Origin of the sequence: Thauera sp. 27 (genome assembly GCF_000310125.2) — a bacterium.
Taxonomy (GTDB): Bacteria; Pseudomonadota; Gammaproteobacteria; order Burkholderiales; family Rhodocyclaceae; genus Thauera; species Thauera mechernichensis.
Genome location: NZ_AMXB01000015.1, coordinates 57,672 through 99,740 on the forward strand (window position 1 = coordinate 57,672; position 42,069 = coordinate 99,740).

The following is a 42,069-nucleotide window of genomic DNA, read 5'->3' on the forward strand; positions in this document are numbered from 1 at the left end:
GCTGAGACCAGCCAAGTGCGGCCATGTCTACGCTGCCGCCAAGGACTGCCGGCAGCAGATCTCGCCCGTGAGGCCACCACCAGCGCAACAACGGGACAAGGACGACCAGCGCGATCAACGCGCGGGCGAGTATGGCAAGTCGGCCGCCGAGACGTTGCATGCGGCGATCGAGATCGGTACGCGGCGCATCCGACTGTTCGTCGGGAAGGCGCATCGTATTTGATTGTGTATTCATTTATATAGGTAAAAAATTAATGTTTTACGATAATATCGTATTGCTTTGGATTAAGCAATATCATATTTGCACTCTGCAGGAGCAGGAGCGGTGGCTTGGCAGGGCGTGGTGCACCACGACATAGGAAGAATGAAACGGGGTATCGATGATGTGACCGTACGAGCTCGCCGTCCCGACGGAGAAGTGGAGGAGACGCCCGCCAGATCAACTCCGTCTGGGGGCGGCAGACGATGCCTCCACGCTGCTCGTGAGCCGGCAGTCAAATCGGATCGGTGCCATGGTTGAGACCGCCAGACACCGACTTCGGCGTTCGCCCGAAATACCGCGCAAATGCCGCGCTGAAATTGGCGGGGTGCTCGTAACCGACCGCGTAGGCGGCCTGTGCCACCCGCGATCCGGACTCCAGTAGCGTCCACGCGCGCCGCATGCGCAACTCCAGCAGGAATCGATGGGGTGGGGCGCCGAACAGCTCGCGAAAGCCCTGTTTGAACTTGCACTCGTTCATGCCCACGGTGGTGCTGAGATACGCGATCGTCAATGCACGGTCCATGTGGCTTCGCATCAGGTCGCGGGCGCGCTGGAGCTTGTCGATGTCGTCGGCGCCGAGATGCGTGGATGACGGCGCGGCAGACGCGCCGGTCGGCATGAGCGGGCGCAGATACTCGGCCGCGAGGGTCAGCGCGGCGATGTGCCGATCCAGCGGCGTCGCTTCGGAGGCGAGCAGGGGGCGCAGCATGGCGCGACACCAGGGCGGCGTCGCGTGCTCGCCGAGGATGCGCACGCCCGAACGGCGGGCCAGAAGCGCCACAGCCGCCTCTCCAAGGTAGCGCGACAGCGCCGTTCCGGTGAGCACCAGGCGCAGTTGGCGTACCGCTCCGTCCGCATTGAAACGCCGCTCGCCGCGACTCTCGTTGAAAGCGGTGAGGGTCGTGTGCCCGGCCCGGAAGCGCAGGCGGGTTCCTTCCCGCGCCACGAAGCCGGACTCACCCGCCAGACCCAGGGTGATGACCAGTGTCGGGCTGCTGCCCGTCTGGACGGTCTCTTCGGTCATCTTGCGCGTGGGGCGGTAGTGCGAGTGCACCACGGTCAGCCCTTCGTCGAGCGCGGTGCGCTCGATCCAGCAATCGCCGAAGCGGTCGGGCAACGCCACGTGCGTTGCGTCCGCCCCCGGGACGGCGGCCCCGGCCGCACCCGTCGCTCGTATGAAATCAGTCATGGCGCCACCCCTCGCTCCCGTTTGCATACAAAACCCTCCCGAACGCAATCGATTCTATATGAGAACGGTTCGCATTGACGAATACCATGCGGTCCACATGAACTCAAGGAGGACAAGCGATGCCCACGATTTCCAGCCGCGCGGCCGGGTTGCTGGCGCTGATGGGCGCGGCCCTGCCAGCCGCGGCGCAGCAGGCGCAAGTACAGGAGTTGCCCGCCGTCACGGTCACGGCGAACAAGCAATCCCAGGTGCTGGAACATGTGCCGGCCAGCGTTTCGGCCTTTGACGGTGAGGATCTGCAAGCTGCCGGCGTTGATAGCCTAGAAGGGGTGGCGCGGATGACACCCGGCTTCACTTTCCAGGCGTCGGGGCAGTCGGGCCTGCAGCCGCCGGTGATGCGCGGCCTGACGGCCAACGTCATAGGGTTCTCGTCCTCGGTCGCGCTGGTGGTCGATGGCGTGCCGACCCTGCGCGGGCAGGGCTTCGACGACAACCTGCTGGGCATCGAGCGGGTGGAGGTGCTGCGTGGGCCGCAGTCCACGCTGTATGGACGCAATGCCGAGGCCGGCGCGGTCAGCATCGTCACACGCCAGCCGGGGAACGATCCCTACGCCGTCGTTTCGGCGGAGCTCGGCAGCCGTGACAAGCGTGCGCTGCGTTTCGATGCGAGCCGTGCGTTGGTGGAGGACACCCTCTACCTGGGGGTGGCTGGCGAGTTCTTCACCCAGGACGGCTTCATCGACAACGCCTTCAAGGGCGGCAAGGAGGACGACCGCGAACGCCGCAATGGCAGGCTGGCGCTGCGCTGGACGCCCGGCGAGCGCACCGATGCCACGCTGCGCTATGCCCAACGGGAGTATCGCGACGCGGGCTCGCTGTGGGGGTCGGTCAGCGCGCCGCGCGCCACGGTGCGCTCCGGCACCGATAGCTGGAACGACTCGACCGCGCGCACCGTGTCGCTCGACATCGCGCACGAACTGGCGCCCGACCTGAACCTGCGCTCGATCACCGCCAACAACGAATTCACCGACCGCATCAAGCAGGACATCGACTTCATGCCGGCGGACCTGCTGCACGTGAGCCGCGACCACCACTTCCGCACCTTGTCGCAGGAATTCCGCCTGGAGGGCAGGGTGGGCCCGGCGCAGTGGCTGGCGGGATTCTACGCGGACCGCGACGATCATGACCTGAGCTTCGGGCAGAAGATTCCGCTGGGTTCGACAACGACCTCGGCCACGCAAAAGGGCCACTCGGCGGCGCTGTTCACCCACTGGATCGTCCCGCTGGCGGAGCGGTGGACGGTCACGGCGGGTGCTCGCATCGAGCGCAATGAGGTGCGCTTCGCCCTGGCCGGCGAGCGCGAACAGTCGCGCGCATGGATCCGCTTCTCGCCCAAGGTGGCGCTGCAGTACCAATGGCAGCAGGACGCGCAGGTCTATGCCAGCGTCGCCGACGGCTTTCGTGCCGGTGGTTTCAATGCCTTCGCGCCCGAGGCCTACCGGCGCTACCAGCCGGAACGGGTGCGCTCCTTCGAGCTTGGCGTCAAGGGGCGGCTCCTGGCGCGGCGCCTGCGCTACGGCGTGGCGGCCTACGTCATGGACGTGCGTGACATGCAGGTCCAGCAGATCGGCCTGCCCGGCCAGATGTTCCTCACCAACGCGGCGTCGGCGCGTCCGGTCGGCATCGATGCCGAGCTGCAGTACCTGCTTGGCGCGGGCTGGCAGCTCCAGGCCGCGCTGGGGCTGAATCGCACCCGTTTCCGCGAGTTCCGGGATGGCGCCAATGATTTCAAGGGCAAGCACAACCCGCTCGCACCGGATATCACCGGCCACCTCGGGGTGCGCTACGACGCCCCGCAAGGCTGGTATGCCCAGGCCCATCTGAGTGGCGCGAGCAAGGTCTATCTCGACGCCGCCAACACCTATGGGCGGGCGGGCTACGGCGTCGTGAACCTGCTGACGGGCTACACCTTCGGGCGCACCGAGCTGTCCGCCTACGTCCATAACGCCACGAACAAGCAGTACGACACCGTCGGATTTCTCAACGGCGTGGCCACCATCTACAGCCCGCCGCGCGAGCTGGGCGTGCGGCTGACCTGGCGCATGTAAACGGAGCAATGCACATGAATCCCGAAAAACAGCACCCCCTGCAACGCTACTGGGCGCTGGCGGCCGCGCCCATCCAGGCCGAGGCACTGAGCGCAGCCCTGGCGCTGGGCATCTTCGAGTCCCTGGTCGAGCCTCGAACGGCCGACGAGCTCGCCGCCCAGCTCGACCTGGATTCCCGGAACACCGCCCACCTGCTCGAGCTGCTGTGGGGCATGGGTCTGCTGGAGCGATCCGCACGCCTCGCCGCGGACCACATCGGGGGATCGGTGACCGTGTACGGCCTCGCGGAAGTCGGACGCGCTTACTTCCTGGCCGCCTCGCCCACCTGGTCCGGCGACGCCTGGCGCTACCGTGAGGCCCGGCTCAGGCAGGCCGCCGGTCTGTTGCGCGATCAGGTGCGGCAGGGGGCGCAGGCCGAAGGCGGGCAAGCCCTCGAACGCATGGCCGAGCAGTGGGCCGCCGCCGCGCGCGGGCAACTGGCCCAGGACCAGCATGCGGCCACCGTGCCGGCCGCGTTGGAGATCGTGTCGCGCCTGCCGGAGTTCGCGGCGGCGACGAACCTGCTCGACCTGGGCGGAGGCCCCGGCTGGGTGGCCATCGAACTGGCGCGGCGACAGGGCGGACTTTCCGGCGTGGTCTTCGATTTCCCCGAAGCCGTGACCGTCGCGGCCGAGAATATCGCCGCCGCAGGCCTCGCAGACCGGCTCTCCGTGCTCGGCGGCGATGTGGCGGTCGACGCGATCGGCAGTGTGGGCGGCAGCGACTACGACCTCGTCTGGTGTTCCTCGGTGCTGCACTTCGTGCCGGATACCGAGGCGGTCCTGCGCAAGATCCTGGCCGCGCTTCGGCCGGGCGGCGCATTGATCTGCGCGCACGCCGAGATTGGCGACGAGCCGGCCGTAGCCGCCGAGGTGTTGCAGTATTACCTGCCCATGCTGATGCAGGGGCGCCACGTCGGGCGCCGGGGCGACATGGCTACGGTACTGCGGCGCATCGGCTTCGGCCGCATCGAGACCTTTGCCTCGGCCCTGTTTCCGATGGCGCCGCTGCAGGTCGTCGTTGCGAGGAAGTCGGCATGAGCGCGGCCCTTTCCCACGTGCGCGTGCGCCACGTGCTGTTCGGCTGGATCAACTTCGCGCTGACGGCGCCGGCCATCTATCTCTGGCTGGGGTTGCCGCTCGTCATGCGGCAGCAAGGCTGGTCGGGCGCGGAGATCGGGCTTTTCCAACTGGCCGGCCTGCCGGCCGTGTTCAAGCTCTTCCTGGCCTTGCCAATCGAACGTTGGCGGGCGGGCCATCGTCCCTACCGGCGCTGGGCGTGGCTCACCGGCGGCGGCTACCTCCTGGCCCTGCTGTCCCTGGCCGCGCTGGGGGCGGATGCCCACAAGGGCATCCTCTTCGCGCTGATACTCCTGGCCGCTCTGTGTGCCACCTGGGCGGACATCCCGGTCAATGCGCTGGCGATCAAGCTGTTTCCCGCCGAGGAGCGACCCCGCGCCGGCGGGGTGCGCTCGGCCGCCACGTTCGCGGGCGCGGTCGTCGGCGGTGGCGCGATGCTGCTGTTGCAGCAGGCGCTTGGCTGGGCGGCACCCTTCCTGCTGCTGGGGGGCTGCCTGCTCGTGGCCTTGTGGTTGCTTGGATGTATCGAGGACGATGGCAGTGGCTCCGGCATCCACCGCTCGACGCCGCTCGCCGTGTGGCTCGGCTTCTTCCGACAGGCGGGGGCGGGGATCTGGACGGTCGTGCTGCTCGGCTACTTTCCCTTCGTTGCCGCCGCATGGGTCTATCTCAAGCCGCTGCTGCTCGATCGTGGCTTTCCGGCCAGCGAGGTCGCCTGGATTGCCGGTGTCGGCGGCGGCGCCCTCGGGGCGCTGGCGAGCTTCGCTGCCGGACTTGTGCCGCGTGCGCTCATCCTCCGGGCACTGCCGCTCTCCGCTGGCGCCAATGTCCTTGCGCTTGCACTGATGGCCGCCGCTGCCGGGTACGGGACGCAAGCCGGGCTGGTCGCCGCCGCCGCAGTCCTCGCGGTCGCCATGGGCGTGGCTTCCGCACTCGCCTTCGCGCTGATGATGGAATTCGCGCGCGATGACTGGCGGGCCGCCGACTACGGCCTGCAGGCCAGCCTGTTTACGTTCGGCCGGATCGCTGTCGCGCCGCCAGCCGGGCTGTTGCTCGACCGCCTCGGCTACCCCGGCATGCTGGCGGCGCTTGCCGTTGCGGCGCTGGCGGTTGCGTTGCTGATATCCGCCAACAGACAATTTGAATAGCATATAATCCGGCGGTCATGGCATGCATCGGTGCGCCATAAATTGAGAGTTTCGGGGAACATGCGAATTACCTTGTTGCGCCATGGCAAGCCCGCTTATGAACTCAAGGGGCTTGCCCGCGCGGAGGATCTGGGGGAAATCACTAAGTCATATGACCTGGCAGGGATCGCCGACAGCCCCCCAAAAGGAACGGTTGCAGCGACACGTGGAGATCTCCTGGTTGTTTGCAGTCATCTTGTGCGCTCGGTCGAATCGGCAAGGGCGCTGGGCTTACCGGAGGTGCATCTCCAGGACTCGCTGTTTTGCGAGACAGCCATACCGTACTTTCGAAGTGGCACGCTGTCTTTGCCCATTGGAGTCTGGCTCGTCGTCCTGAGGGTCCTGTGGGTGTTCGGCTTTTCGCGAAACGGTGAGTCCCTCTTGGATACAAGGGCGCGCGCGAGGCGAGCGGCGACGCGGCTGGTGGAGTTGGCCGAGCAGTATGGAAACGTCCTGCTCGTTGGCCATGGGTTCATCAATCACTTCATCGCCCAGGAGCTTCGAAAGCTCGGTTGGCATGGCCCGTCGAAGCCGGGAAGGGGGTTTTGGGCGTACGGGGTGTACGAGCGAACGACAAGCTGAAACGGCGTCGCCCGGGGCGAGGTCGGCGTCTATGCGCTTCCTCGATCGTGTAGGTGCACCCTGGATCGCCTGCGATCATGCAGGCGACCTCGGCCCAGTCAAGCCCCGGCTCCACGAGCTGCGACGGGGGACTCGCCATTACGTTGCTTGGCGCTCCGTGGAGGAGGTCGAGGCGTTCCGTGAGCGCATTTGGAGACCTCTTGCGAAGTGGTCGTGAATGGATCTGTTTGTCGAGACTACGGACGAACCTAGCCTCCGGATATCGACTGGAACGTGCGCAATGGCCGCGCCCGTACAGTGCACCACAGCATTCTCCCCTTGAACCTTGCCTGCCATGACCATCGACCGCATTCCACAACTTCTCGAAGACATCCGCCTGCTTGATCAGGAGCGCTTCGAACTCGTGCAGGTACTGCGTGAGATCATTCTCGCCTTGGGGCCGTCAGTGTCCGAAGAGGTGAAGTACGGCGGCATCCTATTCTCCGTCGGCAAGCCGTTCTGCGGGATCTTCTCTTACGCAAAGCACGTCTCGCTTGAATTCGGCGCGGGTGCGTCGCTTGAAGACTCGTTCGGGGTGCTTGAGGGCACGGGCAAGCTGCGGCGCCACATCAAGCTGTCGTCGGCTCGGGATATCGCGGCAAAGCATGTGCGCGACTATCTCCTGCTGGCGTTCAGCGCAGCCTCGAAACCGTGAGACGCCAAGTCGTGATCCCGATTGTGCCGGGGGCGACCGGCAGGTGGAGGAGGTGCACAGTCTGGTCAGCCCTGTCCGCAAGTCATGACCACGACGCTGCCTTGCTTGTGTCCGGTATCGACTCGCGCATGCGCTTCGGGCAACGCTTCGAAGGCGAAAACGCTGTCGAGTAGCGGGGCGAACTGCCCACCGGCCCCGCCGCACCGATCACGAGGATGTGTTCGTCCGCGGACAGCCTGGCCCGGCAGCGGAAGCTGCGTGCTGCCGTGCCGCCGAAGCTGAGCGCAGCGGCGGTCTCGATCGGCATGGGCGCAGGTCGAACCGCGATCGCAGCCCGCTCGGGAATGACCACATACTCGGCATGCCCGCCCATGCGCAGGCCGCTCAGTGCGATGACCGGGTCACCGATCTTGAAGCGTGTCGTTCGGCTGCCCAGCGCGATTACGATGCCGGTCAACTCCGCTCCCAGCACCGGGCGCCGTGGGCGGCTAAGCCCGAACGCGAGGCGACCGGCCAGCCGCAAACCGGAAGGAAAGTCCATCGCCCGGATCCGCCGGTCCGCAGGGGAGACGGTAGTCGCCTGCACCCGGATCAGCACCTCGTTTGCGCCGGGCTTCGGCACCGGTACGCCTTTCATAGTGAGCACATCCGTACCACCACAGGCCTTTAGCGAGCGTCTGTAGTGTGCGCCGAGGGTGAACTCGGCCCTCATTCGCTTACCTGCACGGGAAGGCGGTGCCAGGTGGTGCCGGCTGCGCCGTCCTCGATGCCCACGCCGAGCGCGATCAATTCATGGCGCAGGGCGTCGGCCCGCGTGAAGTCGCGCGCTGCCCGGGCTTCGCTGCGGGTGGCAATCAGGGCTTCGATGCGCTCCACGCTGGGCGCATCGTCCGTTTCTACAGAGTGCTGTCGCCATTGGCCAGGGGGCTGCTGGAGCAGGCCGAGCAGGTCCGCACCATCGCGCAGCGTCTCCAGCAGCTGGTCCTGTTCCGCGAGGTCGGTGCATTTGCGCAGGGCCGCAGCCGTTTCGTGCAGGCGGGCAAGTGCGAGCGGGGTGTTGAGGTCATCGGCCAGTGCAGCCTCGATGTCCTGGGCGTCCGCGCCGCGGGCTCGTCGCGGCCGATCACCGTAAGGCAACAGGCTGCCATAGAGGCGGTCGAGCGCAGCGCGGGCCTGGTCCAGCGCGCCCAGGGAGAAGTCGAGCGGCTTGCGGTAGTGCCCTGCCAGCAGGGCGTAGCGGATGACTTCGCCCGGATAGTGCTGCAGCAGGTCGCGCACGGTGCGGAAGTTGCCCAAGGACTTCGACATCTTCTCGCCGTCGACGGTGACGTAGCCGTTGTGGACCCAGTAGCGGCAGTACTCGCCGCCATAGGCGCCTTCGCCCTGCGCGATCTCGTTCTCGTGATGCGGGAAGATCAGATCCTGGCCGCCGCCGTGGATGTCGATCGAGCGCCCGAGGTGGGTGTGGATCATCGCGGTGCATTCGATATGCCAGCCGGGACGACCAAACCCCCAGGGGCTGTCCCAACCCGGTTGCGAGTCCGTCGAAGGCTTCCACAGGACGAAGTCCGCCGGGTCGCGCTTGTAGGGTGCGACTTCCACGCGGGCCCCGGCAATCATCTCGTCGCGCCGGCGGCCGGAGAGCTTGCCGTAGTCGGCAAGCGATGGCACATGGAAGAGCACATGCCCATCGGCCACATACGCATGACCGCGCTCGATCAGTTGCTGCGCCAGCATGATCATCTGCGGCACGTGATCCGTGGCCCAGGGCTCGACGCCGGGCGGCAGCGCATTGAGGCCGGCCATGTCCTCGCGATAGGCGGCGGCAAAGCGCTCGGCCAGCACGCGGATCGGCTCGCCCGCGGCCTGCGCAGCAGCGTTGATCTTGTCGTCGATATCGGTGATGTTGCGGGCGTACACGACCTGCGGGTAATGCCGCGAGAGCAGCCGGTAGAGCACGTCGAACACCACCACCGGCCGGGCATTGCCGATGTGGACAAAGTTGTAGACCGTGGGGCCGCACACGTACATCGTGACGCGTTGCGGATCCTTCGGCGCGAAGATTTCCTTCCGCCCGCGCAAGGTGTTGTGCAGACGAATCGTCGCCGGCCGGTTCCGGCCAGATCCCGGTGCCGCTGCGGTCTGCGAGCCGATGCTTGCACTGTGCGTGCTGTCCTCGGGATTCCGGGTCATTGGACGCCTCCGTCTCGATGGGGCGGAGCGCTCAGGACGACGAGGCGCTCGTTGTCGATCCGGTGGTAGAAGCAACTGCGGCGGCCGGTATGACAGGCTCCGTCAAGCTGGTCGACCAGAAGCAGGACGGCGTCGCCGTCGCAGTCCAGGCGGACCTCCTTGACTGTCTGCGAGCACCCCGAGGTTTTGCCCTTTCTCCACAGGGCCTTGCGCGAGCGCGACCAGTAACAGGCGCGTCCCGTCGCTAGGGTCTCTTCCAGTGCTGCGCGATTCATCCAGGCCAGCATCAACACTTCGCCGGTGTCGAACTGCTGCGTGACGGCGGCAATGAGACCGTCCCGATCGAATGGCAGGGTGGCAAGCGCGGCATCGGTGGCGACTGTCGTCCCGGCCGGCGCGGATTCTAGGTTCTTGAACATATGCCAAAGAGGGAATGTACAAATGCGATGTTATAACATTGCATTTGTACATTCCAGCCCGCCCCCCTAGAATTGCGCACATGAACATCATGTGTCACGGCGCAGCCAACAAGAGCGAGGATCCTCTGGACCGCGCAGCAGCCCACTGCGCGGCGCGCGGCGCGCGGTTGACACCGATACGGCGCGACGTCCTGGATCTACTCCTGCGGCACGAGAATGGCCTGAAGGCCTATGACCTGCTCGCCCAGATCAAGCAGCTCCGCAGCAACGCAACCCCGCCGACGGTTTATCGGGCACTGGATTTTCTGATCGAACAGGGGTTGGTCCACAAGATCGGACGTATCAACCAGTTCGTGGCCTGCCGTCACGAATCGCATGATCTACCCGGTCTGTTTCTGGTCTGCCCGCACTGCGGGAAAGTGAGCGAGCTTCACGATTCGGCCCTCATGCAATCCTTGCTGCTCAGCATTGCCCGAGCCGGACACGCGCTCGACTGCCAGGAGGTCGAGGTTTCCTCGACCTGCCCGGATTGCCGTGCCACTGGTCCAAGTACCCAGGGCAGTGATTTCAATGTGAAGTGAAGGTGCGAATGTTTGGAGGCTCGTGGCTGAGGACGAGCGATGGCAGCTGTGCGCATACCGATTGGCGCGATCCAGCAGCGCCTATCGATAGACGGGATGGCGACGACACAAGGCCACCACCTGCTCCCGAATCCTCCCTCCCACCTGCTCGCTGCCGCCGGCCTCCAGCGCATCGAGCACGTCGCACAGCCAGCCGGCCAGGTCCTCGCATTCCGCCGCACCGAATCCGCGCGTGGTCACGGCGGGTGTGCCGATGCGCAGCCCTGAGGTCACGAAGGGCGAGCGCGGGTCGTTGGGGACCGAGTTCTTGTTGGCGGTGATGTACGCGGCGCTGAGTGCGGCGTCCGCTTCCTTGCCGGTATAGGGCTTGTTTGAGAGGTCGATCAGCATCAGATGGTTGTCGGTGCCGCCGGACACGATGCGGTAGCCGCGGCGCTGGAGCACGGCGGCCATGGCGCGGGCATTGACGACCACCTGCCGCTGGTAGGACTTGAACGCCGGAGACAGGGCTTCCTTGAAGGCGACCGCCTTGGCGGCGATCACGTGCATCAGCGGGCCGCCCTGGATGCCGGGGAACACGGCGGTGTCGAGCTTCCTGTAAAAACCTTCATCCTGGCCCTTGGCCAGGATGATGCCGCCGCGGGGACCGCGCAGCGTCTTGTGGGTCGTGCTGGTGACCACGTGGGCATGTGGCAGCGGATTCGGGTATTCGCCGGCGGCCACCAGACCGGCCACGTGCGCCATGTCCACCCAGAAGATGGCGCCCACCTTGTCGGCGATGGCGCGCATGCGCGCCCAGTCCTTGTAACGGGAGTAGGCGGAGAAGCCGCCGATGAGCATCCTGGGCCGGGTTTCCAGTGCAATGCGCTCCATCTCCTCGTAGTCGATCAGCCCCGTTTCCGGATCGAGGCCATAGGGCACGATCCTGTAGTGCCGGCCGGAGAAATTGGACGGATTGCCGTGGGTCAGGTGGCCACCCTGGGCCAGGTTCATGCCCATAACGGTGTCGCCGGGACGGGTCAGCGCCAGGAAGACCGCGGCATTGGCCTGCGCGCCGGCATGAGGCTGGACGTTGGCGTAGTCGCAGTCGAACAGGGCCTTGGCCCGCTCGATGGCCAGGCGCTCGGCCACATCCACGTGCTCGCAACCGCTGTAGTAGCGCTTGCCCGGATAGCCCTCGGCATACTTGTTCGTGAACACCGTGTTCTGGATGGCCATCACCAGCGGACTGGCGTAGTTCTCGGAGGCGATCAGCTCAGCGTGGTCTTCCTGCCGGCGTGCCTCGCGCAGCACGGCTGCGGCCAACTCGGGATCAAAATCGGCGAGCGTCAGGGATGGGTCATACATGGGTGGGTCGTCCTGTGGTCTGAATTGTTCGGATCCGGAACTCGATGCGGTCGGGGGCGTTGATGCCCAGCTTCATGCCGCTGCTTCCTGCGGCGTCGTTTCGACGGGCGCTGCAGGGCCGTCCGATGCGGTCGGCGACAGCAGGTGGGCGAGGCGCGCCACGATGTCGTCGATCTGCGCTTCGTCGCAGACCAGCGGGGGCAGCAGCCGGATGGTGTTGCCGCGGGTCACCGTGATGAGCAAGCGCTGTTCGGCCAGGGCGCGCCCGACCAGCTCAGTGCAGGGCCTGTTCAGTTCGATCCCCGCCATCAGGCCCTGGCCACGGATGGCGACCACGTCGGGGTGGCTGCCCAGTGCCCGCTGCAGGCCGTCGAGCAGGCGCGAACCGAGCAGGGCGGCCCGCTCAGGCAGGTTCTCGCGCGCCATGATGTCGAGCACCGAGCACGCGACCCGGCAAGCGAGCGGGTTGCCGCCAAAGGTGGAGCCGTGCTGCCCGGGTGAGAACAGGTCGGCGGCTTGCCCCCGCGCCAGGCAGGCGCCGATCGGAAAACCGTTGCCCAGCGCCTTTGCCAGCGTGACGACATCGGGCGTGATGCCCGCATGCTGGTGGCCGAACCAGGCGCCGGTCCGGCCCATGCCGGCCTGGATTTCGTCGACCATCAGCAGCCAGTCGTGTTGGTCGCACAGGACACGCAGTCCGCGCAGGTAATCGGCTGTGGCAACCCGGATTCCCCCTTCGCCCTGCACCGGCTCGACGAGCACCGCCACGATGTCGGGCCACTGCGCGGCAGCCTGGCGCACCGCGTCGAGATCGTTGTAGGGCACGCGCACGAAGCCCGGCATCAGCGGCTCGAAGCCGCGTTGTTTCGCGGGGTTGCCGGTTGCCGAGAGCGTTGCGAGGGTGCGACCGTGAAAGCCGTTCTCCATCACGAGGATCTGGGGCTGCGCCACCTGCTTGCGATGTCCATGCAGGCGCGCCAGCTTGAGCGCCGCTTCGTTGGCTTCTGCCCCCGAGTTGCAGAAGAAGGCCTTCTGCATGCCGGTCAATGCGCACAGGCGCTCGCCCAACCGCTCCTGCCAGTCGATGCGAAAGACGTTGGAGGTGTGCAGCAGCAGCCCGGCCTGCTCGCTGATGGCGGCGGCGATCTCGGGGTGGGCGTGGCCCAGGCTGGTGACCGCGATGCCGGCAATGGCATCCAGGTACTCGACGCCTTGTGCATCCCACAGGCGTGCGCCGGAGCCGTGGACGAAGGAAACGGGTTGGCGGGCATAGGCCCGCATCAGGTGCGACGCGTGGTATTGCATGATTGCTGCCTCAGGTAGGTGTCTTGGAAAACGTGGGATGGGCTGGAGCAAGTCGAACCGAAGTGGCACGGAGAGCGTTTCGCCGTCATGGCTGGCTGCAGGGCGGTTCCGATTCGACGCCGTCGAGCCAGCGGGAGAACGCTGCCCGCGCAGCCTGCGGTAGCCGTGTGTGCAGGGCGCATGCCTGGGTGCGCAGTGCACGCGGGTCGATTCCCGCCTGGGCCAGTTCGCAGGCATGTCCGACCAGCCAGCGTTCGATCTGGCGCGGGTCTGCCTCCAGGTGGCATTGCAGCCCGAGCACATGGCGCCCGACCGAAAAGGCCTGGTTGGGGCACACATCCGTCCCTGCCAGCCGCAGCGCGCCGGGTGGAATGTCGAACTGATCGCCATGCCAGTGCAGGACCGGCACGTTGCCCAGCGCGACCAGCGGTGAGGCTTGACCTTCCGGTGTCAGCGTCAGTGGTGCAAAGCCGATCTCCTTGACACCCATGGGGGCTACCCTGGCGCCGAGCGCGCGCGCGATGAGTTGCGCGCCCAGGCAGATCCCCAGCAGTGGGCGATGGCCGTCCAGCCGCCGACGCACCAAGGCCAACTCGTCCACGATGAATGGATAGGCTTCGTCGCCAAAGGCGCCGATGGGGCCACCGAGCACCACCAGCAGGTCAGCAGCATCGACAGCGCGGGTGTTCAACGCATCTCGAGTCGCATCGACATACTCGATCGTGTAGCCGCGCGCTTGCAGCAGGGGTTCCAGCGTTCCCAGGTCTTCGAAATCCAGGTGGCGAATGGCGATTGCAGTTTTCATGATCGAGGCTCCTTTGTTTCGGGGTCCGTCGGCCAATAGTGGCTGTCGGGCAAGGGGCGGGCGCCGAAGAGGGCCTGGCCGACACGCACCACGGTGGCACCTTCCTCGATGGCGATCTCGAAGTCGCCGGACATGCCCATGGACAGTTCATCCAGGCCAATACCTGCGGCGGCGCTCTGGCGCAGTCGGTCCCGCAGGGTGCGAAGCAGGATGAAGCACTGCCGTACCCGTTCGGCCTCACTGGAGAACAGCGCGAGCGTCATCAGGCCGCGCACGCGAAGGGCAGAGAAGGCCGGCAGGGCGCGCACGAAGCCTGGGACATCCTCGGGTGCCAGGCCATACTTGCTGGCCTCGCCCGAGGTGTTAACCTGCACGAACACGTCCAGTGAGCGTCCCTCGACCTGCAGGCGGCGTTCCAGTGCCTCGGCCACGCGCAGGCTGTCCAGCGCCTGGAACTCGTCCGCGAAGCGCGCCACCATCCGCGCCTTGTTGGTCTGCAGATGGCCGATGATCGACCAGCGCAGCCCGCCGAGATCCTGCGTGGCTTCCCATTTGCGATGAGCCTCCTGCACCTTGTTCTCGCCCAGCATCCGGCAACCGGCCGCGTAGGCCATGCGAACACTGGCCTCGGGCTTGTTCTTGCTCACCGGGAGCAGACGCACGTCCGCCGGATCGCGACCCGCGCGACGGCAGGCGGCGTCGATGCGTGCCCGCACGGCGGCCAGCTTGTGGCGGAAGTCCTCCACGGTGAGGGCCTCGGGATAACGTTCATGCGGGTCGTGATCACACAGGGCATCGACAGAGGGGCGCATCAGCTCACCCCCTTGTTCGCGGGGGCGGGCGCCATTACCTGCCTTGGCGCTCGTTGGGGCAGGCGGCCGTTGAGCACCGCATGCGCCACCAGCCCGATCACCAGGCCCCAGAACGCACCGCCGATGCCCAGCAAGCTGATGTTGGCGGCTGCGGCCAGAAAGGTGATCAGCGAGGCCTCGCGCGCCTGTGCGTCGGCCATGGCGCTGGCCAGGCTGCCGCCGATGGCGCCCAGCAGCGCCAGGCCGGCCAGCGTGGTGATGAAGGTCGCCGGAAAGGCCATGAAGAGGGCGGCCAAGGTCACGCCGAACACGCCGACGAGGATGTAGAAGACCCCCGCGGCGATGCCGGCGATCCAGCGCCTGGACGGGTCTTCGTGCGCTTCCCGGCCGGTGCAGATCGCGGCCGTGATGGCAGCGATGTTGAACGCATGGGAACCGAACGGTGCCATGAGCAGCGAACCGAGCCCGGTGACGGTCACGATGGGGTTCGCACTGGTCTTGAAGCCGTCGTTGCGCAGCACCAGCATGCCTGGCATGTATTGGCCGGTCAGCGTGATCAGGAACAGCGGCAGTGCCACGCTCAAGGTGGCGTTGAGCGAGAACGCCGGCATCGTGAAAACCGGCGCGGCGAGTTGCAATGCCAGCCCGGACAGATCGACGCGATCCTCGATGAGCAGGAAGGCCAGCCCCAGCACCAGGATGCCCACCACGGCATAGCGTGCGGTGAAGCGCTTGAGCACCAGGTAAGCCATGATCAACAAGCCCGCCAGAACGGGGTCGATGCTCATGCCACCGAAGGCACCGATGCCGAACTGCAGCAGGATGCCGGCCAGCAATCCGGCGGCAATGCCCGGTGGGATCAGCCGGATGGCTTTCTCGAAGTACCCGGACAACCCCAATGCCACGAAGGCCGCCGCCGAGAGCAGGTAGGCACCGATCGCTTCGGCATAGGGCGTGGTCGCAAGTGCGGTGATGAGGAACGCGGCGGCCGGCGTGGACCACGCGGTAATGATCGGCTCGCGTGCCGTCCAGCTCAGGACTATCCCGGTGACGCCCACGCCGATCGAGATCGACCACACCCAGGAGGCTGTCAGCTCCGGGCTGAGGCCGGCCACTTTCGCGGCCTGGAAGACGAGGATGAAGGTGCCACCGTAGTTGACGATGACCGAGACCAGCCCGGCCACCAGGGGATGGGCGAGATCGCTCGGACAGATGGGTGAAGGCGAGGTGGATGACGACATGGCGGGCTTGGGGCTCCAGGAGAGTGGGGGATCGATCTGCTCCGAAAGCAGCTTTTTAAGCCTAAAATGGCCCGTTGTTCCCCACCACTTTCGTTAAGCGATACCAGCCAATTGTTCAAGCACGCCCAACTCGAATCGGTCAAAGCCTGGATTGGAGACCCCGCCCACGGCGCCTTGCCGCTGCATGCCCGCATTCAGCGTGCGCTCCGGCAGTTGATCCTCGACGGCGCACTCGACGTCGGCAAACCGCTGCCAGCGTCGCGGGCACTGGCCCGGTCGCTCGGCGTCTCGCGCGATACGGTCGAGTCGGCATACAGCCAGCTGCATGCGGAAGGCTTCATCGAACGGCGCGTGGGGAGCGGCAGCTTCGTGTCCGAGCGGGCGCAGGCCTCGTCAAGGCGTGGCACCGCGCCGCGCACCGGGCCCCAGCGCGAGTCGGTGCGTCTGAGTCAGCGTGGTACGTCGATACTCCAGGGCGGCGGCGTGCGCGACTTTGTTGCGCCAAGGCCGTTCGCCCCCGGGGTGCCGGAGACGCGCAGCTTTCCGCTGCGAACCTGGGAGCGCCTGGAACGACAGGTGTTGAAGGACTATGGCACCCAGGCCTTGCGGCATAGCCCGTCTCAGGGCGTGGAGCCGTTGCGCCGCGCCATCGCGGACTACGTCAATCTTGAGCGGGGCGCGCGCGCCACGCCCGAGCGTGTGCTGGTACTGACCAGCTCGCAACAGGCGTTGGCCCTGTGCGCAACCGTACTGCTCGACGCGGGCGACCGGATCTTCATCGAAGACCCCGTCTACCACGGTGCCCGCAAGGCGTTCGATGCCGCCGGGCTAGCGTGTGTCCCCGTGCCGCTCGACGACCAGGGCATGCAGGTGGCGCGCCTGCACGATGCGGCGAGCCCGGCCAGGGCGGTCTTCCTGACGCCCTCGCATCAGTTCCCGACCGGTGCGACGCTGGCGCTGGATCGGCGGCTCGCGGTGATCGAATGGGCGCGGCAGAACCAGGCCTGGATCATCGAGGACGACTATGACAGCGAGTTCCACTACGCGGGCAAGCCCACGGCCTGCGTGCAGGGGCTCGACCCGTACGATCGGACGATCTACATCGGCACCTTCACCAAGTCGCTGTTTCCTGGCCTGCGCATCGGTTACGTGGTCTTGCCGCCCCAGCTCGTGGCGCCCATGACGGTGGCGCGGACCTTGCTGGACGGGCACAGCGCATCCATCCCCCAGCTGACGCTGGCACGCTTCATCGAAGGGGGGCATTTCGGCGCCTATGTGCGCGCGATGCGTGGCGTCTATGCCGACCGGCTCGACGTGCTGGCAGGGCTCGTACGCGCGCATCTGGGCGACTTCGTCGAACCGAGGGTGCCGGCAGGCGGAATGCAGATGCCCTGTGTCTTCACCCGCGACATCTCCGAGCGCGCGGTCATCGATGCCGCGGCTCGGGCGGGAATCGATCTCCTGGGGCTGACGGCGCTGCATGCTTCGACCACGCACAAGGCCGGTTTCCTGATGGGGTTCGCGGCTTACACGCCGGACGAGATGGACATCGCCGTCAATGCACTTGCCGGGGTGCTCCGCGCGTTGGCGTGCCGATAGCGGCATTTGTCGTCGCATTGCGCGCGTCGTTCTGCCGGCGGTGATCCCTGCTCAGCCGATCATTCTGGTCGGGTCGACCCAACGGTCGAAGTCGTCCGCGGAGAGGTAGCCCAGCGCCAGCGCCGCTTCGCGCAGGCTGCTGCCCTCCTTGTGGGCTTTCTTGGCGATCTGGGCGGCCTTGTCGTAGCCGATGTGGGGATTGAGTGCGGTGACCAGCATCAGCGAGCGCTCCACCAGTTCGGTGATGCGCGCACGGTTCGCTTCGATGCCGACGGCGCAGTGGTCATTGAAGCTGTTCATGCCGTCGGCGAGCAGGCGCACGCTTTGCAGAAAGTTGTGGATGACCATCGGACGGAAGACATTCAACTCGAAGTTGCCCGAGGCGCCGCCGATGTTGATGGCGACGTCGTTGCCCATGACTTGCGCAGCGAGCATCGTGACGGCTTCGCTCTGCGTCGGGTTGACCTTGCCTGGCATGATCGACGAGCCGGGCTCGTTCTCTGGGATGGCGATCTCGCCAAGGCCGCTGCGCGGGCCGCTGGCCAACCAGCGCACATCGTTGGCGATCTTCATGAGGCTGGCGGCGAGAGTCTTGAGGGCGCCGTGGGCGTGCACCAGCGCATCGCAGCTTGCCAGGGCCTCGAACTTGCTGGGTGCGGTGACGAAGGCATGGCCGGACAGGCGGGTGATTTCTCTGGCAACGGCCTCGGCGTAGCCTTTCGGCGCGTTCAGCCCGGTTCCCACCGCAGTCCCGCCCAGGGCGAGTTCGCTCAGGTGCGGAAGCGCTGCGCGCAGGTGGCGTTCTCCATGCGCCAGTTGAGCGGCCCAGCCGGAGATCTCCTGGCCAAGGGTGAGTGGGGTGGCGTCCTGGAGATGGGTGCGACCGATCTTGACGACGTCGGCGAAGGCACGGGACTTCGCCTCCAGTGTGGTGTGCAGCCTGGACAACGCGGGCAGCAGCTTCAGGCTGATGGCAAGGGTAGCGGCGACGTGCATGGCGGTCGGAAAGACATCGTTGCTCGACTGGCTGCGGTTGACATCGTCGTTAGGGTGGACGAGGCGCTTCTCGCCGCGCTCGCCCCCCAGCAGTTCGCTGGCGCGGTTGGCGAGGACTTCGTTGACGTTCATGTTGGTCTGCGTGCCGGAGCCGGTCTGCCAGACCGCCAACGGGAACTCGTCCGGATGCAGGCCGGCGAGCACCTCGTCCGCTGCAGCGATGATGGCCTGCGTCTTGTCGGCCGGCAGCAGGCCGAGGCTGTGGTTGACGTGTGCGGCGGCACGCTTGACCAGGACGAGGGCGTGGATGAGCTCGACTGACTGGCGCTCCGTGGAGATGGCGAAGTTGCGCAGCGAGCGCTGGGTTTGTGCGCCCCAGAGGCGGGCGGCAGGGACGTCAATCGGGCCGAAGCTGTCGTATTCCCGACGTGTGGTCATGGAAGGGTGCTCCTCCTGGTGGGGACAACAGGCCATTCGCAAGTGCTGCACTGCTGTACCTCAATGATCGGATGGTGAATGTCCTTGAGGTCTAGCAGGCGGGCCCGGTAGTCTGCTGGCGAGGCTGGAGCGTGGCTGACGACGCTGGCCACCAGTGTCCACGCGCCTTGCCCAACGGACCAGAGATGCAGGTCGACCACGCGCGTGCCGGCGACTGCCTCCAGCCTGTCGCGTACCTGCTCGCGGAGTCCGTTCGGGCCTTCCGCGTCGAGCAGCACTGCGCCCGTCTGGCGAAGCAGGCCATATGCCCAGCGCAGGATCACCAGCGAGGCCACGAGTGCGATCAACGGATCCAGCCACTGCCAGCCCCACATCCAGGCTGCAAGCAGACCTACGATCGCAGCCACCGATGTCACCGCATCGGCGATAACGTGCACCAGCGCAGCCCGGAGGTTGTTGTCCTGGCGGGGGACATGCTCCGACGCGGCATGGTCTGGACCGTGGGCGTGGGTGTGCCGGTGCGAGTCGCACGGGTCGTCGTCATGTTGATGGTGCGGGTGTCCATGCGCATGTCCATGTCCATCGGCCAGCAGCCATGCTGAAAGCAAATTGACGGCCAGGCCGGCGACGGCCACCGTCATTGCCTCGACCGCCAACAGCGGCTGCGGATGCAGCAGGCGCTGAATGGACTCCATCACCAGCCACAGGGTGCTTGCACCGAGGAAGAGTGCGCTGGTGTAGGCCGCCAGGTCGCCGATCTTGCCGCTGCCCAGGCTTAGCCGGCGATCGTTGGCATGGCGACGGGCAAGATAGTAGGCGGCTGTTGCCAACCCCAGGGCGAGCGCATGGCCGCCCATGTGGATGCCGTCGGCCAGCAGCGCCATCGATCCGGTGATCCAGCCCCCGATGACCTCGGCCACCATGGTTGCCAGAGTGAGCAGCGTGACCCACAGGGCTCGTGTCTCCGCACGTTGCTTTTCCCCCTGGCCGAAATCGTGCGGATGCCGGGTGCGTTGTTCGGTTTCACAGGCGGAGGGGCGGATCGGCAGGGGTTCGGTCCTCATGTCACGTTCCTTTGCTCGCCGGCCGGCGCAAGCGCGTCACTGCGTCGCTGTTCCGCGGATACCTCGCGCCAGCCTAAAGCCCGCCGAGCGTGCGGGCGTTGATCTCACGTTCGGTGTTGAAGATGTAGCGCTGGATGCGCGTCTCCGCGCTTCGGGGCATGGACTCGAAGCGCAGTCCGATGCGCAGCTGTTCCGTTCCGTTGGGTTTTGTCTGGCGGTTGATGTTGCGCACTTCGAGGGCCAGGGAGAGCGGCTCCTGGTCGATCAGGCGCAGCGTACAGCCGGGCACGACTTCGCCGATCGTCAGCGTACGTACGCCGGGTGGCACTAGCACTGCGGCACCGTTGCAGCTCAGGTCGATGACGCGTGCCTCGCACGCTGGGCCCTCGCTGCCCGCCGCGGGCGGGAGCGTGATTGCGATGCCGTGCGCAATCGGCACCTGCAGGCGGAAGAACTCCCTGCGTTGCAGGCGCAGGATTTCGGTGGGGATGCTGGCGCGCAGCGCCGGGCGACCGTCGATCGATACCTGTCTGATCCCCTCGACCGAGAACTGCACGCGGATGCGGTTGAGTTGCGAGGTGCACAACAGTTGTGTGGCCTCGAGTGCCCGTGCATGGGTGCTCGGGTTGGGGCTTGCGTCGAGCAGGATGGCGTTCTGCTCGGGCTCGACTGCAAGCACGGTACTGACATACGAGAGACCGCCCCGGATGTGCGCGGACATGAGGCAGCGGTCGTCGATCATCTCCTGCAGGATCTGGATGATCTGCCGGCGTCCGCGCAGAATGTAGCGGTCGAGGCCAGCCGTATCCTGGACGGGTTGGTCCGGGGGGACCTCCTGGTGCTCGGGGCTGTGATCGATGTTCAAATCAGCCCCCGTTCGCGCGCGTTGCGCTCTCTTTCCATGCGCAGGACGTAGCGCTGGATCGCGTCTCCGGCGCTGGCCGACAGGTCTGCGAAGGCGCAGCCGATGCGCAACAACTCGACACCGTTTGGCCGTGTGATACGGAACAGGTTGCGAATGGTCAGCCTGGTGCTTACCGGCGGCGTGTCGGGCAGCAACAGGGTGCAGTCTTCGAATACTGCGCCTTGCTCGAGCGCAACGCCCCCGGGGGGCACGGCGATCGCAACGCCCCCGCGGCTGATGTCCAGGATGCTCAGCTCGACCTCGTGCGTGCGCCCGTTTCCCAGCGGCAGCGGAAACCTGCATACCACCTTGCGTGCGGATGTCGACGGCGTCTGCAGTCGGAAGAATTCGCGCCGTTGCAGGCGCAGGACGGTATGCGGGAAGGGCGCCCGAAACCCCGCCTTGCCGTCCTCGACCACCAGTGCATGGTTCTCGAGCAGGAACTGGATGCGCACGCGGTCGAGCTGGGTGACGCAGTCCAGCGCATTGGACTGCGCGATGCGCTCGTTCTGCAGGGGGTCGGTGCTGGCGTCGAGGAGGATGCCGCGCTGCTCGTCGGCTTCGATCAGTGCGGTGATGAAGTTGTGCCCGCCGGGAATCGAGCGTGCCCCGAGCAGGCCGCGATGGCCGAGCAGGGCGCGGAAGAGCGCCTTGATCTCGGCGGCGTCGCGGAGCAGGTACTTGGCTTCGTCTTCCCCGTACACCAACTCGACGCGGGTGTCTTGTTGTTCGATCTGCATCTTGTGTGGCGCTGTGCCAGTGTGCCCAGTCTGTTTGCTGGAGTTCCGCATCCTTATATCACGACAGTGGAGACCATGGCCGGCGGCCGCGCGAACGGCTTCAAGCGCCTGTCTCGGCGTCGGCGCTGCGTGGCCGCAGGCTCTCGGGCAGGTCAAGGTTGTGCGGCGGTGGGCCGGCGTCGGCCCCCTGTTCGATCCGGTACAGCCACGCCAGCAGCTCGGCTACGGCAATGTAGAGCTGGGGCGGGATGCGCGCGTCAAGGTCCACCTGCATGAGCAGGCTCACCAGCTCGGGGGATTCATGCACGAATACCCCGGCCTCGCGTGCGCGGTCGATGATCTCCTGCGCCAGCACGCCCTTGCCCTTGGCGACCACGCGCGGCGCCGTCTCGCCGGCCGTGTAGGCAAGGGCGACGGCTTCGTTGCGGGTGGCGGGGCGGGCGTCAGTCATGGCTTGGCTCGACGATCAGGCCCGACAACCTCAGGTCCACCGCTTCCAGCGCCGAAGCCAGGGCTGCGGCACCGGCGTCGAGTGCCACGAGGGTGTCGGCCTCGTCTGCGCGCAGGCGCAGGGCCACCTGCTTCCCGCTCAGGTGCAACTGGGCCTCCACTCCGCCGAGCCGGGGCAGGGTCAGCCGCAAGGTGCTGTCCCAGCCGTGGGCGGTCTCCTCTTCGGCGCTGCCGTCATCCCGCGCGGGGTCCTCGATTCGCCATTCCACCGCCTGGCCCGGCCATGCCTGGCCATGCCATACATACTGCTGGGTGGCCAGGGCGTCGAGCTGCTGATGGACGATGGGGATCAGACGTTCCGGTATGGGCGCGGTGCGCACGGGCGTGGCCTCATCGGCCAGGGCAGCGCCGCGAGCTTGGGCTGCGCGTTCGCTGCCTTCGGCAGCAGCGGGCTGACCGGACTGCGCACCACTCTTCGGGCTGGCGACGCCCTGATGCACCGCTTGCCCGGTCGCGGCCTGGGACGCACCCTGCGCGGTGGAACGCGTCTGTGCCTGCCCCTGCGGCTCGCTCGTCAGGCTGGCCGTGTCGCGTCTGCCGAGCACCCAGTCGGCCTGGTGGGATTCGTAGAACAGCCCGCTCTGTCCCAAGGCCTGGCGCAGCAGCGGCGCCAGTTGGGCGCCGTTGGCGGGCGGGGCGGCAAGCAGGGGCTGGTTGGCGGCAAGGCTTGCCGGCTGCGCTGCCGGTTGGCCGGTGAGCAGGAAGCTGATCAGGCGCCCGGTCTGGCTCAGTGCCGGTTGGGCCGATGCCGTGACGGTTGCCGCCGCCTCCTGGCCGACGATGCGTGCGAACACCGCACGCGGCGTCACTTGCGATACCTCGAGCTCCAGTGTGTCGCCCGACTTGGCTGCGGTGTTGAGCGCCAGCGTCATCTGCTGGCCGGCGACCAGCGCACGGAAGGTGCCGTCCGGCAGCGTGCGCTGAAGGGTTGCGAAAAAACGCTGCCCCGGCACCAGCTCGGGCAACTGCGACTGGATCTCGCGTGCGCGCTGCAGGCCCGGTACGGGCGGCTCGGAGTTGAAGAAGCTCGCTTCGTTGAGCAGCCGCAGGCGGGCGGCGAGGTCAGCGGGGATCATGGCGGGAGGGGCCTGGTTCGAGTGCGCTGCGCCCTTCAGCCGCCATAGGCATTGCGTACCGCACGGCCTTTGACCGAACTGGACAGCAGCTTGCGCGTGCTCTCGAGTGCCGGTTCGGCATGCAGGCGAATGCCGTGGTCGAGTTCCAGAATCTGCTTGATCACGATCTCGATCTCAGCCGCCTGGTCCGGGGAAGGCGGCTGCAGGGCCGGCGCCGCCGCTACACGCAGCGCACCGGACTGGCGCACGAGCTCGGCCAACTCATCCCATTCGCCTGCCTCGGCGGCAAGCGCCATGCGCCGGTAGAGTTCAAGCAGGGTGCGAGCGTTCTCCAGCGTAAGCATGGCTGTTATCCGCTCCTATCCCTGAACCTGCGACTCGATCGCCGCCCACGCTTCGCGCAGGCTGCCAAGCAGCCCGATGACCTCTTCGATCGCCGCCTGGTTGTTGTGCAGGTTACCGTGCAGCAGGCGATCGGCCATGTACTCATAAAGGGCGTCGAGACGCTCCGCCAACTCGCCGCCAGCCTCGATGTCGAGACTGACCTTGAGGCCATTCATGATGATGTCGATGGCTTTGGAAATGGACTTGCCCTTGGTCGGGATGTCCTTGTTCTGCATCGCCACCGTCGCGGTGCCCAGTGCCAGAAGGGCGCCGTCGTACAGCATCAGGATGAGCTTGTGCGGGGAAGCCGACTCGACGCTGGTCTGATTGCCGACGCGGGCATAGGCCGAGGCGCGATTGGGGTAGGAAGTACCAAACATGGAGATCTTGCTCCGATTGCTAGGATCGCCCGATGGACGGCAGGTTGGCCAGTTGCTGCATGAGGTAGGTGCTGGTCTGGGTCAGGCCATTGAGTAGTGTGTCGAGGGTGGAATACTGCTTACGATAACGCTCTTCCATCTTCGCCAGGCGAGCCTCCATCGTGTCGTACTGCGTCGTCAGCGACTTGATGGTGGAGTTGATGCCCTCGGTGCGGCTGTTGATCAGCCCGTCGCGGGCAATGAGTCCGTCGAGCTGGGCACTGAAGCTTGAGGCAAAACCCTTTACGCCGTCCTTGCCGGTGAAAAAGGCCGCAACGTCCTTGCTCGTATCGTTGAGTGCGGCGGTAAACTTGGTGCTGTCGAGCGCGAGCTTGCCGTCCTTGTCGAAGCTGATGCCGACCTGAGACAGCGAATTCGCACCCGTCAGGCCAGTGATCGAGGCGCCCAGTGCGTTGCGCAACTGACTCTGGATGTTGCGTGCAGTGGAGTCGCCCGTGAGTGTGGCGCCGGTCTTGTTATCGGGGTTGTAAGCGGTCAGGCTGGCCAGGGTACTCGCTACATCGTTGTAGGCCTTGACGAAAGCTTCGACGGCAGTTTTTGCCGCGCTTTGGTCCTCGCTCACCGAGAGGGTCCCGCTCAGGCTTGCGGCCGGCGCGACCGGCTCCTTGGTGAGTGTGAGCGTCACGTTGTCGATGACGTCGGTGATCGTGTTCTTGCCGCGCGTGACTTCGATGCCATCGACGCGGATGCGCGCATCCTGCGCCGCTTGTACCGAGTACATCTTGTCGGCTGGCAGGGGTGTTGCGGCCGGGTCAAAGCTCAGATCCTCGAGCCCGTCCTCGCCCGTCAGCTTGAACGCCATGTTGGCGCCCGTGGCGGTACCGCTCAAGACAAGCTGCTTGGCCGTGCCGTTGTTGATGATGTTGGCCTTGACGCCGAGCGCCGCGTTGCCGTTGATGGCATCGCGCAGTTCTTCCAGTGTGCTGCCTTCGAAGTCCAGGCTGGCAGTGCGAGGGGGACTGTCGCTCGTGAAGGACTTGCCCGAGCCAGCGTCCGTGACGGTACCGAACTCGATGGTGAGTTTGCCTGCCGCGGGGGTGAAGCTGCCGCCCACGGGGGTCGAAACGCGCTGGATCTTGGCCATCTGCAACACGTCAACCGCATAGCTCGCGTTTGCGGCGCCCGCACCGGAACTGGCGGTGAAGCCGGCGTCGCCGGCCACACTGGCCTTGGTGGCAGAGAACTTGGTTGCGGTCTTGAGCCCGTCGGTGGCGGTCTGCAGGGACGACAATGCGCCCTTGATCTGGCCGAAGGCGGACAACTTGGCCTGCTGGCTCGCCTCGCGCTGTGCCAGCAGGGTCAGGGGGCGGCTTTCCACCGACATCAAGCCGCGCACGATCGAGTTGATGTCGATGATCGAACCACCGCTCGTGATCGTTGCCATGTCGGAACCTCCTGTCTGCTGTTCGGGTCAGGCCTTCTGTTCGACCAGCAGGCCCTGCAATTTATCCAGCGCCTTGGCGATGGAAATGATCTCCTCGGAAGGGATCTGGCGGATCACTTCGTCGGTGCTGGCATCGACGACCTTGACGATCGTTCTGCCGGTGTCTTCGTCGATAGAGAAAAGCAAGTCGCGTGCCACAGGCGAAATCGCTTTGCGGACTTCGTCCATTGCCTGCTCGACCTGCTCGAGCGAACTGGGCTTCTGCGCTGCGGCGGCGTCTTCGGCCGCGGTGCGCTTGCTCTGTTCTGTACGGGCACCGGCGGCGGCTGCACCTGTTTTTGCCGTGCTGCTTGAATCCGTAGCGGCGGCCCGTTCGGCCGACGGACTGCGGGCGCTGGATGTGGTCTGGAGCAGGTTTTCGGTCTGAACCGAGGTATTCACCGAAGAGATGTTCATTGTGGTCACCCTCATGGTGTAACGGCGCGGGGCCCTTGCGAACCCCGCGCCGTGCCAAGCAACTTAGCCTACACCGCTTACCGGAGCAGCGAAAGCACGTTCTGCGGCAGGGCGTTGGCCTGGGACAGCATCGCCGTGCCAGCCTGCTGCAGGATCTGCGCGCGGGTCAGGTTGGCGGTCTCCGATGCAAAGTCGGTGTCGCGGATACGGCTGCGGGAGGCCGACATGTTCTCGGCACTGGTCTGCAGGTTGGCGATCGTGGTCTCGAAGCGCGACTGCAGGGCGCCGAACTTGGCTCGCTGACCATTGACTGCCGCCAGGGCAGAGTCGACGATCTTGAGCGCCTTGGTCGCATTGTCGAAGGTGGTGACATCCAGCGAGGCGACGGACTGAAGGCTGGAACTAACCGCCGCTGAAGTCAGGACCGAGTTCACAGTTCCGGTCGCCGTGAAGGACTTTTCGGAGTTGAGTGAGACTGTGCCGGTGAGGCCGATGTTGACGTCGGCAGCGCCTGTTGCCACCAAGTCGCCTGCGCCAAAGGAAACGGTGCCTGCATTGACATTGCCAACGACCGTGTTTCGGAGAAAGATGTCGTTGCCGCTGTCGTTGGTCATCACGAGCTGGCCGTTTGAATTGATGGAGGCAGTGACGCCGGTCTTGCCGGAGACATCATTGATTGCAGATACGGCGTTGGCTAAGTTGTCAGCACCTGTGGTGCCGCCAATGGTGAATGAGACGCGTACGGTTTCCGTGGCGGCATTGTCTGCAACGATGTCGAACGAATAGGCGCCGGCTGCGCTGAAGGTCGCTGTGCCTTCGGTGCGTGCTGTTGCCGTCACGCCGGTCTTGCTGCTCACTGTATTGACCTGATCGGCGACCGTCTTGGCGCTGGAGCCTGCAGCGACGTTGATCGCACCGCTGGCGCCTAGGTTGCCGAAGATCTGCAGGGTGGCGTCGGCCACGCGAACGCCAGTTTTCCCTGCCACCTGTGCATCGGTTCTCGTACCCGTGATTGACGCAGCAACGGTTGTGCTGGCCACGTTGTTGTTGCCATAGTTGGAGGTGCGGAAGTTGCCGGTGGAGGCAGTGATGGTCTGGTTTGCATTGGCGCCGACCTGAAAGTTGGCGGTGCCGAAGGTGCCATCCAGAATCTTCAGACCGTTGAACTCAGTAGTTCGCGAGATGCGGTCGAGTTCGGCAGTCAGTTGAGACACCTCAGCCTGAATTGCTTGGCGGTCGGATGATGCATTGGACGCGTTAGCAGACTGCACCGCCAACTCGCGGATTCGCTGGAGGACGTCACCGGAAGACTGCAGTGCGCCCTCGGCCGTCTGTGCCAGCGAGATGCCATCGTTGGCATTGCGGCGAGCCTGATCGAGGCCGCGAATCTGCGAGGTGAAGCGTTCCGCAATCGCGAGACCGGCCGCGTCATCCTTGGCGCTGTTGATGCGCAGGCCGGAGGACAGGCGTTGCAGGGACGTGGCGAGAGAATTGCCACTGGTGCTGAGCTGACGCTGAGCGTTCAGGGACGCGACGTTGGTGTTGATAACTTGTGCCATGATCGACTCCTTTAGGTTTCGAATTTCGATTAACCCGGCCGATTCGCGCCTTGAGTCAGCGACTGCTGCGTGATCTCCGTGCCGTTGTTTGCTGTAACGGTCGAAGGTGGGAAATCTTTAGGACATTTTCTCGTGCTGGATCTCGGAGGACACGATCGACTTGCCCCACTCATCCAAAATGGCGACAGCCCTCTCCGGCCACGTGGCTGGACAGGGCTGCCTGATTTTACTTCGTGAGTCGTGGCAACTTAGCCTTGCAGGAGTGAAAGCACGTTTTGAGGCAGGGCGTTGGCCTGGGACAACATCGCCGTGCCGGCCTGCTGCAGGATCTGCGCGCGGGTCAGGTTGGCGGTTTCCGATGCAAAGTCGGTGTCGCGGATACGGCTGCGCGAAGCCGACAGATTCTCTGCACTTATCTGCAGGTTGGCGATCGTGGTCTCGAAGCGCGACTGCAGGGCGCCGAACTTGGCTCGCTGACCATTGACTGCCGCCAGGGCAGAGTCGACGATCTTGAGCGCCTTGGTCGCATTGTCGAAGGTGGTGACATCCAGCGAGGCGACGGACTGAAGGCTGGAACTAACCGCCGCTGAAGTCAGGACCGAGTTCACAGTTCCGGTCGCCGTGAAGGACTTTTCGGAGTTGAGTGAGACTGTGCCGGTGAGGCCGATGTTGACGTCGGCAGCGCCTGTTGCCACCAAGTCGCCTGCGCCAAAGGAAACGGTGCCTGCATTGACATTGCCAACGACCGTGTTACGGAGAAAGATGTCGTTGCCGCTGTCGTTGGTCATCACGAGCTGGCCGTTTGAATTGATGGAGGCAGTGACGCCGGTCTTGCCGGAGACATCATTGATTGCAGATACGGCGTTGGCTAAGTTGTCAGCACCTGTGGTGCCGCCAATGGTGAATGAGACGCGTACGGTTTCCGTGGCGGCATTGTCTGCAACGATGTCGAACGAATAGGCGCCGGCTGCGCTGAAGGTCGCTGTGCCTTCGGTGCGTGCTGTTGCCGTCACGCCGGTCTTGCTGCTCACTGTATTGACCTGATCGGCGACCGTCTTGGCGCTGGAGCCTGCAGCGACGTTGATCGCACCGCTGGCGCCTAGGTTGCCGAAGATCTGCAGGGTGGCGTCGGCCACGCGAACGCCAGTTTTCCCTGCCACCTGTGCATCGGTTCTCGTACCCGTGATTGACGCAGCAACGGTTGTGCTGGCCACGTTGTTGTTGCCATAGTTGGAGGTGCGGAAGTTGCCGGTGGAGGCAGTGATGGTCTGGTTTGCATTGGCGCCGACCTGAAAGTTGGCGGTGCCGAAGGTGCCGTCGAGAAGTTTGAGTCCGTTGAATTCAGTGGTGCGTGCGATGCGGTCGAGTTCGGCAGTCAGTTGAGCTACCTCAGCCTGAATCGCTTGGCGATCGGAGGGAGCGTTTGATGCGTTGGCGGACTGCACTGCAAGTTCCCTGATCCGCTGAAGGGTGGTGCTAGCGGATTCGAGCGCTCCTTCGGCCGTCTGTGCGAGAGAAATCCCGTCGTTTGCGTTGCGGCGCGCCTGATCCTGGCCGCGGATCTGCGAGGTCATGCGTTCCGAGATCGCCAGGCCCGCGGCGTCGTCCTTGGCGCTGTTGATGCGCAGACCCGAGGACAGGCGCTGCAGCGAGGTGGCGAGCGAGCCGGCCGAGGTGTTCAGGTTGCGCTGCGCGTTGAGCGAAGCGATGTTGGTGTTGATGACTTGAGCCATGATTGATCTCCGAGGGTGTCCGTTGCGTCTGCAGTACGGCCAGCGTTGTCGGAATGCCAGGTCCGGGGTAGAGCGTGGTCGTGCTTGACCGGCTCTCAGCGAATTCCGTGCCAGGTGGTCAAAGCGGATTCTATGGGGCCGGATCGGCGATCAAAGGCCGGAAAATGCCGGTAAATCAGCGGCTATTCGGCAAAGCTTGCCGGTTTTGTCATGGTCACTGCGCATAGTTTGCCGCCTGCCCGTGCCGCGCTGCCGGTTGCCGGCAGGCAGCGGAGTGTGCATGGCAGGCGGTTCAGCGTGACCACACCCTGACCGACCCGTCAGAGAAACCGGCGATGATGCTGCGGCTGCGGAGGTCGTGTGCGACCGCGGTCGTGGTCAGGCCGCTGCTGCGCACCGCGGAGGGTGCGTCGGCCTGCCAGTGCCTGACGAGTGTGCCGGCGCTTACGTTCCACTCCTGGATCCGGCCTGCGGGCAGGCCGGCGAGCAGGGTGAGGCCGTCGGGCGCGAAGCGCGCACTGACGATGGAGGTTCGGTCATGACCGATCGCGCTGACCGCCTGGTTGCGCTGCAGGTTCCAGACCATGCCCTTGCCGTGATAGCGGCCGACGAAGAGCAGGCTGCCGTCCGCGGACAGCGCCAGTGTCGAGATGCCGCTGGCAAACTTGTGTGCGAGCAGCGTGCTGCCGGTATCGAGGTCCCAGGCGCGCAGCATGCCGTCGTCGGCGCCGGTGATGCCGATGCGGCCGTCCGCGGTGATGGCCACCGCCTGTACGCCGTTGCCATGGCGAATGCGCGCAAGCGGCTCGTCGCGGGCGGTGTCGATGAGCAGCGCCGAGTTGTCCTGCAGGCCGACGAGCAGGCGCTGGCCGTTGCCCGAGACGGCGATCGACAGTACCGGAGCCTCCATCGCCCAGGTGCCGATGGCACGGCCGCTGGCGACGTCCCATAGCGCGAGTTGATGGCGCTCGGCGGTCGCTGCGAAGCGCCCTTCGGCCGAAAAGGCAGTCGCTACCAGCGCAGAGACCTGGTCCGGCTTGTGGTTCCAGTCGTAGAGGCGTGCGCCGTCAGCCGTGCGCCACAGGCTGCCACCGTGCTGCACCGCGCCGACCAGCACGTGTTCGGCATCCAGGCTGATGCTGAGCGAGAACACCCCCCCTTTTTCCGTGGTGCGCCACTCTCGCAGTGGGGTGTCGCTGCAGCCCGCGAGGGCCAATGCGAGGGACAGCAGCAGGGGGCGCACGGGAAGGATGTTCATCTTCATGGCGTCAGCGCCGCATTGCTGCGGGCTCGGGTTAGGGCATGAGCCAGGGAGGCGTCATGGTGCATGGCTGGCGTGAGGCGCCTCGATGCCCGAATCCTATCGCCTCACGGTGGGTCAGGCCAGCCTGGATACAGCATTGTCTGTGGCGGCGTCAGCCGCGAGCTTTTCTGGTCCCGACCCTGGCGGTGTCGCCTTCAACCCCTCGCGGCTGGCGCCGCTCCTACGGGGGAGGCGCGCCACGGTCTGCTGTGGGAGCGGCGCCAGCCGCGAGCTTTTCCTGTGCCCGGCGCGATGCCTGTTGTTGGCCGGAACCTTTGCCTACCGCGCCAGCGGCCCCGCAAGCAACGCACCCAGTGCCAGCCCCAGGCCCAGCGCTGTCAGCAGTGCAAAGAGCAGGGCGGCATGCCGGCGCAGCGCCTGCTCCAGTGCACTTGCAGGCGGCGGTGCGATCGCCTCGTCTCGCGTGTCTGCCGCGCTCGGAGCGCGCCAGCCATGGTCGGTGGCGATGCGACCGGCCAACTCAGTGAGTTGGCGTACGCACGCCTCTGCCACCCTGCGCAGTCCCTGCAGCAGGCCAAGCAGCGGCGTCAGCACGTCGCCGGCCGGCAGCGGCCAGGCGCGCAGGCGGCGGGCGGCGAACACGGCGAGTGCGCTGCCGGCGAGCACTGGCCACAGCAGCTCGGGCAGGTAGGCGGGGTCGGGCGGCAAACCCGCGGGCACCGGCACCCAGGGCAGCAGGATGAGGCCGGCCACACTCGCGCCGAGCACCAGCGCCCAGCCCAGCCATTGGGCGGCGGCCGGGGGCGCATGGTGGCCGTCGTCGGCTTGTTGCGCCAGCAGCCAGAGGTAGCGCGCGACCAGCGCTGTGGTGCCGGCCGCCGCCAGGCTCAGTACCAGCGGCAGGTGCTGCCACCACGCCGGGGTGACGAAGCCGCCCGCGAGCGCGGTCTTCAGGCTGATCTTGGCGGCCACGCCGCTCACCATCGGCCCGGCCAGCGCCAGCCCGGGCAGCGCCAGCGCCAGCCACAACGCCCGCCGGCGTATGCTGCCCGCGTGGGCCAGCGCGGGCGCGATGCCCACGCCGAGAAACAGCGCACCCTTGGCCAGGCCGTGATGCAGGGCGTAGAGCGCGATCGCGGGCGCCAGCGCGGGCCACAGCGCTGGCTGGTGCAGGCCGGCGCCCACGCCGACGGTGATCAGGCCCATCTGGCTGACGCTGGAGTAGGCGAGCACCGTCTTCGGTGTGCGTTGGTGGATGCCGATGGCCGCGGCGCCGAAGGCGGCAGCGAAGCCGAGCGTGATCAGGCCCAGGCCCCAGCCCGGCAGCGCGACCACCCCCAGCGGCAAGGTGACGAGCCAGCCCAGCAGCCCAGCCTTGATCATCGCCCCCGACAGCACTGCGCTCGCCGGTACCGGCGCCACCGGGTGAGCCAGCGGCAGCCACATATGCAACAGCGGTAGCCCGGCCTTGACGCCAAAACCGGCGACCAGGCAGGCGATCGTGAGGTCGCGCCGCGGCGAGGCCGCGATTGCGCCCGCCAGGTCGCTCAATAGCGGTGCCTGCGGCGCCGCGCTGGCGCTGGCCGCGAGCAACAGGCCAGCGATGATCAGGCCTTCACCGGCGACCGCCATTGCCAGATAAACCCGCCCGGCGTGCAGCGCCGCGCCACTGCGGTCGTGGATCACCAGGCCGTAGGCGGCAAAGCTCATCAATGCGAAGCTGGCATAGAAGCTCGCCAGGTCGTGGGCGAGGATGAGGCCGAAGTTGCCCGCCATCGTTGCCAGCCACAGCAGCCGGAAGCCACTCGCCCGCGCGTCGCCCGCCAGCGTGCCACGGCTGTAGAGGCCCGCGCCCAGCCACAGCAGGGCGGTGAAGGCGAGAAACACCCGCCGTGTTCCGTCCAGCGCCAGCACGGTGCCGAACAGCACCGCATCGAGCTGCACGCTCACCCCCTGCGCGCCGCCCAGCCCCAGCAACAACGCGGGCAGTGCTGCCCATGGCGTCCAGCATTCGATGCGGCAGCGCCAGCCGGGCACGCACCAGGCCAGCACCATCAGCAGTGGCAGGGTCGGGACCAGCACCAGGCCGAAAGCGTCGATTGCGCGCTCCATCAGCGGGCCTCCTCGACGGTAGCGGATGCCATCATCACAGACCGCGTGGCGGACCTCGCCGCGGCGATCACGGCAGGTACTCCCGCCCGACCACCACGGTCGCCCAGTACAGCGGGGAGTAGGGCAGGCTGGCGAACAGGCCTGCGACCACGCTGAAGGCGGCAGTCGCCAGCGTAGGCATCAGCAGCAGCGGGTGGGTGTCGTGGCATTGCCGGAAGCGCTCGTCCGGCCACGGCCCGCGCTGCGGGCGGAACCAGATGCGGTGCAGGATGGGCAGGAAGTAGGCGGCGTTGAGCAGGCTGCTTGCCACCAGCACGCCGATGACCCAGCCCATGCCGGCTTCGAGTGCGCCGAGGCCGAGATACCACTTGGTGACGAAGCCCGCCAGCGGCGGGACGCCGATCATGCCGAAGGCGCCGATGGTGAAGGCGATGCTGGTCGCGGGCATGCAGCGCCCGGCGCCGTCGAGCTCGTCCACGCGGTGTACGCCCAGGGTCTCGGCGTAGTTGCCGGCGCAAAAGAACAGGGTGATCTTCATCAGCCCCTGGTGCAGCAGGTGCACCAGCCCGCCGGCAGTGCCGAGCGGCCCGAACAGCGAGATGCCGAGCACGATGTAGGACACCTGACTGACGGTTGAGAACGCCAGCCGGCGCTTCAGGTCGGCCTGCGCCAGCGCGCGCAGCGAGCCGTACAGGATGGTGAAGCTGGCCAGCGCTGCCAGTGGCCCGAGCACGCCGAGCTGCCAGGCCAGCTCGATGCCGAACACGTCATACACCACGCGCACGATGCCGAAGGCCCCGGCCTTGACCACCGCAACCGCATGCAGCAGCGCGCTCACCGGTGCCGGCGCCACCATCGCCGTCGGCAGCCAGCCGTGGAGCGGGAAGATTGCGGCCTTCACGCCCAGGCCACCGACGAGCAGCGCAAAGATCAGCACCAGCTGCGGATCTGATACGGCCTCGAGCGCCGCCAGGCCCGCCCCGGCGCCGAAGGCCACGTCGCCCGCCAGCGCATGCAACAGGGCGATGCCGAGCAGCAGCACCGCGCCGCCGCCGAGCGTGTAGACGAGATAGGTGCGTCCGGCGGCAAGCGCCTTTGCGCTGCCGCGGTGCACGACCAGCGGGTAGGTCGACAGCGTCAGCAGTTCATAGAACAGGAAGAAGGTGAACAGGTTGCCGGCGAGCGCGATACCGACCGTGCTCGCCACGCACAGGCTGAAGAAACCGAAGAAGCGGCTGCGGTTGGGCGCGTTCTCAAGGTAGCCGATGGCGTAGATCGTGGTGAACAGCCACAACACCGAGGACAGGCCGGCGAACATGATGCCGAGGGCGTCGGCGCGCAGCACGAAGGCGACCCCGTCGACCAGGGTGTAGCGCAACTCGTAGCGTTCGCCTTCGAGCACGCCCAGCCCCATCCACACCACCAGCGCCAGCTTGGCCAGCGCCGCTGCCAGGTTGAGGCTGCTGCGCAGGCGGTGACGGTGCTCGGCGAGCACGAAGATGCCCACCGCCGCCAGCAGCGAGGTGGCGATCACCGCCAGCGGCAGCAAGGCGTGGAGGAGTGAGCTCGCGCCGCTCATGGCACGCCCGTAGCGAGTGGGCTGCCGATGCGCAGCCATTCCAGCGGCGCCTGTGCCACCAGGCCGAGCGCGATGCTGGCGCTGCCCAGCGCCAGCGCCGACAGCTCGAGCGCGAGCGGCGGCGAGGCGAAGCGGTCGCGCGCCGGGCCCTCGACGAAGGCGTGGCGGAACACCCGGAACACGTAGGCCGCGCTCAGCAGCCCGCCCCCCACCAGCACGATGATCCACACCCACTGCCCGCTCGCCAGCGCGCTTTGCAGCAGCAGCCACTTGGCGGTGAAGCCGGCGCTCGGCGGCAGGCCCATCAGGCTCACCCCTGCCAGACCGAAGCTCATCAGAGACAGCGGTCGGAAGCGGCTGATGCCGGTAAGGTCGGCGATGTGCGGACTGCCCACCGCCAGCACCAGGTTGCCGGCAGCGAGGAACATGCCGGCCTTGGCCAGCGCATGCGCGGCCAGCATCAGCAGCGTGCCGTCCCATGCCAGGCGCGCGGCGTCCATGTTCGCCACGCCGAAGAGCGGGAAGAACAGGAACAGGTAGCCGATCTGCGCCACCGTGGAGTAGGCCACCAGGTGCTTGAGGCGTGCCTGGCGCAGCGCCATCCAGCCGCCCCAGAACACCGCTGCGGCGCCCAGTGCGCCGAGTAGCCAACCGAGCGCGAGCGGGGTCAGCGCCGGGCCTGCCATGATCCACAGTCGCATCAGGATGTACAGCGAGGCCTTGATGACCAGCGCCGAGAGCAGCGCGCTGACCGGCGGCAGCGCCCCGCCGTGTGCGGGCGGCAGCCAGCCGTGGAGCGGGAACAGGGCGGTCTTGAGCAGCAGCCCGGCGCTCATCAGGCCGAGTGCGACCAGCGTGGTGAGACTGCCGGACTGTGCTACGCCAGCCTCGGCCATGAAGCCTGCAAGGTCCGCCAGCGCCAGGCTGCCCCAGGCGGCGTAGAGCAGGGCGACGCCGATCAGGTAGGCGAGCGAACCGAGCAGCGCTGCCAGCAGGTAGCGCATCGCCGCGGCCAGCGCGCCGGCCGAGCCCTTGAGCGCCACCAGGCCCACCGCCGCCAGGCCGAGCAACTCGAGGCCGACATAGAGGTTGAACAGGTCTGCCGACAGCCAGATGCCGTTGAGTGCCGCCCACATGAACCAGAACAGCGGCCAGAAGCCGTCCTCCACCGCCTCGCCGCGCAGGCCGAGTGCAGCGTGCAGCGCGCAGGGCAGGGCGACCGTCGCGGTCAGCACCACCATGCCTGCCGCCAGGCCGTCGGCCACCAGCGCAATGCCCAGCGGCGGCGCCCAGCCACCCAGCGCATGCGCCTGCGGCCCGTCGCCCACCACCGTGCGCAGCAGGCCGCAAGCCACGCCGGCAAGCAATACGGCCAGCGCCACCCCCAGCGGCCCGCGCCAGCGCAGCGGCAGCAGCGTGCTTGCCAGCGCGGCGGAGAGTGGCAGCATGACCAGGGCAGGCAGCAGGCTCACACGTCCTCCGGCAGCGTGCTCTCGCCGCTGACGCGATGCCAGCGGCGGAAGATGACGAGGGCGAGTGCGGTGGACGCGACCGCCACCACGATGCCGGTCAGCACGAGGGCTTGCGGTACCGGGTCGATGCCACGCCCGTCCTGTGCCAACCCCACCAGCAGCAGGAAGCTGCCGCTGCCCATGACGTTGAAGGCGAGCAGGCGGCGCAGCAGGTGGCGATGAATGATGAAGCCGAACAGGCCAAGCCCGCACAGCAGCACCCCGACCCAAGCGTATAGGGCGTCGGTGGCGAGCACTGTTGCGCTCATTCGCGGGTCCTCCGCCTGCGCTCGGGCAGACGCTCGACATCCGACTGCGGCGGCGCCAGCCGGAACAGCGACAGCAGCGCGAGCGCGATCGACAGCGTCAGCGCCAGCTCGATCGCCAGGATCAGGCCGCCGGCCCAATCCGCCGGGTAGTCGAGGAAGGCGCGCCCGCCGAGTGCCGTGCCGGCACCCACGGCCACGAATACCGCCGGGCCGAGCACCAGCAGCGCGCGCAACCGCCGGGCGCCGCCTTCTCCGGCGAAACCGCCCAGGCGCACGCCTGCCAGGCGCAGCAGCACACCCGCGGCGGCCAGCACCGCCGCCGCCTGGAAGGCGCCCCCTGGCCGCGTGCTGCCCGCCCAAAGCAGATAGGCGGCGACCAGCAGCATCAACGGCAACAGCCAGCTCATCACCGCACGCAGCAGCGGGTTGTCCAGGCCCATGCGGTCGGGGCCGTCGGGCTGGGCCTCGCGCAGCGCCAGCGCGACGACCACGGCGACGAGCAGCACGGCAACTTCGAGCAAGGTGTCGTAGCTGCGGAAATCGAGCAGGACCGCCGTGATCGGATGCGGCGCGCCGGCGTGCTCGATGCTGTGCGCGACGACTCGTGGCAGGTCCGTGCGCGCTTCGGGGCGCTCGATGACGGCGAGGGCAAGTGCGGCGCAGACCGCCAGGCTTGCGAGCGCTGCGAGCAGGATGAGCAGGTGCCGTTTCATGACCTCGTCTGCTCCTTGTCCGAGGTGTGCGCTGCGGGTGCGGAGGGTGGGGAGGGGCGTGGCCGCTCGAAGTGGCGGCGCAGGTAGCCGAGGGTGTCGAGCAGCAGCACGCCGGTGAGCCCGGCGCCGATCGCCGCCTCGGCGAGCGCGATGTCGGGTGCGCGCAGCCGAACCCAGGCCAGCGCCATGAGCAGGCCGAAGACGATGAACATGACGATGGCGCGGAACAGTTCGCGCGACAGGAGCGCACCCGCGGCACAGGCGATCAGGCCGAGGCCAAGGAGGAGATCGAAGGTGTTGGCCGGCAGCGCGCTCACCGCGGGTCTCCGCTTCGCTCGGGACGCTGGCGTGGCTGTCCGCGCCGCCAGGGCTCGACGCCGCGGCGGCGTGCCGCGCGCGCCACCAGGTAGCCCGCACAGGCGCTGGCGAGCAGGGCCAGGCCCCAGATCAGCAGCAGCTTGAGCGCGGCCGCCACCGAGCCGGCGCCGGGCAGCAGCCCGATCACGACCAGCCCCAGGCCGAGGTTGTCCGCCTTGGTCAGGGCGTGGATGCGGGTATAGACGTCGGGAAAACGCAGCACGCCGATCGAGCCGACGACGAAGAAGGCGACCCCGGCGCCGATCAGCAGGGACTGGAACAGTGCGACCGCCGTCATCCGCGTCGCCTCCCGGCTGTGCCTGCAGCGCGTTGCGGCTGCGCTGGGGCTGCTTCCGTGCGTGTGTCGCTCGGGTTTTCCGAACCGTCCGGCACTTGTTCATCGGGGTCCCAGACCCGGGCCACGAAAGCGAGGACTGCAAGTACCGCAAGCAGCGCCAACACCAGGGCTACATCGCGCAGCGCCGCCAGCCCGAGCGGGTCGGCGAGCAGGACCAGCATCGCCACGCCGGTCGTGCCCAGGAGTTGCGCTGCGAGCATGCGATCCGCGAAACCCGGCCCCTTCCAGACGCGCAGCAGGCCAAGGACCAGCGACAGCAGCAGCAGGAGGGAGAAGGTTTCGAGCAGGGTGTCCATGATGCGTGCCGCCCTCACTGCCTTGTTGCTGCGGGGGGTGTTGCCTCTCCCCTCGACTCAGGATCCGGTGCGATGCGAGCGAGCGTGAGGCCGAACAGGCGGGCAACCTGCGTCTCGGCCTGCCGTAGGTCGGCATCGACATCCAGCCCCGCGTCCAGGCAATGGATCTCCAGGCTGTTGCCATGGCGCCGCACACTCAGCGTGCCCGGCAGCAGGCTGATGACCAGCATCAGCCACCAGCAGGGCGCGCCCTCGGGAAGCCTCGTTGCCATGTTGAGCAAGCCGGGGTCGAGCGGTAGCGCCGGATGTAGCGTTCGTCGTGCCACGTCCCAGCCGGCACGCAGCGACTGCAGCAGGAAAAAGGCGGCGAAGCGCGGAATCCGGCGCGCGTGCAGGCGATGAGTCGCCGGTGGCGTCAGGCGCAAGCTCAGTGCGGCTGCCAGTGAGGCGGTGGCCAGCCCGAACAGCCACCCCTCGCCGCCGCTCAGCGTCCACCACAGCAGGAGCAGGGCAAGGGCACGAAAGCTGAAGGCCTGCAGCGAGTTGGGCATCGGCAATGAAGGAGGCTTGTCGTTCGGAATTCGTGGCAGCGTAGCCGAAGGCGGCACGACCCCGCAGTCAGGGCTTGCCCGGTGTTTACTGGCGGTTGCGGAACTGAAGCAGCAGGTCGCAGCTGAAGCCGCCTGCGAACCAGCGTGCGACGACCTGAGCGCCGCCTCCGAAGTGGAAGCGGAACTCGTCGGAAACCGCCTTGCGCTCCATCGCTTGCGGCGTGGCTGCGCCCAGGCGATGAGACAGCGTCTGCGCGAAACGTTCGCCATGGGCCTGGCAGGCCGCGATGCTGTCGAGCCGCGTTGCGCCGTCGGTGGGCAGGGCGAGGACTTCGTCGATACGGCCGTCGATGCCGGCCATCGCCATCACGGTCAGGGTGTGGTTCTCGACCTTCAACAACACGCTGATCTGGTCGCGTTCGTCACAACCCGGACCGATCTGTGCCGCGGCGGCGTCGAGTGGCAGGGTGCGGCGGGCGGCCGTGGTCAGGCGCGCGCCGAGCACGAGCGGCCCGATTCCGTTGGCGCGCAGGGGGGCGGTGGCGGCCATGGGGGCTTGAGTCTGGTAGCTGACCACGCCAGGCTCGTCACCCTGTGCACTCGCTCCACCGCCCAGCCCCACGCTGCACAGCAGCGCAAGGCGGGCGACCGCAGTGCCGGTGCAGCGCCCGCTCACTGCGCCTCGATCACGCCGCAGAACAGACGCGGACCGGCGCCGCCGATGGGCTGGCTGAGGTGGTCGTCGCGGTTCTCGTGGATGACCAGCGCAGCACCGTCCTCGTCGAGGATGCGCGCGCGCTCGCCAGCGCCAGTGAGGCTGGCGAGGGTGGTAAAGAACTCAGCCTCGACCGAGCCGTCCGCATGAACGAAGAGGTTGGGCAGGTCGCCCGCGTCCGGGCCTTCGGGGTTCATCAGCCCGTGAGGCTTGGCGTGCGGGTTGAGGTGCCCCTTGGAGGCGACGAAGCCCTTGTCCGGATCCTCGCAGGTGCCGACGCTGTGGATGTGGATGGCTTTCGGGCCCGGCGGCAGGCCCTTGGCCGCGACGTGGATGAGCACGCCGTGCGGGCCCTCGGTCAGCGTCGCGGCCCCGACCGCCTTGCCGTCACGGTCGATGATCGTGGCCGTGGCACGTTCGGCGGCCGTGGCTGGAGATGAGAGTATGGCGAGCGATGCGGTCAGCACGGACAGGGAGAGGGTCAGGGCAAGGGAACGGGTTGTGCGCATTTGCATATCTCCATCGAATAAAGGTTTCGTGGTCGGCCCGGCGCGTTCCGGGCCTGCAGCATGATAGGCGATTGCGCCGGCTGGCGCCGCCCGGTCGCAGGCCTTAACATCGACACCTTGACTGCAACGGAGACCCCCATGGCTTCATCCCCTGACAGCATCAGCATGGCGCTGTTCTGCGACTTCGAGAACGTGGCGCTGGGCGTGCGGGATGCCAACTACGAGAAGTTCGACATCAAGCGCGTGCTCGAGCGCCTGCTGCTCAAGGGCAGCATCGTGGTCAAGAAAGCCTATTGTGACTGGGACCGCTACAAGAGTTTCAAGGCGGCGATGCATGAGGCCAACTTCGAGCTGATCGAGATCCCGCACGTGCGCCAGTCAGGCAAGAATTCCGCAGACATCCGGCTCGTGGTCGACGCGCTCGACCTGTGCTACACCAAGTCGCATGTCGACACCTTCGTCATCATCAGCGGCGATTCGGACTTCTCACCGCTGGTGTCGAAGCTGCGCGAGAACGCCAAGCAGGTGATCGGCGTGGGGGTCAAGCAATCGACCTCTGATCTGCTCATCGCCAATTGCGACGAGTTCATCTTCTACGATGACCTCGTGCGTGACAGCCAGCGTGCTGCCGCCAAGCGCGATGCGCGCGACAGCGCGCCGGCGCCCAAGCGTTCGCCGGAGGAGGAAAAGCGGCGCAAGGACGAGATCGAGGGCCGGCGCAGGCAGGCGATCGACATTGCCGTCGAGACCTTCGAAGCCCTGCTCGCGGAGCGCGGCGAGAGCGGCAAGATCTGGGCATCGATGCTCAAGGAGGCGATCAAGCGCCGCAAGCCGGATTTCAACGAGAGTTACTTCGGTTTCCGTGCCTTCGGCAACCTGCTGGAGGAGGCACAGAGCCGTGGCCTGCTCGAACTGGGCCGCGACGAGAAGTCGGGCACCTATGTCAGCCGCCCGAGTGCGGCGGTGCTGAGCGCCGCTGCGGAGAACGAGGCCGCGCAGATGCAGGCAGCGACGACTGCCGAGGCGCAGCAGGCCAACGCAGAGGCGACAACCGAGGACAAGCCCGCCCAGGCCGGCAAGGCCTCGGCGCGCAGCGGGCGGCGGCGCGGGAGTGGCAGGGCGGCCGCACAGGCCGAGGGCAGGCCAGCTGCGCCGTCTGGCCGCGGGGGGGATGCCGGTGTGGTGCAGGTCGAGCACATGGCGCAAGCCGTTGCTGACGTAACGCAGGCGCCAGTGGTGAAGGAGGTGTCGCCACCTCCGGCCGCAGGGCAGGCGGCGACAGAGGGCAAGGTGGACCAGCCCGCTGCACTCGAAGCGGCTGCACCGCGCACCGAACCGAAGAAGCAGGCCCGCCGTGCCCGCAAGCAAAGCGATGCGCCTGCCGAGGCTGGCGTTGCCGCCGCGAGCGAGCGCCCTGCAGCTGACCTTGCGCCAGCCGTAGTGGAAGAGGCGCCGCGCAAAGGGCGCAAGCCCGCGGCGCGCGGCAAAGCCAAGACGGCCCAGGCGCCCGTGGCCGAGCTGGCTGCCGTCGATGCATCCACGCCGAAAGGGTCGGCAGGGAAGGTTTCTGACACCAAGACATCTGGTACCAAGGCACGGCGACCTGCGCGCGCTGCGGAGCAAGGCGATGCAACAACCAGTGCGGTAACCGGAGGCGAGCCTGTTGGTGAGCTCAGCGGTGAGGACAGCAACACCAGGCCTGCGGCCAAGACCGCCACACGCAGCCGCCGTCCGCGCAAGCCCAAGGCAGATGCTGCCGAGTGAGACTTGCCGCGCCTCAGGTGCGGGCGCAGCTGGCTCGCGTTGCGCACCGGGCGCGGTGGCCTGACTGAGGAAGGACGCATGCACGTGAGCGGTCGAGTCATCGCGCATTCCCGGGCCGACGGACTGCCGTCGTGGCCCTATCCGCGCTGGATCGCGCACCGCGGTGCGGGCCGCCTGGCGCCGGAGAACACGCTCGCCGCCTTTGCGCTCGGTCATGCCCATGGCTATCGCATGTTCGAGTGCGATGTGCGCCTGAGCGCAGATGGCGTGCCCTTTCTGCTCCATGACGACCGGCTCGAGCGCACGACCGACGGCCGTGGCGAGGCGCTCGGGCATGACTGGGCGGCGCTCGCGCGCCTTGACGCCGGCGCCTGGCATGCGCCGCGGCATGCCGGCGAGCGCTTGGCCACGCTCGAGGCTGTGGTGGCGTTCTGCCATGCCCATGGCTGCGCGCTCAACGTCGAGCTCAAGCCTGCACCGGGCGACGAGCTGCGCACCGCGCGCGTCGTCGGCGCGCAGCTGGCGCTGATCTGGCGGGGCACGCCTGCGCCCTTGCTGTCCTCCTTCAGCGTCATCGCCCTCGAGGCCGCGGCTGTCACTGCACCCGCGCTGCCGCGCGGGCTCCTGCTCGAACGCTTCTGCGGCGATTGGCTGGCCACCGCGCAGCGTCTGGGTTGCGTGGCCGTGATCGGCGAGCAGTCGGCGTGGAATGCGCAGTGGGCGACGCAGGCACGCGCCGCGGGCTTACGCATGCTGGCCTACACGGTGAATACCGATGAAGACGCGGAGCGCTTGCTTGGCCTGGGCCTCGACGGGCTGATCACCGACCGGGTTGACCATTTCTCACCGGATGGGGCGCCGGGGCAGTGCCTGCAGTAGGGGGCCGGTTACCGAAGAGCTCGCGGCTGGCGCCGCTCCCGCACCGCGCCCCGCCGTAGGAGCGGC

43 protein-coding genes (1 of these 43 cut by a window edge) are annotated in these 42,069 nt (G+C 66.9%); 9 read left to right on the plus strand and 34 right to left on the minus strand.

Annotation, left to right across the window (positions count from 1 at the left end; all coding sequences use genetic code 11):
* Together B447_RS10085 and B447_RS10090 are read right to left on the minus strand one after the other, a co-directional pair.
* Positions 1–214: the 5' end (the start) of a hypothetical protein gene (locus B447_RS10085; RefSeq protein WP_002939358.1), read on the minus strand. 356 nt of this gene lie to the left of the window's left edge; 214 of the gene's 570 nt are visible here — the first part of the coding sequence; it begins with the start codon at positions 212–214; its stop codon lies beyond the left edge, outside the window.
* A gap of 280 nt (positions 215–494) precedes the next feature.
* Positions 495–1,451, minus strand: a complete 957-nt coding sequence (locus B447_RS10090) for a helix-turn-helix domain-containing protein (RefSeq protein WP_037982646.1) — start codon at positions 1,449–1,451, stop codon at positions 495–497.
* 119 nt (positions 1,452–1,570) lie between these two features.
* Here B447_RS10090 and B447_RS10095 point away from each other — a divergent pair, with 119 nt between their 5' ends.
* The 5 genes from B447_RS10095 to B447_RS10115 all read left to right on the plus strand — a co-directional run bounded on the left by B447_RS10095 (position 1,571) and on the right by B447_RS10115 (position 7,140).
* Entirely contained in the window at positions 1,571–3,559 is a 1,989-nt protein-coding gene (locus tag B447_RS10095; protein WP_002939361.1) for a TonB-dependent receptor, read from the plus strand.
* Between the two features lie 14 nt (positions 3,560–3,573).
* Positions 3,574–4,638 carry a methyltransferase domain-containing protein gene (locus B447_RS10100; protein ID WP_002939364.1) on the plus strand — a complete coding sequence of 355 codons (1,065 nt, stop codon included), beginning with the start codon at positions 3,574–3,576 and terminating at the stop codon, positions 4,636–4,638.
* Positions 4,635–5,825: an MFS transporter gene (locus B447_RS10105; RefSeq protein WP_002939365.1), complete on the plus strand. Its 1,191-nt coding sequence runs from the start codon at positions 4,635–4,637 to the stop codon at positions 5,823–5,825. The genes B447_RS10100 and B447_RS10105 overlap by 4 nt, the downstream gene beginning before the upstream one ends.
* Positions 5,826–5,885: 60 nt before the next feature.
* Positions 5,886–6,446, plus strand: coding sequence for a histidine phosphatase family protein (locus tag B447_RS10110; RefSeq protein ID WP_002939366.1), 561 nt, complete (start codon positions 5,886–5,888; stop codon positions 6,444–6,446).
* Positions 6,447–6,780: 334 nt separating this feature from the next.
* Positions 6,781–7,140, plus strand: a complete 360-nt coding sequence (locus B447_RS10115; protein ID WP_002939368.1) for a DUF1801 domain-containing protein — start codon at positions 6,781–6,783, stop codon at positions 7,138–7,140.
* An 82-nt stretch (positions 7,141–7,222) separates the two neighbouring features.
* On the opposite strand, the gene B447_RS10120 is transcribed toward B447_RS10115, so the two are convergent.
* From B447_RS10120 to hisI, 3 genes are read right to left on the minus strand one after another with little or no spacing between them, the layout of a single operon-like run.
* On the minus strand, positions 7,223–7,852 hold the full coding sequence (locus B447_RS10120) for an alcohol dehydrogenase catalytic domain-containing protein (RefSeq protein ID WP_037982648.1): 630 nt from the start codon (positions 7,850–7,852) through the stop codon (positions 7,223–7,225).
* Entirely contained in the window at positions 7,849–9,333 is a 1,485-nt protein-coding gene (gene cysS / locus B447_RS10125) for a cysteine--tRNA ligase (RefSeq protein WP_002939371.1), read from the minus strand. Before cysS ends, B447_RS10120 begins: the two co-directional genes overlap by 4 nt.
* A complete protein-coding gene (hisI, locus tag B447_RS10130) occupies positions 9,330–9,752 on the minus strand; it encodes a phosphoribosyl-AMP cyclohydrolase (protein WP_002939373.1) in 423 nt (140 codons plus the stop codon). The genes cysS and hisI overlap by 4 nt, the downstream gene beginning before the upstream one ends.
* A gap of 80 nt (positions 9,753–9,832) precedes the next feature.
* On the opposite strand from hisI, the gene B447_RS10135 reads away from it, so the two are divergent.
* Positions 9,833–10,333: a Fur family transcriptional regulator gene (locus B447_RS10135; RefSeq protein WP_002939375.1), complete on the plus strand. Its 501-nt coding sequence runs from the start codon at positions 9,833–9,835 to the stop codon at positions 10,331–10,333.
* Between the two features lie 81 nt (positions 10,334–10,414).
* On the opposite strand, the gene glyA is transcribed toward B447_RS10135, so the two are convergent.
* The 5 genes from glyA to B447_RS10160 all read right to left on the minus strand — a co-directional run bounded on the left by glyA (position 10,415) and on the right by B447_RS10160 (position 15,843).
* Positions 10,415–11,680, minus strand: coding sequence for a serine hydroxymethyltransferase (glyA, locus tag B447_RS10140; RefSeq protein ID WP_002939377.1), 1,266 nt, complete (start codon positions 11,678–11,680; stop codon positions 10,415–10,417).
* A gap of 72 nt (positions 11,681–11,752) precedes the next feature.
* Positions 11,753–12,985 carry an aspartate aminotransferase family protein gene (locus B447_RS10145; RefSeq protein ID WP_002939378.1) on the minus strand — a complete coding sequence of 411 codons (1,233 nt, stop codon included), beginning with the start codon at positions 12,983–12,985 and terminating at the stop codon, positions 11,753–11,755.
* Positions 12,986–13,070: 85 nt separating this feature from the next.
* The gene (locus B447_RS10150) at positions 13,071–13,790 is read right to left on the minus strand and encodes a glutamine amidotransferase (RefSeq protein ID WP_002939379.1); all 720 of its coding nucleotides are present in this window, start codon (positions 13,788–13,790) and stop codon (positions 13,071–13,073) included.
* Positions 13,787–14,602 carry a YggS family pyridoxal phosphate-dependent enzyme gene (locus B447_RS10155; RefSeq protein ID WP_002939381.1) on the minus strand — a complete coding sequence of 272 codons (816 nt, stop codon included), beginning with the start codon at positions 14,600–14,602 and terminating at the stop codon, positions 13,787–13,789. The genes B447_RS10150 and B447_RS10155 overlap by 4 nt, the downstream gene beginning before the upstream one ends.
* On the minus strand, positions 14,602–15,843 hold the full coding sequence (locus tag B447_RS10160; protein WP_002939384.1) for a benzoate/H(+) symporter BenE family transporter: 1,242 nt from the start codon (positions 15,841–15,843) through the stop codon (positions 14,602–14,604). Before B447_RS10160 ends, B447_RS10155 begins: the two co-directional genes overlap by 1 nt.
* A 111-nt stretch (positions 15,844–15,954) precedes the next feature.
* Between B447_RS10160 and pdxR the strand changes: the two genes are divergently transcribed.
* On the plus strand, positions 15,955–17,442 hold the full coding sequence (gene pdxR, locus B447_RS10165; RefSeq protein WP_002939387.1) for a MocR-like pyridoxine biosynthesis transcription factor PdxR: 1,488 nt from the start codon (positions 15,955–15,957) through the stop codon (positions 17,440–17,442).
* A 51-nt stretch (positions 17,443–17,493) separates the two neighbouring features.
* Here pdxR and fumC read toward each other — a convergent pair whose 3' ends face one another.
* The 24 genes from fumC to B447_RS10285 all read right to left on the minus strand — a co-directional run bounded on the left by fumC (position 17,494) and on the right by B447_RS10285 (position 39,360).
* Positions 17,494–18,876 (minus strand): class II fumarate hydratase, encoded by a 1,383-nt coding sequence (gene fumC, locus B447_RS10170; RefSeq protein ID WP_002939389.1) that lies wholly within the window; start codon positions 18,874–18,876, stop codon positions 17,494–17,496.
* Positions 18,873–19,940: a CDF family Co(II)/Ni(II) efflux transporter DmeF gene (gene dmeF / locus B447_RS10175; protein WP_002939392.1), complete on the minus strand. Its 1,068-nt coding sequence runs from the start codon at positions 19,938–19,940 to the stop codon at positions 18,873–18,875. The genes fumC and dmeF overlap by 4 nt, the downstream gene beginning before the upstream one ends.
* Before the next feature lie 73 nt (positions 19,941–20,013).
* The gene (locus B447_RS10180; RefSeq protein WP_002939395.1) at positions 20,014–20,805 is read right to left on the minus strand and encodes a flagellar brake protein; all 792 of its coding nucleotides are present in this window, start codon (positions 20,803–20,805) and stop codon (positions 20,014–20,016) included.
* Positions 20,802–21,584, minus strand: coding sequence for a flagellar brake protein (locus B447_RS10185; protein ID WP_002924131.1), 783 nt, complete (start codon positions 21,582–21,584; stop codon positions 20,802–20,804). The genes B447_RS10180 and B447_RS10185 overlap by 4 nt, the downstream gene beginning before the upstream one ends.
* A gap of 100 nt (positions 21,585–21,684) precedes the next feature.
* Positions 21,685–22,035, minus strand: coding sequence for an EscU/YscU/HrcU family type III secretion system export apparatus switch protein (locus tag B447_RS10190; protein WP_002924132.1), 351 nt, complete (start codon positions 22,033–22,035; stop codon positions 21,685–21,687).
* Positions 22,028–23,170, minus strand: a complete 1,143-nt coding sequence (locus B447_RS10195; RefSeq protein WP_002939397.1) for a flagellar hook-length control protein FliK — start codon at positions 23,168–23,170, stop codon at positions 22,028–22,030. Before B447_RS10195 ends, B447_RS10190 begins: the two co-directional genes overlap by 8 nt.
* Positions 23,171–23,205: 35 nt before the next feature.
* Positions 23,206–23,514, minus strand: a complete 309-nt coding sequence (locus B447_RS10200; RefSeq protein WP_002924134.1) for a flagellar protein FliT — start codon at positions 23,512–23,514, stop codon at positions 23,206–23,208.
* Between the two features lie 15 nt (positions 23,515–23,529).
* Positions 23,530–23,934: a flagellar export chaperone FliS gene (gene fliS, locus B447_RS10205; protein WP_002924137.1), complete on the minus strand. Its 405-nt coding sequence runs from the start codon at positions 23,932–23,934 to the stop codon at positions 23,530–23,532.
* A gap of 19 nt (positions 23,935–23,953) precedes the next feature.
* Positions 23,954–25,378 carry a flagellar filament capping protein FliD gene (fliD, locus tag B447_RS10210; RefSeq protein WP_002939401.1) on the minus strand — a complete coding sequence of 475 codons (1,425 nt, stop codon included), beginning with the start codon at positions 25,376–25,378 and terminating at the stop codon, positions 23,954–23,956.
* A gap of 27 nt (positions 25,379–25,405) precedes the next feature.
* Positions 25,406–25,834, minus strand: a complete 429-nt coding sequence (locus B447_RS10215) for a flagellar protein FlaG (protein ID WP_002939403.1) — start codon at positions 25,832–25,834, stop codon at positions 25,406–25,408.
* 77 nt (positions 25,835–25,911) lie between these two features.
* Entirely contained in the window at positions 25,912–27,393 is a 1,482-nt protein-coding gene (locus tag B447_RS10220) for a flagellin N-terminal helical domain-containing protein (protein ID WP_002939406.1), read from the minus strand.
* A gap of 248 nt (positions 27,394–27,641) precedes the next feature.
* The gene (locus B447_RS10225; RefSeq protein WP_002939409.1) at positions 27,642–29,126 is read right to left on the minus strand and encodes a flagellin N-terminal helical domain-containing protein; all 1,485 of its coding nucleotides are present in this window, start codon (positions 29,124–29,126) and stop codon (positions 27,642–27,644) included.
* A gap of 292 nt (positions 29,127–29,418) precedes the next feature.
* Positions 29,419–30,390 (minus strand): WD40 repeat domain-containing protein, encoded by a 972-nt coding sequence (locus tag B447_RS10230; RefSeq protein WP_002939411.1) that lies wholly within the window; start codon positions 30,388–30,390, stop codon positions 29,419–29,421.
* A gap of 318 nt (positions 30,391–30,708) precedes the next feature.
* Positions 30,709–32,502, minus strand: coding sequence for a complex I subunit 5 family protein (locus B447_RS10235; protein ID WP_002939412.1), 1,794 nt, complete (start codon positions 32,500–32,502; stop codon positions 30,709–30,711).
* Between the two features lie 67 nt (positions 32,503–32,569).
* Positions 32,570–34,081 (minus strand): proton-conducting transporter transmembrane domain-containing protein, encoded by a 1,512-nt coding sequence (locus tag B447_RS10240; RefSeq protein WP_037982659.1) that lies wholly within the window; start codon positions 34,079–34,081, stop codon positions 32,570–32,572.
* Positions 34,078–35,553 (minus strand): complex I subunit 5 family protein, encoded by a 1,476-nt coding sequence (locus B447_RS10245; protein ID WP_002939421.1) that lies wholly within the window; start codon positions 35,551–35,553, stop codon positions 34,078–34,080. Before B447_RS10245 ends, B447_RS10240 begins: the two co-directional genes overlap by 4 nt.
* Positions 35,550–35,861: a Na+/H+ antiporter subunit C gene (locus B447_RS10250; protein ID WP_002933572.1), complete on the minus strand. Its 312-nt coding sequence runs from the start codon at positions 35,859–35,861 to the stop codon at positions 35,550–35,552. The genes B447_RS10245 and B447_RS10250 overlap by 4 nt, the downstream gene beginning before the upstream one ends.
* Entirely contained in the window at positions 35,858–36,574 is a 717-nt protein-coding gene (locus B447_RS10255; RefSeq protein ID WP_002939423.1) for an MnhB domain-containing protein, read from the minus strand. Before B447_RS10255 ends, B447_RS10250 begins: the two co-directional genes overlap by 4 nt.
* Positions 36,571–36,891, minus strand: a complete 321-nt coding sequence (locus B447_RS10260; protein WP_002939424.1) for a Na(+)/H(+) antiporter subunit B — start codon at positions 36,889–36,891, stop codon at positions 36,571–36,573. The genes B447_RS10255 and B447_RS10260 overlap by 4 nt, the downstream gene beginning before the upstream one ends.
* Complete coding sequence (gene mnhG, locus B447_RS10265) at positions 36,888–37,229, minus strand: monovalent cation/H(+) antiporter subunit G (protein WP_002933590.1); 342 nt, start codon at positions 37,227–37,229, stop codon at positions 36,888–36,890. The genes B447_RS10260 and mnhG overlap by 4 nt, the downstream gene beginning before the upstream one ends.
* On the minus strand, positions 37,226–37,585 hold the full coding sequence (locus tag B447_RS10270; RefSeq protein ID WP_232431605.1) for a monovalent cation/H+ antiporter complex subunit F: 360 nt from the start codon (positions 37,583–37,585) through the stop codon (positions 37,226–37,228). Before B447_RS10270 ends, mnhG begins: the two co-directional genes overlap by 4 nt.
* A gap of 14 nt (positions 37,586–37,599) precedes the next feature.
* Complete coding sequence (locus B447_RS10275; protein ID WP_002939433.1) at positions 37,600–38,136, minus strand: Na+/H+ antiporter subunit E; 537 nt, start codon at positions 38,134–38,136, stop codon at positions 37,600–37,602.
* Between the two features lie 85 nt (positions 38,137–38,221).
* Entirely contained in the window at positions 38,222–38,812 is a 591-nt protein-coding gene (locus tag B447_RS10280) for a hypothetical protein (protein WP_002939434.1), read from the minus strand.
* A complete protein-coding gene (locus tag B447_RS10285) occupies positions 38,809–39,360 on the minus strand; it encodes a superoxide dismutase family protein (protein ID WP_002939436.1) in 552 nt (183 codons plus the stop codon). The genes B447_RS10280 and B447_RS10285 overlap by 4 nt, the downstream gene beginning before the upstream one ends.
* 138 nt (positions 39,361–39,498) lie before the next feature.
* Between B447_RS10285 and B447_RS10290 the strand changes: the two genes are divergently transcribed.
* The gene (locus B447_RS10290; protein ID WP_002939446.1) at positions 39,499–41,124 is read left to right on the plus strand and encodes an NYN domain-containing protein; all 1,626 of its coding nucleotides are present in this window, start codon (positions 39,499–39,501) and stop codon (positions 41,122–41,124) included.
* Between the two features lie 78 nt (positions 41,125–41,202).
* Entirely contained in the window at positions 41,203–42,003 is an 801-nt protein-coding gene (gene ugpQ, locus B447_RS10295; protein WP_002939448.1) for a glycerophosphodiester phosphodiesterase, read from the plus strand.
* Positions 42,004–42,069 lie beyond the last annotated feature (66 nt).

Bases quoted from the DNA above. Each gene is read 5' to 3' on its own strand.
- B447_RS10090 (WP_037982646.1), bottom strand. From the start codon at position 1,451: ATGACTGATTTCATACGAGCGACGGGTGCGGCCGGGGCCGCCGTCCCG.
- B447_RS10095 (WP_002939361.1), top strand. From the start codon at position 1,571: ATGCCCACGATTTCCAGCCGCGCGGCCGGGTTGCTGGCGCTGATGGGC.
- B447_RS10100 (WP_002939364.1), top strand. From the start codon at position 3,574: ATGAATCCCGAAAAACAGCACCCCCTGCAACGCTACTGGGCGCTGGCG.
- B447_RS10105 (WP_002939365.1), top strand. From the start codon at position 4,635: ATGAGCGCGGCCCTTTCCCACGTGCGCGTGCGCCACGTGCTGTTCGGC.
- B447_RS10110 (WP_002939366.1), top strand. From the start codon at position 5,886: ATGCGAATTACCTTGTTGCGCCATGGCAAGCCCGCTTATGAACTCAAG.
- B447_RS10115 (WP_002939368.1), top strand. From the start codon at position 6,781: ATGACCATCGACCGCATTCCACAACTTCTCGAAGACATCCGCCTGCTT.
- B447_RS10120 (WP_037982648.1), bottom strand. From the start codon at position 7,852: ATGAGGGCCGAGTTCACCCTCGGCGCACACTACAGACGCTCGCTAAAG.
- cysS (WP_002939371.1), bottom strand. From the start codon at position 9,333: ATGACCCGGAATCCCGAGGACAGCACGCACAGTGCAAGCATCGGCTCG.
- hisI (WP_002939373.1), bottom strand. From the start codon at position 9,752: ATGTTCAAGAACCTAGAATCCGCGCCGGCCGGGACGACAGTCGCCACC.
- B447_RS10135 (WP_002939375.1), top strand. From the start codon at position 9,833: ATGAACATCATGTGTCACGGCGCAGCCAACAAGAGCGAGGATCCTCTG.
- glyA (WP_002939377.1), bottom strand. From the start codon at position 11,680: ATGTATGACCCATCCCTGACGCTCGCCGATTTTGATCCCGAGTTGGCC.
- B447_RS10145 (WP_002939378.1), bottom strand. From the start codon at position 12,985: ATGCAATACCACGCGTCGCACCTGATGCGGGCCTATGCCCGCCAACCC.
- B447_RS10150 (WP_002939379.1), bottom strand. From the start codon at position 13,790: ATGAAAACTGCAATCGCCATTCGCCACCTGGATTTCGAAGACCTGGGA.
- B447_RS10155 (WP_002939381.1), bottom strand. From the start codon at position 14,602: ATGCGCCCCTCTGTCGATGCCCTGTGTGATCACGACCCGCATGAACGT.
- B447_RS10160 (WP_002939384.1), bottom strand. From the start codon at position 15,843: ATGTCGTCATCCACCTCGCCTTCACCCATCTGTCCGAGCGATCTCGCC.
- fumC (WP_002939389.1), bottom strand. From the start codon at position 18,876: ATGACCACACGTCGGGAATACGACAGCTTCGGCCCGATTGACGTCCCT.
- dmeF (WP_002939392.1), bottom strand. From the start codon at position 19,940: ATGAGGACCGAACCCCTGCCGATCCGCCCCTCCGCCTGTGAAACCGAA.
- B447_RS10185 (WP_002924131.1), bottom strand. From the start codon at position 21,584: ATGCAGATCGAACAACAAGACACCCGCGTCGAGTTGGTGTACGGGGAA.
- B447_RS10190 (WP_002924132.1), bottom strand. From the start codon at position 22,035: ATGACTGACGCCCGCCCCGCCACCCGCAACGAAGCCGTCGCCCTTGCC.
- B447_RS10195 (WP_002939397.1), bottom strand. From the start codon at position 23,170: ATGATCCCCGCTGACCTCGCCGCCCGCCTGCGGCTGCTCAACGAAGCG.
- B447_RS10200 (WP_002924134.1), bottom strand. From the start codon at position 23,514: ATGCTTACGCTGGAGAACGCTCGCACCCTGCTTGAACTCTACCGGCGC.
- fliS (WP_002924137.1), bottom strand. From the start codon at position 23,934: ATGTTTGGTACTTCCTACCCCAATCGCGCCTCGGCCTATGCCCGCGTC.
- fliD (WP_002939401.1), bottom strand. From the start codon at position 25,378: ATGGCAACGATCACGAGCGGTGGTTCGATCATCGACATCAACTCGATC.
- B447_RS10215 (WP_002939403.1), bottom strand. From the start codon at position 25,834: ATGAACATCTCTTCGGTGAATACCTCGGTTCAGACCGAAAACCTGCTC.
- B447_RS10220 (WP_002939406.1), bottom strand. From the start codon at position 27,393: ATGGCACAAGTTATCAACACCAACGTCGCGTCCCTGAACGCTCAGCGT.
- B447_RS10225 (WP_002939409.1), bottom strand. From the start codon at position 29,126: ATGGCTCAAGTCATCAACACCAACATCGCTTCGCTCAACGCGCAGCGC.
- B447_RS10230 (WP_002939411.1), bottom strand. From the start codon at position 30,390: ATGAAGATGAACATCCTTCCCGTGCGCCCCCTGCTGCTGTCCCTCGCA.
- B447_RS10235 (WP_002939412.1), bottom strand. From the start codon at position 32,502: ATGGAGCGCGCAATCGACGCTTTCGGCCTGGTGCTGGTCCCGACCCTG.
- B447_RS10240 (WP_037982659.1), bottom strand. From the start codon at position 34,081: ATGAGCGGCGCGAGCTCACTCCTCCACGCCTTGCTGCCGCTGGCGGTG.
- B447_RS10250 (WP_002933572.1), bottom strand. From the start codon at position 35,861: ATGAGCGCAACAGTGCTCGCCACCGACGCCCTATACGCTTGGGTCGGG.
- B447_RS10255 (WP_002939423.1), bottom strand. From the start codon at position 36,574: ATGAAACGGCACCTGCTCATCCTGCTCGCAGCGCTCGCAAGCCTGGCG.
- mnhG (WP_002933590.1), bottom strand. From the start codon at position 37,229: ATGACGGCGGTCGCACTGTTCCAGTCCCTGCTGATCGGCGCCGGGGTC.
- B447_RS10270 (WP_232431605.1), bottom strand. From the start codon at position 37,585: ATGGACACCCTGCTCGAAACCTTCTCCCTCCTGCTGCTGCTGTCGCTG.
- B447_RS10275 (WP_002939433.1), bottom strand. From the start codon at position 38,136: ATGCCCAACTCGCTGCAGGCCTTCAGCTTTCGTGCCCTTGCCCTGCTC.
- B447_RS10285 (WP_002939436.1), bottom strand. From the start codon at position 39,360: ATGCGCACAACCCGTTCCCTTGCCCTGACCCTCTCCCTGTCCGTGCTG.
- B447_RS10290 (WP_002939446.1), top strand. From the start codon at position 39,499: ATGGCTTCATCCCCTGACAGCATCAGCATGGCGCTGTTCTGCGACTTC.
- ugpQ (WP_002939448.1), top strand. From the start codon at position 41,203: ATGCACGTGAGCGGTCGAGTCATCGCGCATTCCCGGGCCGACGGACTG.